General features: G+C 69.9%; 60 protein-coding genes. 41 read left to right on the top strand and 19 right to left on the bottom strand.

Annotated elements, in window-relative coordinates:
- Positions 1-21: 21 nt before the first annotated feature.
- Positions 22-654 (bottom strand): O-methyltransferase, encoded by a 633-nt coding sequence (locus tag VF330_RS05785; RefSeq protein WP_330850449.1) that lies wholly within the window; start codon positions 652-654, stop codon positions 22-24.
- Positions 655-873: 219 nt separating this feature from the next.
- Here VF330_RS05785 and sigE point away from each other — a divergent pair, with 219 nt between their 5' ends.
- From sigE to tatB, 4 genes are all read left to right on the top strand, one after another.
- Complete coding sequence (gene sigE / locus VF330_RS05790) at positions 874-1455, top strand: RNA polymerase sigma factor SigE (RefSeq protein ID WP_229813090.1); 582 nt, start codon at positions 874-876, stop codon at positions 1453-1455.
- On the top strand, positions 1452-1985 hold the full coding sequence (locus VF330_RS05795) for a zf-HC2 domain-containing protein (protein WP_330850450.1): 534 nt from the start codon (positions 1452-1454) through the stop codon (positions 1983-1985). Before sigE ends, VF330_RS05795 begins: the two co-directional genes overlap by 4 nt.
- Positions 1986-2050: 65 nt before the next feature.
- On the top strand, positions 2051-3571 hold the full coding sequence (locus VF330_RS05800) for a S1C family serine protease (protein WP_330850451.1): 1521 nt from the start codon (positions 2051-2053) through the stop codon (positions 3569-3571).
- A gap of 17 nt (positions 3572-3588) precedes the next feature.
- Positions 3589-3966, top strand: a complete 378-nt coding sequence (tatB, locus tag VF330_RS05805) for a Sec-independent protein translocase protein TatB (protein ID WP_330850452.1) — start codon at positions 3589-3591, stop codon at positions 3964-3966.
- A gap of 65 nt (positions 3967-4031) precedes the next feature.
- On the opposite strand, the gene VF330_RS05810 is transcribed toward tatB, so the two are convergent.
- Entirely contained in the window at positions 4032-5177 is a 1146-nt protein-coding gene (locus tag VF330_RS05810) for an Mrp/NBP35 family ATP-binding protein (protein ID WP_330850453.1), read from the bottom strand.
- A 103-nt stretch (positions 5178-5280) separates the two neighbouring features.
- Here VF330_RS05810 and VF330_RS05815 point away from each other — a divergent pair, with 103 nt between their 5' ends.
- Together VF330_RS05815 and VF330_RS05820 are read left to right on the top strand one after the other, a co-directional pair.
- Positions 5281-5748 carry a MarR family winged helix-turn-helix transcriptional regulator gene (locus tag VF330_RS05815; RefSeq protein WP_330850454.1) on the top strand — a complete coding sequence of 156 codons (468 nt, stop codon included), beginning with the start codon at positions 5281-5283 and terminating at the stop codon, positions 5746-5748.
- Entirely contained in the window at positions 5745-6143 is a 399-nt protein-coding gene (locus tag VF330_RS05820; RefSeq protein ID WP_330850455.1) for an NUDIX domain-containing protein, read from the top strand. Before VF330_RS05815 ends, VF330_RS05820 begins: the two co-directional genes overlap by 4 nt.
- Here VF330_RS05820 and VF330_RS05825 read toward each other — a convergent pair.
- From VF330_RS05825 to VF330_RS05840, 4 genes are read right to left on the bottom strand one after another with little or no spacing between them, the layout of a single operon-like run.
- Positions 6133-6615, bottom strand: coding sequence for a DUF1003 domain-containing protein (locus VF330_RS05825; RefSeq protein ID WP_330850456.1), 483 nt, complete (start codon positions 6613-6615; stop codon positions 6133-6135). The genes VF330_RS05820 and VF330_RS05825 overlap by 11 nt on opposite strands.
- Positions 6608-7861: a magnesium transporter MgtE N-terminal domain-containing protein gene (locus VF330_RS05830; RefSeq protein ID WP_330850457.1), complete on the bottom strand. Its 1254-nt coding sequence runs from the start codon at positions 7859-7861 to the stop codon at positions 6608-6610. Before VF330_RS05830 ends, VF330_RS05825 begins: the two co-directional genes overlap by 8 nt.
- 14 nt (positions 7862-7875) lie before the next feature.
- Positions 7876-8709 carry an aminoglycoside phosphotransferase family protein gene (locus VF330_RS05835; RefSeq protein ID WP_330850458.1) on the bottom strand — a complete coding sequence of 278 codons (834 nt, stop codon included), beginning with the start codon at positions 8707-8709 and terminating at the stop codon, positions 7876-7878.
- Positions 8706-9041, bottom strand: coding sequence for a hypothetical protein (locus VF330_RS05840; RefSeq protein WP_330850459.1), 336 nt, complete (start codon positions 9039-9041; stop codon positions 8706-8708). Before VF330_RS05840 ends, VF330_RS05835 begins: the two co-directional genes overlap by 4 nt.
- A gap of 110 nt (positions 9042-9151) precedes the next feature.
- On the opposite strand from VF330_RS05840, the gene VF330_RS05845 reads away from it, so the two are divergent.
- Positions 9152-10111 carry a CoA ester lyase gene (locus VF330_RS05845; RefSeq protein WP_330850460.1) on the top strand — a complete coding sequence of 320 codons (960 nt, stop codon included), beginning with the start codon at positions 9152-9154 and terminating at the stop codon, positions 10109-10111.
- A 146-nt stretch (positions 10112-10257) separates the two neighbouring features.
- On the top strand, positions 10258-10434 hold the full coding sequence (locus tag VF330_RS05850) for a hypothetical protein (RefSeq protein WP_330850461.1): 177 nt from the start codon (positions 10258-10260) through the stop codon (positions 10432-10434).
- A 9-nt stretch (positions 10435-10443) separates the two neighbouring features.
- Here the strand turns inward: VF330_RS05850 and VF330_RS05855 are convergent, their stop codons facing one another.
- Entirely contained in the window at positions 10444-10845 is a 402-nt protein-coding gene (locus tag VF330_RS05855; RefSeq protein WP_330850462.1) for a DUF4190 domain-containing protein, read from the bottom strand.
- A 202-nt stretch (positions 10846-11047) separates the two neighbouring features.
- On the opposite strand from VF330_RS05855, the gene VF330_RS05860 reads away from it, so the two are divergent.
- The 12 genes from VF330_RS05860 to VF330_RS05915 all read left to right on the top strand — a co-directional run bounded on the left by VF330_RS05860 (position 11048) and on the right by VF330_RS05915 (position 22822).
- A complete protein-coding gene (locus VF330_RS05860) occupies positions 11048-12244 on the top strand; it encodes an acyl-CoA dehydrogenase family protein (RefSeq protein ID WP_330850463.1) in 1197 nt (398 codons plus the stop codon).
- Positions 12245-12373: 129 nt separating this feature from the next.
- Positions 12374-13150, top strand: a complete 777-nt coding sequence (locus tag VF330_RS05865; protein WP_330850464.1) for a hypothetical protein — start codon at positions 12374-12376, stop codon at positions 13148-13150.
- Positions 13151-13177: 27 nt separating this feature from the next.
- On the top strand, positions 13178-13777 hold the full coding sequence (locus tag VF330_RS05870; RefSeq protein WP_330850465.1) for a hypothetical protein: 600 nt from the start codon (positions 13178-13180) through the stop codon (positions 13775-13777).
- Between the two features lie 139 nt (positions 13778-13916).
- Positions 13917-14441: a general stress protein gene (locus tag VF330_RS05875; RefSeq protein ID WP_330850466.1), complete on the top strand. Its 525-nt coding sequence runs from the start codon at positions 13917-13919 to the stop codon at positions 14439-14441.
- A gap of 167 nt (positions 14442-14608) precedes the next feature.
- Entirely contained in the window at positions 14609-15862 is a 1254-nt protein-coding gene (locus VF330_RS05880) for an ABC transporter substrate-binding protein (protein ID WP_330850467.1), read from the top strand.
- Positions 15859-16821: a carbohydrate ABC transporter permease gene (locus tag VF330_RS05885; protein ID WP_414675343.1), complete on the top strand. Its 963-nt coding sequence runs from the start codon at positions 15859-15861 to the stop codon at positions 16819-16821. The genes VF330_RS05880 and VF330_RS05885 overlap by 4 nt, the downstream gene beginning before the upstream one ends.
- Positions 16821-17666, top strand: a complete 846-nt coding sequence (locus VF330_RS05890) for a carbohydrate ABC transporter permease (protein ID WP_330850468.1) — start codon at positions 16821-16823, stop codon at positions 17664-17666. Before VF330_RS05885 ends, VF330_RS05890 begins: the two co-directional genes overlap by 1 nt.
- 9 nt (positions 17667-17675) lie before the next feature.
- On the top strand, positions 17676-18860 hold the full coding sequence (locus VF330_RS05895) for a sn-glycerol-3-phosphate ABC transporter ATP-binding protein UgpC (RefSeq protein ID WP_330850469.1): 1185 nt from the start codon (positions 17676-17678) through the stop codon (positions 18858-18860).
- Between the two features lie 271 nt (positions 18861-19131).
- Positions 19132-20019 carry an SDR family oxidoreductase gene (locus VF330_RS05900; protein ID WP_330850470.1) on the top strand — a complete coding sequence of 296 codons (888 nt, stop codon included), beginning with the start codon at positions 19132-19134 and terminating at the stop codon, positions 20017-20019.
- Positions 20020-20084: 65 nt separating this feature from the next.
- The gene (locus tag VF330_RS05905) at positions 20085-20711 is read left to right on the top strand and encodes a type IV toxin-antitoxin system AbiEi family antitoxin domain-containing protein (RefSeq protein WP_330850471.1); all 627 of its coding nucleotides are present in this window, start codon (positions 20085-20087) and stop codon (positions 20709-20711) included.
- Positions 20708-21610, top strand: a complete 903-nt coding sequence (locus tag VF330_RS05910; RefSeq protein ID WP_330850472.1) for a nucleotidyl transferase AbiEii/AbiGii toxin family protein — start codon at positions 20708-20710, stop codon at positions 21608-21610. The genes VF330_RS05905 and VF330_RS05910 overlap by 4 nt, the downstream gene beginning before the upstream one ends.
- Positions 21611-21829: 219 nt before the next feature.
- On the top strand, positions 21830-22822 hold the full coding sequence (locus tag VF330_RS05915) for a hypothetical protein (protein WP_330850473.1): 993 nt from the start codon (positions 21830-21832) through the stop codon (positions 22820-22822).
- A 123-nt stretch (positions 22823-22945) separates the two neighbouring features.
- Here VF330_RS05915 and VF330_RS05920 read toward each other — a convergent pair whose 3' ends face one another.
- Entirely contained in the window at positions 22946-23806 is an 861-nt protein-coding gene (locus VF330_RS05920) for a chromosome partitioning protein ParB (protein WP_330850474.1), read from the bottom strand.
- Complete coding sequence (locus VF330_RS05925; protein ID WP_330850475.1) at positions 23796-24464, bottom strand: metallophosphoesterase family protein; 669 nt, start codon at positions 24462-24464, stop codon at positions 23796-23798. Before VF330_RS05925 ends, VF330_RS05920 begins: the two co-directional genes overlap by 11 nt.
- A 64-nt stretch (positions 24465-24528) precedes the next feature.
- Here VF330_RS05925 and VF330_RS05930 point away from each other — a divergent pair, with 64 nt between their 5' ends.
- On the top strand, positions 24529-25608 hold the full coding sequence (locus tag VF330_RS05930; protein WP_330850476.1) for a DUF2332 domain-containing protein: 1080 nt from the start codon (positions 24529-24531) through the stop codon (positions 25606-25608).
- Here VF330_RS05930 and VF330_RS05935 read toward each other — a convergent pair.
- Together VF330_RS05935 and corA are read right to left on the bottom strand one after the other, a co-directional pair.
- Positions 25592-25969, bottom strand: coding sequence for a hypothetical protein (locus VF330_RS05935; protein WP_330850477.1), 378 nt, complete (start codon positions 25967-25969; stop codon positions 25592-25594). The two genes, VF330_RS05930 and VF330_RS05935, sit on opposite strands and share 17 nt — an antisense overlap.
- 138 nt (positions 25970-26107) lie before the next feature.
- Entirely contained in the window at positions 26108-27187 is a 1080-nt protein-coding gene (gene corA / locus VF330_RS05940) for a magnesium/cobalt transporter CorA (RefSeq protein WP_330850478.1), read from the bottom strand.
- Positions 27188-27472: 285 nt separating this feature from the next.
- Between corA and VF330_RS05945 the strand changes: the two genes are divergently transcribed.
- Positions 27473-27979 carry a MaoC family dehydratase gene (locus VF330_RS05945; protein WP_330850479.1) on the top strand — a complete coding sequence of 169 codons (507 nt, stop codon included), beginning with the start codon at positions 27473-27475 and terminating at the stop codon, positions 27977-27979.
- Between the two features lie 15 nt (positions 27980-27994).
- A complete protein-coding gene (locus VF330_RS05950) occupies positions 27995-28990 on the top strand; it encodes a DUF2332 domain-containing protein (protein ID WP_330850480.1) in 996 nt (331 codons plus the stop codon).
- 29 nt (positions 28991-29019) lie between these two features.
- On the opposite strand, the gene VF330_RS05955 is transcribed toward VF330_RS05950, so the two are convergent.
- A complete protein-coding gene (locus tag VF330_RS05955; protein WP_330850481.1) occupies positions 29020-29439 on the bottom strand; it encodes an NUDIX hydrolase in 420 nt (139 codons plus the stop codon).
- Positions 29440-29573: 134 nt separating this feature from the next.
- Here VF330_RS05955 and VF330_RS05960 point away from each other — a divergent pair, with 134 nt between their 5' ends.
- The 4 genes from VF330_RS05960 (at position 29574) to VF330_RS05975 (ending at position 31879) form a co-directional block, all read left to right on the top strand.
- Positions 29574-29732, top strand: coding sequence for a hypothetical protein (locus VF330_RS05960; RefSeq protein ID WP_167971300.1), 159 nt, complete (start codon positions 29574-29576; stop codon positions 29730-29732).
- 63 nt (positions 29733-29795) lie between these two features.
- Entirely contained in the window at positions 29796-30356 is a 561-nt protein-coding gene (locus tag VF330_RS05965) for a PH domain-containing protein (RefSeq protein WP_330850482.1), read from the top strand.
- Positions 30357-30392: 36 nt separating this feature from the next.
- A complete protein-coding gene (locus VF330_RS05970; protein WP_414675344.1) occupies positions 30393-31253 on the top strand; it encodes a PHP domain-containing protein in 861 nt (286 codons plus the stop codon).
- Between the two features lie 11 nt (positions 31254-31264).
- Entirely contained in the window at positions 31265-31879 is a 615-nt protein-coding gene (locus tag VF330_RS05975) for a MarC family protein (protein WP_330850483.1), read from the top strand.
- Here the strand turns inward: VF330_RS05975 and VF330_RS05980 are convergent.
- Positions 31876-32178: an ArsC/Spx/MgsR family protein gene (locus tag VF330_RS05980; protein ID WP_330850484.1), complete on the bottom strand. Its 303-nt coding sequence runs from the start codon at positions 32176-32178 to the stop codon at positions 31876-31878. The two genes, VF330_RS05975 and VF330_RS05980, sit on opposite strands and share 4 nt — an antisense overlap.
- A 114-nt stretch (positions 32179-32292) precedes the next feature.
- Between VF330_RS05980 and VF330_RS05985 the strand changes: the two genes are divergently transcribed.
- From VF330_RS05985 to VF330_RS06000, 4 genes are all read left to right on the top strand, one after another.
- On the top strand, positions 32293-33132 hold the full coding sequence (locus tag VF330_RS05985; protein ID WP_330850485.1) for a PD-(D/E)XK nuclease family protein: 840 nt from the start codon (positions 32293-32295) through the stop codon (positions 33130-33132).
- Between the two features lie 32 nt (positions 33133-33164).
- Positions 33165-33467 (top strand): hypothetical protein, encoded by a 303-nt coding sequence (locus tag VF330_RS05990; protein WP_330850486.1) that lies wholly within the window; start codon positions 33165-33167, stop codon positions 33465-33467.
- 94 nt (positions 33468-33561) lie between these two features.
- Positions 33562-34899, top strand: coding sequence for an O-antigen ligase family protein (locus VF330_RS05995; protein WP_330850487.1), 1338 nt, complete (start codon positions 33562-33564; stop codon positions 34897-34899).
- Positions 34896-35333, top strand: a complete 438-nt coding sequence (locus VF330_RS06000; RefSeq protein WP_330850488.1) for a hypothetical protein — start codon at positions 34896-34898, stop codon at positions 35331-35333. The genes VF330_RS05995 and VF330_RS06000 overlap by 4 nt, the downstream gene beginning before the upstream one ends.
- On the opposite strand, the gene VF330_RS06005 is transcribed toward VF330_RS06000, so the two are convergent.
- From VF330_RS06005 to VF330_RS06015, 3 genes are read right to left on the bottom strand one after another with little or no spacing between them, the layout of a single operon-like run.
- Positions 35334-36212 (bottom strand): alpha/beta hydrolase, encoded by an 879-nt coding sequence (locus VF330_RS06005; protein ID WP_330850489.1) that lies wholly within the window; start codon positions 36210-36212, stop codon positions 35334-35336.
- Positions 36213-36220: 8 nt separating this feature from the next.
- Positions 36221-37564 (bottom strand): hypothetical protein, encoded by a 1344-nt coding sequence (locus VF330_RS06010; RefSeq protein ID WP_330850490.1) that lies wholly within the window; start codon positions 37562-37564, stop codon positions 36221-36223.
- 5 nt (positions 37565-37569) lie between these two features.
- On the bottom strand, positions 37570-39141 hold the full coding sequence (locus VF330_RS06015) for a DEAD/DEAH box helicase (protein WP_330850491.1): 1572 nt from the start codon (positions 39139-39141) through the stop codon (positions 37570-37572).
- Between the two features lie 226 nt (positions 39142-39367).
- Between VF330_RS06015 and VF330_RS06020 the strand changes: the two genes are divergently transcribed.
- Both VF330_RS06020 and VF330_RS06025 read left to right on the top strand, forming a co-directional pair.
- Positions 39368-40009 (top strand): ferritin-like fold-containing protein, encoded by a 642-nt coding sequence (locus VF330_RS06020; protein WP_330850492.1) that lies wholly within the window; start codon positions 39368-39370, stop codon positions 40007-40009.
- A 43-nt stretch (positions 40010-40052) separates the two neighbouring features.
- The gene (locus VF330_RS06025; RefSeq protein WP_330850505.1) at positions 40053-40277 is read left to right on the top strand and encodes a DUF3107 domain-containing protein; all 225 of its coding nucleotides are present in this window, start codon (positions 40053-40055) and stop codon (positions 40275-40277) included.
- 51 nt (positions 40278-40328) lie between these two features.
- Here VF330_RS06025 and VF330_RS06030 read toward each other — a convergent pair whose 3' ends face one another.
- Positions 40329-40643, bottom strand: a complete 315-nt coding sequence (locus tag VF330_RS06030) for a DUF4873 domain-containing protein (RefSeq protein WP_330850493.1) — start codon at positions 40641-40643, stop codon at positions 40329-40331.
- Complete coding sequence (locus VF330_RS06035) at positions 40643-41326, bottom strand: TetR/AcrR family transcriptional regulator (RefSeq protein WP_330850494.1); 684 nt, start codon at positions 41324-41326, stop codon at positions 40643-40645. The genes VF330_RS06030 and VF330_RS06035 overlap by 1 nt, the downstream gene beginning before the upstream one ends.
- 61 nt (positions 41327-41387) lie before the next feature.
- On the opposite strand from VF330_RS06035, the gene VF330_RS06040 reads away from it, so the two are divergent.
- Both VF330_RS06040 and VF330_RS06045 read left to right on the top strand, forming a co-directional pair.
- The gene (locus tag VF330_RS06040; protein WP_330850495.1) at positions 41388-42275 is read left to right on the top strand and encodes a diiron oxygenase; all 888 of its coding nucleotides are present in this window, start codon (positions 41388-41390) and stop codon (positions 42273-42275) included.
- Positions 42248-43030 (top strand): alpha/beta hydrolase, encoded by a 783-nt coding sequence (locus VF330_RS06045; protein ID WP_330850496.1) that lies wholly within the window; start codon positions 42248-42250, stop codon positions 43028-43030. The genes VF330_RS06040 and VF330_RS06045 overlap by 28 nt, the downstream gene beginning before the upstream one ends.
- 66 nt (positions 43031-43096) lie before the next feature.
- On the opposite strand, the gene VF330_RS06050 is transcribed toward VF330_RS06045, so the two are convergent.
- A complete protein-coding gene (locus tag VF330_RS06050; protein WP_330850497.1) occupies positions 43097-43726 on the bottom strand; it encodes a TetR/AcrR family transcriptional regulator in 630 nt (209 codons plus the stop codon).
- A 127-nt stretch (positions 43727-43853) separates the two neighbouring features.
- Between VF330_RS06050 and VF330_RS06055 the strand changes: the two genes are divergently transcribed.
- From VF330_RS06055 to VF330_RS06080, 6 genes are all read left to right on the top strand, one after another.
- Positions 43854-44807: an alpha/beta fold hydrolase gene (locus tag VF330_RS06055; protein WP_330850498.1), complete on the top strand. Its 954-nt coding sequence runs from the start codon at positions 43854-43856 to the stop codon at positions 44805-44807.
- 40 nt (positions 44808-44847) lie between these two features.
- Positions 44848-45843 carry a DUF3152 domain-containing protein gene (locus VF330_RS06060; RefSeq protein WP_330850499.1) on the top strand — a complete coding sequence of 332 codons (996 nt, stop codon included), beginning with the start codon at positions 44848-44850 and terminating at the stop codon, positions 45841-45843.
- A gap of 79 nt (positions 45844-45922) precedes the next feature.
- Positions 45923-47095: an adenylyltransferase/sulfurtransferase MoeZ gene (gene moeZ, locus VF330_RS06065; protein ID WP_330850500.1), complete on the top strand. Its 1173-nt coding sequence runs from the start codon at positions 45923-45925 to the stop codon at positions 47093-47095.
- Between the two features lie 133 nt (positions 47096-47228).
- The gene (locus tag VF330_RS06070; protein ID WP_330850501.1) at positions 47229-48026 is read left to right on the top strand and encodes a TIGR02569 family protein; all 798 of its coding nucleotides are present in this window, start codon (positions 47229-47231) and stop codon (positions 48024-48026) included.
- 105 nt (positions 48027-48131) lie between these two features.
- The gene (locus VF330_RS06075) at positions 48132-50051 is read left to right on the top strand and encodes a molybdopterin oxidoreductase family protein (RefSeq protein ID WP_330850506.1); all 1920 of its coding nucleotides are present in this window, start codon (positions 48132-48134) and stop codon (positions 50049-50051) included.
- Positions 50048-50919: NAD(P)/FAD-dependent oxidoreductase (locus VF330_RS06080; RefSeq protein WP_330850502.1), on the top strand; the 872-nt coding region annotated here is incomplete at its 3' end. The genes VF330_RS06075 and VF330_RS06080, both read left to right, overlap by 4 nt.

The following is a 50919-nucleotide window of genomic DNA, read 5'->3' on the forward strand; positions in this document are numbered from 1 at the left end:
CGCGGCCTGCGGCCTGCGTTGCTACGGGCGCCTGGCGGCTACCAGCAGGCCGTCGCCCAGCGGGAGCATCACCGGTACCAGGCGGTCGTCCTCCTTGACCAGGCGTGCGATGTCCCTCATCGCCTGGGTCGACTCGTCTCGCTTCGTGGGGTCGACCACCGCGCCGTGCCACAGGACGTTGTCGAACGCGATCACGCCGCCTGGGCGCAGCATCCGGACGCCGTGTTGCAGGTACTGCGGGTACTCGGGCTTGAAGGCGTCCACGAAGACCAGGTCGTATGCCGCGTCGGTCAGGCGGGGGAGGACGTCCAGGGCCTTGCCCATGATCAGGCGGGTGCGGGACGGGGAGATGCCTGCCGCCGCGTAGGCCTCGCGGGCCGCTCGTTGGTGTTCCGGGGCCACGTCTATCGAGGTCAGGATGCCCGACCTGGGCATGCCCGCCAGGAGGTAGAGGCCGCTGGTGCCCGCGCCGGTGCCCACTTCCACCACCGCTTTGGCCTGGAGTGCGGTCGCGAGGAACCGCAGGGCGGCGCCTCCGCCCGCGCCGATGGGCACGCAGCCCAGTTCCTGGCCGCGTGCTCTCGCTGCCAGGTGCACGTCGTCCTCGGGGAGGTACTGCTCGACGTACTCCCTCAGGGCCGATTCCGTGGTCACGGGGTAGCAGGTTAGTGCCCCGAGTGCCCAAAACGGGTGAACGCGGCCCGAACCGAGATTCTCAGGGTGCTCTCAGCCAGTTCTCACGATCGTTTAAAGAGAGGACGACAAGGTAAGTAAGCAACAAGCCAGGCTCTGGTCGGGAACAAGCCGGACCCGCCGTCCGTTGAGCCGCACGAGGGTCGCCGGGCGGCCCACATGGAGGTGCCGAAACACCTGATGCGCACGCAGTCGAGTTCGCCGGAGGCCGTCGCGCCCATCGAGACGGCCGACTGGACGCCGCCCTCGTGGGACTCCATCGTCCGCGAGCACGCGGACCGGGTCTACCGGCTCGCGTACCGCCTGACCGGCAACCAGCACGACGCCGAGGACCTGACGCAGGAGACGTTCATCCGCGTCTTCCGTTCGCTGGCGTCGTACAAGCCGGGCACCTTCGAGGGGTGGCTGCACCGCATCACCACCAACCTCTTCCTCGACATGGCTCGCCGACGCAGCCGTGTCCGCATGGAGGCGCTGCCCGAGGACAACGACCGCCTCGAGGGTGACGACCTGTCCCCCGAGGAAATCTACGACGAGAACCACCTCGACCCCGACCTGCAGGCCGCGCTGGACGAGCTCCCGCCGGAGTTCCGCGCCGCCGTCGTGCTCTGTGACGTGGAAGGACTCTCCTACGAGGAGATCGGTGCCACGCTCGGGGTGAAGATGGGTACCGTGAGGAGCAGGATCCACCGGGGCCGCCAGGCCCTGAAGGTCGCGCTCGAACGTCGTCGTCAGGAATCGTTGCTGGAGGACTCTGCATGACCGACCTCCGTGGTTGGGGCCTGCCTGAGCAGCACCTTCTGCCGGACGCCGTGGTCGCGTTCGTGGACGGAGAACTGTCCTCGACCGCCCACGAGCGAGCCTCAGCGCACATCCAGAGCTGTGGCTTCTGCGCGTTCGAGACCTACACCCAGCAGCAGGCGCGTGCCGCCGTGCGCACCGCTTCGGCGCCCACGGCGTCGGCGTCGTTGCTGGACAGGCTCGGTGCCATCCCGCAGGAGGTCGACCTGCCGTCCGCTCCGGACGGGCTCGCGATCACCGAGGACGGTCAGTTCGTCGCCGTGCAGCGCACGGACAAGGCCGCGTTCGGCTCGGGGCCGGTGCTGGGCTCGTCCAGACCCCTGGGCAGCAACGGCTGGTTCAGCGGCCGCCGCGCCCGCCAGGGTGCCGGGGTCGTCGTGAGCGGCATGTTGCTCAGCGCCCTCGCGTTCACCACGCCGGACAGCGAGGCGCCGCCCGCGCCCGCCACCGTCCCGCAGAACGCCGGCGCGGTCTTCGCGACCACCCCCTGACAGCCATTTCACTGTTCGTGAGGCACGCTGTAGTTCAGCACTCCTAGCGGAAAACTCGGGGAGAGATGAGCCAGCAGTCGCCCAACGGCCAGACGTCCACACCCGTTTCCGGAGTGGACGACGGAGCGCATCGCAGGCTCCGGCCACGGCCCCTGGTGCAGCCGCCGGTCGACCCCGCGTACGCGACCGCCTTCGGCCGCCCCACCGGTGTTCCCGGCGCGTTCGCCGCCCGCGACGTGTCCGTTCCCCCCGTGCAGTCGGCGCCGCCGCCTCCGGAGTCCCTCGCCACCGCGTTCGGTCGCCAGGACTCGCAGGAGCTGCTGCAGCGCCCGCCGCAGCCGACGTCGGACCCCGATCCCGACATCGACCCCGTCTTCTGGGGCGACAAGCCCGCCGGCGACCCGTGGCGCGACCCCGCCTCCGGTGCCGTCATCGGCCCGCCCGCCGTCGGCGAGGAACCGCCGGGCGAACCCGAGCGCAGGCAGGAACCCGGCCCGCAGCTGAGCGTTCCCGAACTGCTCTTCGGCCGCCGCGTAAAGCCCACCGCCCTCGCGCTGCTGCTGGCGGTCGCCCTCGTCCTGGGCGCCGTCGGCGGTCTCGTCGGCTGGCTGATCGGCCGCGCCGGCAACCCGCTGACCGACTCGACCGTGACGCTCGCCGAGGTCGAGGAGGGCAAGGAACGCCCCGCCGGCTCGATCTCGGACATCGCCAAGCGCGTGACGCCCAGCGTCGTGTCGATCGAGTTCAAGGGCGCCAACGTGGCGGGCGTCGGCTCCGGTGTCGTCATCGAGGGCGGCGGCTACATCCTGACCAACGACCACGTCGTCGCCCCGGCCGCGCAGGACTCCTCGGCCAAGCTGAGCGCCGTCTTCACCGACGGCACCCGCGCGCAGGCCCGCGTCGTCGGCCGCGACCCCAAGACCGACCTCGCGGTCATCAAGGTCGAGGTCACCAACCCGACGGTCCTGCAGTTCGGCAACTCCGACGAGCTCCAGGTCGGCGACAGCGTGATCGCCATCGGCTCGCCGCTGCAGCTGTCCAACACCGTCACCGAGGGCATCGTCTCCGCCCTGCACCGCCCGGTCACCGCGGCGGGCGAGAACGGCGGCCCGCAGGTCACCTACGACGCGATCCAGACCGACGCGGCCATCAACCCCGGCAACTCGGGCGGCGCGCTGGTCGACTCCCGCGGCGCCCTGGTCGGCATCAACTCGTCGATCCGCACCGAGACCGGCGGTTCGGTCGGTCTCGGCTTCGCGATCTCCGGCAACCAGGCCCGCAGGATCAGCCAGGAGCTGATCCGCAACGGCCAGGTCAAGCACGCCGACATGAACGTCAACGTGAAGTCGGTGTCCGCCGAGACCTCCGAGGGCGCCCAGGTGCAGAACGTCCCCGCAGGGGGCGCCGCGGCCACCGCCGGCATCCAGGAGGGCGACGTGATCACCAGGGTCGGCAACCGGATGGTCCGCAACGCCGCCGAACTGGTCGTCGCGGTCAGGGAGCACGAAATCGGCGAGAAGGTCCAGGTGACGCTGGCCCGCCAGGGCCGTGAGCTGAAACTCGACGTGACGCTGAAGAGCGACTGACCAGTAGGCTGGGAACCGTGTTCGAGAACATCGGATGGCCGGAGCTCCTCATCATCGTGATCGCGGGCCTCTTCATCCTGGGGCCCGAACGCCTGCCGTCCGCGGCGGCCTGGCTGGGCAAGACCGTCCGCCAGGTCCGCGAGTACGCGACCGGCGCGCGCGAACAGCTCAAGCAGGAGATGGGCCCGGAGTTCGAGCAGCTCCGCAAGCCTCTCGAAGACCTGCGGGAACTGCGCAACTTCGACCCGAAGCGCGCGGTGTCCAAGCACCTGTTCGACGACCCGGAGCCCACCACCAAGTCGAACGGCTACCCGGCCTCGATGTCGCCTCCCGCACCGGAACAGCGTCCGCTGGCACCGGGGGAGCGCCCGCCGTACGACCCGGACGCCACCTGAGCCCGTCCGACGAGAAGGGGCCCTGCCGCATTGTGCGGCAGGGCCCCTTCTCGTTCGAGACTTCTCTAGCGGCCGGCGGGCGAGACGTTCAGCAACCGGCCCGCGAGGCCGCGCGACCGGACGCTCAGCTTCTTCGCCACCTCGGACAGCACCTGAGCGGCGGCCGAGTCCGGCACGGCCTGCACGATCGGCGTGCCCGTGTCGCCGTTCTCCCGCAGCCGCGGGTCGAGCGGCACCTGGCCGAGCAGCGGCACCTCGGACCCGATCGCCTTCGACAGCGACTCCGCGACGGCCTCGCCGCCACCGGAACCGAAGACCTCCATGCGCGAGCCGTCGGGCATCTCCAGCCACGACATGTTCTCGATGACACCGGCGACCCGCTGCCGGGTCTGCAGCGCGATCGACCCCGCCCGCTCCGCCACCTCGGCGGCGGCCTGCTGCGGCGTGGTCACGACCAGGATCTCGGCGTTCGGCACGAGCTGCGCCACGGAGATCGCCACGTCACCGGTGCCGGGCGGCAGGTCGAGCAGCAGCACGTCCAGGTCGCCCCAGAACACGTCCGCGAGGAACTGCTGCAGCGCGCGGTGCAGCATCGGCCCGCGCCACACGACCGGGGTGTTGCCCGGCGTGAACATGCCGATCGAGATGACCTTCACGCCGTGCGACTGCGGCGGCATGATCATCTTCTCGACCTGGGTGGGACGGCCGTCGGCGCCGAGCATGCGCGGGATCGAGTGGCCGTAGATGTCGGCGTCGACGATGCCGACGGACAGGCCGCGCGCGGCCATCGCCACGGCGAGGTTCACGGTGACCGAGGACTTGCCGACGCCGCCCTTGCCGGACGCGACGCAGTACACGCGCGTCAGCGAGCCCGGCTGGGCGAACGGGATGACCGGCTCCTCGGTGCCGCCGCGCAGCGTCTTGCGCAGCTCGGTGCGCTGGGCGTCGCTCATGACGTCGAGATCGACCTTCACGGACGCGACGCCGTCGAGCGCCGACACCGCGGCGGTGACGTCCTTCGTGATCTTGTCCCGCATCGGGCAGCCCGCGACCGTCAGGAAGATGCCGACGACCACGGCACCGTCCGCACCGACCTCGACGTCCTTGACCATGCCGATCTCGGTGATCGGACGGCGGATCTCGGGGTCCTGCACGCCGGAGAGCGCCTTGCGGACGTCCTCGACCGTGGGAAGGGGCTGCGTGGTGGTCACCGATCCATGCTACGTCCGGTTCGCGCCCCTCCTACCGGCCGGTCACTTTCCAGCACAGGCCCAGGTCGTAGTGGGGTAGCAGCTGTCCGTAACATCCACGCCCGTGCCGGAATCGGGTAGTTCCCGGTTGCCCACCCGTGTCGAGCTCGGGGTGTGGCGATCGTTCCTCCGCGCGCATGCACGGATCACGAGGGTCCTCGAGGCCGAACTGATTGCTGAGCAGCGCCTTTCGCTCGCGGCGTACGACGTGCTGGTCCAACTGGCCGAGACGCCTTCCATGCGCATGCGCATGACTGAACTGGCCGACGCCGTCCTGCTGTCCCGTTCCGGCGTGACCCGCCTGGTGGACCGCCTGGAACGCGCGGGCCTGGTCGGACGCGAACGCGCGGACGGTGACGGACGCGGCATCGTGGCCGTGCTCACACCGCTCGGTGCCGAGCGTCTGCGCAGTGCCTCCACCACCCACCTGGCCGGCGTCGCCGAGCACTTCGGGGAGAGCTTCGGCCCCGGTGAGCTCGAAGCCTTCGGCCGCACGTGCGACCGGCTGGCAGCGGACGACGTGTACCCGTGATCACGGTGGTGGGACTCGTGCACGTCGAGGCCGGCCGCCTCCTCGTTGTGCGCTCACGCAACAAGAAGGCCTTCTACCTCCCCGGCGGCAAGATCGAGCCCGGTGAGACGCCCGTCGAAGCGCTTCGCCGCGAGGTACGCGAGGAGCTCGGCGTCGAGGCCGACGACCCCGTCGAGCTGAAGCGCTACGTCGCCCCTGCCTACGGCGAGGGCGAAGGCGCGATGGTCGACATGACCTGCTTCACGGCACAGCTGCTGGGCGCTCCGATGCCGACGAACGAGATCGCCGAACTGACGTGGGTGACGCGCGGCGAGTACCGCGAGCACGCCGAGACGGCTCCCGCGATCCACGACGTGCTGGACGACCTGGTGGCCGGCGGCCGCGTCAGGGCCTGACCTTCTTCAGGTTGTTCTGCTCCTTCACGAGCTTCTCCAGTTCGCCGCGGATGAAGTCGCGCGTCGCCACCTCGCCGAGGGCCAGCCGCACCGCCGCCAGCTCGCGGGCCAGGTACTCGGTGTCCGCCTTCGTCTGCGCGGCCCGCGCCCGGTCCTCCTCCAGCGACACGCGGTCGCGGTCGTCCTGCCGGTTCTGCGCGAGCAGGATCAACGGCGCGGCGTAGGCGGCCTGAGTCGAGAACGCCAGGTTGAGCAGGATGAACGGGTACGGGTCCCAGCGCAGCGACACCGCCACGAGGTTCGCCGTGATCCAGGCGACGACGATCAGCGTCTGCCAGAACAGGAACTTGCCCGTGCCCAGGAAGCGCGCGAGGCGTTCGGAGAGCTGGCCGAACGTGTCGGGGTCGATCGAGAAGCGGAAGCCCCGCGGCTCGCGCGGCAGGTCGAGGCGGCGGCGCGGCAGTTCAGGCATGGCTCAGTCCCGTCTCGCGCCAGTTGTCCGGCAGCAGGTGGTCCAGCACGTCGTCGACGGTCACCGCGCCGAGCAGGTGCTCACTCTCGTCGGTCACCGGCGCGCACACCAGGTTGTAGGTGGCGAAGTACCGCGTCACGTCGCTCAACGAGGCGTTCGGCGGCAGGCGTGCCAGGTCCGTGTCGATCACTCCGGCCACTAGGTCGAACGGGGGCTCGCGCAGCAGTCGCTGGATGTGGACGCAGCCGAGGTAGCGGCCGGTCGGCGTCGCGGAGGGCGCGCGGCACACGAAGACCATCGACGCGAGCGCCGGCGTGAGGTCCGGGTTCCGCACGCGTGCCAACGCCTCCGCGATCGTCGCGTCCGGCGTGAGGATGATCGGTTCCGGCGTCATCAGACCGCCGGCGGTGTCGTAGGAGTACTCGAGCAGTCGCCGGACCGGTTCGGACTCCTCGGGTTCCATCAGCTCGAGGAGCCGGTCCTTGGTGCCCTCGGCCAGCTCGGCCAGCAGGTCGGCCGCGTCGTCCGGGTTCATCGCCTCCAGGACGTCCGCGGCGCGTTCCTCGTCCAGGTGCGACAGCACGTCCTTCTGGTCCTCTTCGGACAGTTCCTCGATGACGTCCGCGAGCCGTTCGTCGTCCAGCGCGTCCGCGACCTCGTGGCGGCGCTTGGGCGGCAGCTCGTGCAACGCGTGCGCGACGTCCGCCGCGCGCATGCCCTCGAACACCGCGACCAGCTGGTGCGCACCCTGCGGCTGGCTCGCGATCTCGTTGACGCTCAGGCCCGCGACGTCCTCCCAGTTCCACACCTGCACCGGGCCCTTGAGGCTGAACCGGCCGGTGCGCTCGCGGCCGGCGACGCGGACCACGCGCCAGTCGCGGGTGCGGGTGAGCTCCATCGCGGCGTCGACGACCGCCGCCGTGCCCCCGTCGTCGAGCTGGATCTTGGCGTCGAGCAGCTCGCCGATCACCAGCACCTCGTTGACGCGCTGGTGGAACGGCCGCAGGTTGACCGACCCGGTCGCGAGCGTCACGGCGTTCGGCTCGATCGAGGTGAGCCGCAGCATCGGCACGAAGATCCGCCGGCGCGTCACCAGTTCGACGACCATGCCGAGCACGCGCGGCGGTTGCCGGTCGATGCGGAGGCTGATCACGACGTCACGGGCCTTGCCGATGGGTTCGCCGTCGGGGCCGAACACGGGAAGTCCGGCCAGCTGAGCGATGAAGACCCGGTTCACAGCCACCACCCGTCCAGGCTAGATCAGGTCCGGGCCGCCCACCGCGCGATGACGGCGCAGATCATGGCCATGTCGCCGATGTTCTCCCGCAATGCCCAGATCCAGTTGGCGACGGCGCGGTGCAGCACCCAGCCGCGGGCCTTCTCCGCGTCGAGGTCACCCGCGTCGCAGACGGCGAGGAACCGGTCGGTGAGACCCCGTTCGCCGTCCAGCTCGTCGAACCTGTTCCACAGCAACGGGATCACGCCGTACTCGGGGTCGCCGGCCAGCGGTTTCGGGTCGATCACCAGCCATGGTTCGCGGTCGCCGCGCAGCACGTTCTGGTAGTGCAGGTCCTCGTTGACGAGCGTCGTGCCCATCGGTCTGGTGCCGGCCTCGCGGGCCGCGTCGAGCAGGTCGCGCGGGACCGCCGGGTGGTCCCGCAGCGAGTTGGCGAACCGACGGATCTCGCCTGGCGCCTCGATGCCGCGGTGGCGGCGCAGCAGGTCGCCGATCACGCCGATCGCGAGGTCGACCGGTTCGTCGTCGAGCGAGTGCCGGTCGAGGCGTTCCAGCAGCAACGCGCCGAGCTCGGCGTCGTGGCCGAGCAGCTGGACCGCGCCGTTGCCGTCGTAGAGCTTGAGCGCCAGCGGCTCGTGCTCGGTCTCCTCGTCGACCCACGTCAGCTTGAGCACGGCGGGGTGCCCGTCGGCTCTGCGCACGGGCAGGACCACGGCGCAGAAACCGTGCAGCAGCGGGCCGTCCGGGGTGAGCTGCCAGCGGGCGCACGCCTTGGTGGCGAGCGTCTGCAGCTTCGCCACCCACTCCGCGGCGCCGTCGCCGAGGCCGTCGCCGAACCCGGCCGGCACCGTGATCATGCGCTGAACTCCAGGCGGTACACGGCTTCCCAGTCCGGCTTGGTGTTGAGGCGCGCGGTCTTCAACGCCTGCGTCGTCTCCTCGTCGGGCTCGGCGAGCTGCGCAGTGGCCTTCGCGTCGATCAGGTGCGAGTGCGTGGTGGGGGAGCGGACGGTGACGGTCACCTGCGCGCCGTCGGTCAGCGGCACCTCGCGTTCGGAGCCGCCGCTGATGACCCACAGCGCGTCGCCGCGCCAATGCGCGTGTACAAGCCGCGGTTCGTGGCCGGGCGAGGTGATCCAGACGGCAGCCGCTTTCCGCAGCGCGGCGTCGAGGATTCGCGTGATCTCCACCGGTTCAGACTGCCAGGGTTTGTGAAACGGGACTCAGCGGATGTGCGCCCCCGGTCGAGGCGTGCCACTGTGGCGCTCGTAGTTACCGGCCGGTACGAGGAGGTACTCCAGTGGTCGACCAGCAGCGCCCCCGCCGCTCGTGTCTGGCGGTGCCCGGCTCGAGCCAGAAGATGATCGACAAGGCGCGCACGCTGCCGGCGGACCAGGTGTTCCTGGACCTGGAGGACGCCTGCGCCCCGCTGGCCAAGCCGGACGCCCGCAAGACCATCGTCGCGTCGCTGAACGAGGGCGGCTGGGACGGCAAGGCCCGCGTCGTGCGCGTCAACGACTGGACGACGGAGTGGACCTACCGCGACGTCACCGAGGTCGTCGAGGGCGCGGGCGCGAACCTCGACTGCATCATGCTGCCGAAGGTCCAGACGCCCGAGCAGGTCGTGGCGCTCGACTTCCTGCTCACGCAGATCGAGAAGACGATGGGCTACGAGGTCGGCAAGATCGGCATCGAGGCGCAGATCGAGAACGCGCTGGGCCTCAACAACGTCAACGCGATCGCCACCGCGTCCCCGCGCGTCGAGACGATCATCTTCGGCCCGGCCGACTTCATGGCGTCGATCAACATGAAGTCGCTGGTCGTCGGCGAGCAGCCGCCCGGCTACGACGTCGGCGACGCCTACCACTACATCCTGATGCGGATCCTGATGGCCGCGCGGGCCCACGACAAGCAGGCCGTCGACGGCCCGTACCTCCAGATCCGCGACGTCGACGGCTACAAGCGCGTGGCCGGCCGGTCCGCGGCGCTGGGCTTCGACGGCAAGTGGGTGCTGCACCCCGGTCAGATCGAGGCGGCCAACGAGGTCTTCAGCCCGAAGCAGGACGACTACGACCACGCCGAGAACATCCTCGACGCCTACGAGTACTACACGTCCGAGGCGGGCGGGAAGCGCGGCGCGGTGATGCTCGGCGACGAGATGATCGACGAGGCGTCGCGCAAGATGGCGCTGGTGATCTCCGGCAAGGGCCGCGCGGCGGGCATGGCGCGCGCGAACGTGTGGACGCCGCCGGAGGACTAGGTCCGTCACGGGTTGTGCGTCATTTCACCCTCGATGTCACCGGACGTGGTCGACCGTCACTGGTTGCGTTCGAAACGGGTGAGGTGACGCACAATCCGTCACCGGAATTTGCTTCACGGGCCCTGGTGGGGCGCATGCTCGTCGGCATGTCACGTTCGAGTAACGGCAAGACGGGCAGGCGCTTACGGCTCTTCAAGCGCCGCGAGGACGACCTGCTCGAGCGCAGCTTCCGCAGCTGCCCCGGATGTCACGCCGACGTCCACGTGTTCGCCGACGTCTGCCGCCACTGCGGTGGCGCCCTGGAGACCGCTCTCGCGGGCTGAGCCCCGCCGCTAGTAGGTGGCCTGGTTCGCGGCCGCGATGATCGCGATGACGATGAACGCCGCGTAGGCCAGCCAGCCGGCGATGACGACGTAGCCGACGATCAGGCCGGCGACCGCCATGCCGTGCCCGTCCTCCTCGCCCCGCTTGATCTTCGCCATCGCGATGTGGCCGAAGATGACGCCGACGATGGACGTCACGCCGCAGGTGACGAACCCGACGCACGACAGCACGAGCGCCAGGATCGCGTTCGTCTGCGACTTGGGCTGCACGTAGCCGTAGCCCGCGCCGTACGCCGGCTGGCCGTAGGGGCCTGGCTGACCGTAGGGCTGCTGGCCGTAGGCCTGCTGCTGCGCGTAGGGGTCGGGCTGGCCGTACGGGTCCTGCTTCGGGTTGTACGGGTCGTAGGTCATCGCTGGTCCCCCTAGGTGTGGTGAGCCGGGATCTTAAGCTCCACACCTTTCATTCGTCGTGCACGGGTGCGTGATTACACCTGTCGCGGGTGCTGTTTCGGTACAGCTCCCACCGGGCTGTTGCGGAGAGCACACCGTGGTCGCGAACGAGCGTTAACCGGTCCATACTCGCCGGTAACTCTTGCTTCGGAAGGGAAGTGCGATGGCGCGCCTCGCCCAGACAGCGGGTCTCACGGACATCCAGGAAGAAATCCTCGCGACCGTGCGCACGTTCGTGGACAAGGAGATCATCCCGCACGCCCAGGCGCTGGAGCACGGCGACACGTACCCCGCCGACATCGTCGACGGCATGAAGGAGATGGGCCTGTTCGGCCTGACGATCCCGGAGGAGTTCGGCGGGCTCGGCGAGTCGCTGCTGACCTACGCGCTGGTCGTCGAGCAGATCGCGCGCGGCTGGATGAGCGTCTCCGGCGTCATCAACACCCACTTCATCGTGGCGCACATGCTCAAGCAGCACGGCACGCCCGAGCAGAAGCAGAAGTACCTGCCGCGCATGGCCGCCGGCGAGGTGCGCGGCTCGTTCTCGATGTCCGAGCCCGAGCTGGGCTCCGACGTCGCCGCGATCCGCACCAAGGCCGTCAAGGGCTCGAACGGCTACACGGTCAACGGCCAGAAGATGTGGCTGACCAACGGCGGCACGTCCAACCTGACCGCCGTGCTCGTGAAGACCGACGAGGGCGCCGAGAAGCCGCACCAGAACCTCACGACGTTCCTGGTCGAGAAGCCGGAGGGCTACGGCGAGGTCGTGCCCGGCCTCACGATCCCCGGCAAGATCGACAAGATGGGCTACAAGGGCGTCGACACCACCGAGATGGTGTTCGACGGCTTCGAGATCGCCGAGGAGCAGGTCCTCGGCGGCGTCACTGGCCAGGGCTTCCGGCACATGATGGACGGCGTCGAGGTGGGCCGGGTGAACGTGGCCGCCCGCGCGTGCGGCATCGCGATCCGCGCGTTCGAGCTCGCCATCGAGTACTCGCAGCAGCGCAGGACGTTCGGCAAGGCCATCGCCGAGCACCAGGCCATCGCGTTCAAGCTCGCCGAGATGGCCACCAAGGTCGAGGCGGCGCACCTGATGATGGTGAACGCCGCGCGGCTCAAGGACTCCGGTCAGCGCAACGACGTCGAGGCCGGCATGGCCAAGCTCATCGCGTCCGAGTACTGCGCCGAGGTCACGCAGGAGGCGTTCCGCATCCACGGCGGCTACGGCTACTCCAAGGAGTACGAGATCGAGCGCCTGATGCGCGAGGCCCCGTTCCTGCTGATCGGCGAGGGCACGTCGGAGATCCAGAAGACGATCATCTCCCGCGGCCTGCTGCGCGACTACCAGTCCCGCGGCTAGTCGCAGGTTCGCCCGTTAGGGGCCAAAGATTCACGTGTCTGGCCTCTAACGGCGCATGCCGGGGAGACGTAAGGTTCGCTCACTTTGAGCACAGACCTGACGCTTCCCAGACCTGTGTCGCCACCGCACGTGGTCCGTCTGGAGCTGGACACGTTCTCCGGTGTCGACCGCCCCGCGCTGGCCGCCTGGTTCGGCGCGCTCTTCACCGACCTCCTCGCGCCTCTCTGCCCTGCCTCGGTCGAGGAGCTCGTCGCGGTGGCCCGCGGATACACGCCATCTGACACAACTCCCTGGGGCCCGCCGGGTTACGCCCGTCTGCTGCTCTCTTCGGGTGAGTTCACCCTCCCGTCGTGGCAGGCGGCGCTGGCGGACCTGCCGTCCTTCCTGCGCGTGCAGCTCGTGCAGCTCGACTCGCAGGGCCTGCCGCTGGTCGACGGCGGCTGGACCGCGGAGGTCCTGCTGAAGGACGACCCGGCGTTCCCGCACCAGATCGCGGTCACGGCGTCGCGCTCGTTGTTCGGCGGCTGGATCTCCCTTGCCGCGCAACAGAACTGGCTTTCGGCGTTCCGCGCGGGAGCGTCACTGGCCCGGGCCTGCGGCGGCTGGATCACGCTCGACCGCTCCGGCGTGCGGACCGAGCACGAGGTCGCCGTCGGCGTGGGGCTGGACGAGTCCCTGTTCATGGCGGCGGAACTGGCCCGCGGTCCACACTGGGCGACCCTGCTGGGACCACGTCAGGTCGCTGCTCTGGGTGGTGTGCAAGAAGTTCTCGCGTCCGCGCCGTGCTTCTCGGTGGAGGACCTCGGCGGTGGCCGCCTGCTCCTGCAGCTGACCGAGCACCTGGACGAGGTGCCGGACGACGCGGTGGGCAAGCTCACCGAGTTCCTCGGACCCGTCCTGCACTGACCGGGCATCGGTGGGACTCTGTCGTCCGTGAGGCCTTCCCCGAAAACCGACGTGCTCGTGGCCGTGGACACCGCCCTGCGCCCGACGGGGTTCGTCCGCCGCGGACACGTCTGGCTGGAGGACCGCGGTGACGGCGTCTCGGGCTGGCTGGGGTTCGGGGTGGCCGGGTCGCTGGAGCTCACGCCGCTGGTCGGCGTCTGCTTCCGCCGCTACGACGAGGTGTGCCGCGCGCTGGGCGTCGGCATCCCGGCCACGCCGCTGGTGTCCGTGCCATTGGGATTCCTGATGGGGGAGAAGCCGGTCTGGCGGTGGCTCTTCACGCCGGGCGGCGACCACGCGCCGGTCGCGTCCTCGTTGGTGGCCGCGTTCGTGGAGTTCGGCAAGCCGTACGTCGACCGGTGCGCGAAGTGGGAGACGGTCGCGAAGGATCTCCTCGCGAGGCCCGAGTCGCTGCTGGACTTCGAACGGGCCCGCAAGCTCGCGATCATCCACCTGCTCGCCGGGAACGCCGGTGCCGCCGGCGAGGTGCTGCGCGCGGAACGGGAGCGGGTGGCGGACAAGGTGGACGCGTACGCGCGGTCGTACCGGGCCTTCGCGCACCGGTTCGAGATCGCTTTCCCCGGCTGACCGGCCCCGGCACCAGCCCTGACACGGGCGCTGACACCGGTCCGGCGCAATCCGGCAAAACACCCGTAGGCGTCTCAGCACGGCGCACCCGGCTTTGGCAGGATGGAACGATCAGCGCGTCCGACAGAGGTGGTCCCCTGTGACGAGTCCGTTCGCCAGCCCGAACCGGCCCGGTGTCCCGCCCCGCCTGCCCACCCCGCCCACGGGGTGGCCGGTCGGCTCGTACTCCACGTACGAGGAGGCGCAGCGCGCTGTCGACTTCCTTGCGCTGGAGGACTTCCCGGTGCAGGACATCACCGTGGTCGGGGTCGACCTCATGCTCGTGGAACGGGTCACGGGCAAGCTCACCTGGAGCCGGGTGCTCATGACGGGCGCGGCGAGCGGCGCGTGGTTCGGTCTCTTCGTCGGGCTGCTGCTCACGCTGTTCAGCCCCGAGCCGGGCGTGACGGTCGGGCCCGTGCTGACCGGTCTGATCACCGGTGTGTTCTTCGGGCTCGTGTTCGCGGCGGTCGGGTACGGGTCGGCGCGGGGCAAGCGGGACTTCCAGTCCGCGTCCCAGCTCGTCGCGGGCAGGTACGACGTCCTGTGCCACCCGAAGTCGGCCGAGAAGGGCCGTGACCTGCTCGCGAAGCTCGCGATGCGGCCCGTGAACCCCGGTTCTTGAGGTTCCCATAGGGCCTTTGGTTCTGAATCGTTGCTTCCCTTGGTTGCGGCAGGTGATCACCGGGCCTAGGTTCGGTTGACCGGTCCGCCCGGTGCGGCCGGTGGCACGACGAGGTGCCGGGCGCTGCGGTCTGGCTCCTCCGTGCAGTCGGGAAGGAGGCTGGGCCGATGGGTGCGACACGGCGCTATCGAGTCGCCGCCGGAGTGGGGGCCGCATTGCTCGCGGCGTCCACGGTTACGGCGTGCGGTTCGGACGGCGGCGGGATCACCGTCAACGTCTACAAATATCCGCAGGAGAACTTCCAGGCCATCGTCGACAACTGCAACGCGAAGGCCGGCGGGCGCTACAACATCGTTTACAACAAGCTGCCGCGAGAAGCGGACGGTCAGCGCGAGCAGATGGTGCGCAGACTCGCGGCCGAGGACGACAGCATGGACGTCCTCGGGCTCGACGTCACGTGGACGGCGGAGCTCGCCAAGGCGGGCTGGATCAAGGAGTTCACCGGTTCGGTGAAGTCCACGGTGTCCGAGGACACGCTGCCCGCGCCGCTGGAGACGGCGACGTACGAGGGCAAGCTGTACGGGGCTCCGGACAACACCAACGTCCAGCTGCTCTGGTACCGCTCGGACCTCGTGCCCACGCCGCCGAAGACGTGGGACGAGATGATCTCCATGGCCGAGGCGCTGGTGGCGGAGGGGAAGCCCGGCCGGATCGTCGCGCAGGGCAAGCAGTACGAAGGGCTCGTCGTGCTGTACAACACCCTCGTCAACTCGAACGGCGGCACGATCCTCGACGAGAACGGCACCAAGGCCATCGTCGACGACAAGGCCGTGGAAGCGTTGGCGGCGCTGAAGAAGCTCGCGACGTCGAAGGCGATCGACCCGTCGTTCTCCAACGCGGCCGAGGACAACGCGCGCCTCGCCATGGAGAACGGCCAGGCGGCGTTCCAGCTCAACTGGCCGTACGTCTACGCGGCGGCGCAGAAGAAGCCGGACTTCGCGAAGAACTTCAAGTGGGCGCCGTACCCCGCGCTGAGCGGTGACCAGGCCAAGGTCACCGTCGGCGGGATCAACTACGCCGTCAGCAACTACTCCACGCACCCGAACGAGTCGTTCGACGCCGTGACGTGCCTGCGCAGTGCGGAGAGCCAGAAGCTCGCCGCGCTCAAGGACGGTGTGCCGCCGACCATCCGGTCCGTCTACGACGAACCCGAGATGGCCGAGGCGTACCCGATGCGCGACGACATCAAGAAGACGCTGGAGAACGCGAGCGCGCGGCCGAGCACGCCCGCGTACCAGAACGTGTCGACGGTGATCTCCACGATCCTGTCGCCGCCCGCGAGCATCGACCCGCAGGCGACGGCGGACCGGTTGCGCAAGGAACTGCAGGACGCTCTCGACTCGAAGGGGGTGCTGCCGTGAGCCAGACGACCACCGAGGACACGGCGACAGCCGGAGCATCACCGGCGGAACCCGTGTCCCCCAAGAAGAAGGCGGCGCTGAGCGAGGGCAAGAGGGCCGAGCGCAGGCTCGGCTGGCTGCTCTGCGCTCCCGCCGCCATCACCATGGTCGCGGTGACGGGCTGGCCGATCCTCTACTCGCTGCTGCTGTCGATGCAGAGGTTCGACCTGAAGTTCCCCGACCGGACCGAGTGGATCTGGTTCGACAACTACGTCACGGTGCTCAGCAGCCCGTACTGGTGGAACGCGGTGTGGGTGACGGTCGTGCTGACCGTCGTCACCGTCGCGATCGAACTGGTGCTGGGCATGTCGCTCGCGCTGATCATGCACCGGGCGCTCGTCGGCCGCGGCATCGTCCGCACGACGACGCTGATCCCGTACGGCATCGTCACGGTCGTGGCCGCGTTCTCCTGGCGCTTCGCCTGGACGCCCGGCACCGGCTACCTCGCCGAGGCGCTCGGCGGCGACCCGGTGCTGACGGAGAAGGTCCCCGCGCTCATCGTCGTGAGCATCGCGGAGATCTGGAAGACCACGCCGTTCATGGCCCTGCTGCTCATGGCCGGTCTGGCACTCGTGCCGGACGACCTGCTCAAGGCCGCCGCGATGGACGGCGCCAGCGGGTGGCAGCGGTTCATCAGGATCACCGTGCCGATCATGAAGCCGGCGATCCTGGTGGCGTTGCTGTTCCGCACGCTCGACGCGTTCCGCATCTTCGACAACCTCTTCGTGCTCACCGCGGGCTCGCAGGGCACGTCGTCGGTGTCGATGCTGACTTACAACAACCTCATCAAGGGCTTGAACCTCGGTATCGGATCGACCATGTCCGTGCTGATCTTCATCATGGTCGCGATCATCGCGTTCGTGTTCATCAAGCTCTTCGGCACCGCTGCCCCCGGCAGCGACGACGGGGGGAAGCGCTGATGGCAGGCATCGGAGGAGCTGAGACCACCGGCAAGAAGGTCGGCTGGGGCGTCCTCAACGCGGTCGTCGTGATCTACGCGCTGTTCCCGGTGCTGTGGATCGTGTCGCTGTCGTTCAAGTCGTCGGCGACGCTGGCCGACGGCAACTTCATCCCGCGCGAGTGGAGCCTCGAGAACTACCAGAACATCTTCTCGACGTCCGAGTTCACGCGGGCTCTGGTCAACTCCATCGGCATCGCGATCATCGCGACCGCGATCGCCGTGGTGTTCGGCACGATGGCCGCCTACGCCATCGCCAGGCTGGACTTCCCCGGCAAGAACCTGCTGGTGGGCGTCTCGCTGCTGATCGCGATGTTCCCGCAGGTCTCGCTGGTGTCGCCGTTGTTCGAGATCGAGCGCTCGCTCGGCCTCTTCGACACGTGGCCCGGCCTGATCCTGCCGTACATCACGTTCGCGCTGCCGCTCGCGATCTACACCCTGTCGGCGTTCTTCCGCGAGATCCCCTGGGAGCTCGAGAAGGCGGCGAAGATGGACGGTGCGACGCCGGGGCAGGCGTTCCGTCGCGTCATCGCGCCGCTGGCCGCGCCGGGCGTGTTCACGACGGCGATCCTGGTGTTCATCTTCTGCTGGAACGACTTCCTGTTCGCGATCTCGCTCACCTCGACCGAGCAGTCGCGGACCGTGCCGGTGGCGCTGTCGTTCTTCACCGGCAGCTCGCAGTTCGAGGACCCGGCCGGGTCGATCGCGGCGGCCGCCGTCGTGATCACCATCCCGATCATCCTCTTCGTGTTGTTCTTCCAGCGCCGGATCGTCGCCGGCCTGACCTCCGGCGCCGTCAAGGGGTGAGCTGAACCAATGGCAGAGATCGTTCTGGACAAGGTGACCAAGAGGTACCCCGACGGTGCTTTGGCCGTGCAGGAGGTCAACCTGGAGATCGCCGACGGCGAGTTCATCATCCTGGTCGGACCGTCCGGCTGCGGGAAGTCCACCACGCTCAACATGATCGCGGGCCTGGAGGACATCACCGACGGCGAGCTGCGCATCGGCGGGCAGCGCGTCAACGAGAAGGCGCCCAAGGACCGCGACATCGCGATGGTGTTCCAGTCCTACGCCCTCTACCCGCACATGACGGTGAAGGAGAACATGGCCTTCCCGTTGCGGCTGGCCAAGGTCGACAACGCCACCGTCGAGAAGAAGGTCAAGGAGGCCGCGGAGATCCTCGACCTCTCGCAGCACCTCGACCGCAAACCGTCCAACCTGTCCGGTGGCCAGCGGCAGCGCGTGGCCATGGGCCGCGCGATCGTGCGCAGCCCCAAGGCGTTCCTCATGGACGAGCCGCTGTCCAACCTGGACGCCAAGCTGCGCGTGCAGATGCGCACCTCGGTGTCGCGCCTGCAGAAGCAGCTCGGCACGACGACGGTGTACGTGACGCACGACCAGACCGAGGCGATGACCCTCGGCGACCGGGTCGTCGTCATGCGCGGCGGTGTCGTGCAGCAGATCGGCGCGCCGCAGTTCCTCTACGACCAGCCGGCCAACCTCTTCGTCGCGGGCTTCATCGGCTCGCCGTCGATGAACTTCGTGCCGGCGACGCTGGAGAACGGCGCGCTGCGGTCGGTGATCGGGGACGTGACGCTGACGGACCGGGTGCGCCGGCTGGTCGAGGCGGCGGAGGCTCCCCGCGAGGTGATCCTGGGCATCCGCCCCGAGCACTTCGAGGACGCGGCGCTGGTCGAGCCGGCGAAGCTGTCGTCCGGCGGGAAGTTCACGTCCCAGGTGGACGTCCTCGAGTCGATGGGTTCCGACAAGTACGCCTACTTCAACCTCACCGGTGAGCAGGCGGCCTCGGCGGAGCTGCAGGAGCTCGCGGCGGACGCGGGGTCGGACGACGTGCCGGGTGACGGCATCTCGCTGGTCACGCGTCTGTCGTCGGCGTCGGCCGCCGTCGAGGGCGGCTCGTCGGACATCTGGTTCGACGCGGACAAGGTGCAGTTGTTCGACCCGTCGAGCGGAAAGAACCTGACCTACACGGAACGGTGAATCCTCGTCGGTGAACGGGCCGTCCTCCCTCGGGAGGGCGGCCCGTTTTTGTCACTCGATCGGATTAGGGCCAAAGCCTCCGGTCCAGGTGGGCCGATCAGTCGGGGCCAACTGCCGGGCCGAACTCGGTGCGCCATTGGGCGCTCGGCAGCGTCATCTCGACGAAACCAGGTATTCCGCCGGTTCGTTTCGTCCGCACGCTTGTCGAAGGCGGGTACGGGGCCACAGGGGGGTTCCGGAACCGCTGCCGAGTGAGGAAAGAGAGCGTGCAATGGGGATCCTGGACGGCAAAGCGGTCGTCATCACGGGGGCCGGCCGAGGACTCGGCGAAGCCTACGCGATGCACGCGGCCCTCGCGGGCGCGTCGGTGGTGGTCAACGACAACGATGGTGACCTGGCGGAACGGGTCGCGGAGCACATCAGGGGCTACGGCGGCCGCGCCGTCGCCTCGAACCACACGGTCGCCGACCCGAGCGAGGCGGCCAAGATCGTGGACCTGTGCGTCGACGAGTTCGGCCGCGTCGACGGCCTCGTGAACAACGCGGGGCTGAACTACGAGACCGCGCCGTGGGACGACGACCCCGAGACCATCAAGCACGTGGTCGAGGTGAACGTCCTCGGCGTCATCTACGTCGGAATCGCGGCCATGCGAGCGATGCGCGCGAACGGCGGCGGCTCGATCATCAACATTTCTTCCGGCGCCTCTTTTGGTCAGCGCAAGCTCGCCACCTATTCGGCGACCAAGGGCGCCGTGGCGTCGTTGAGCTACTCCTGGGCCCTCGACCTCGAGTCGGAAGGCATCCGCGTGAACGCCGTGTGCCCCGTCGCGCACACGCGGATGGTGTGGAAGTCGGAGCGTTCCCTGCGCGCCATCCCGGCGGACCGCACGCCGGGCAAGGTGGCGCCGCTGGTGCTGTTCCTGCTGTCCGACCGCGCCGAGGGCATCACCGGCCAGGTCATCCGCTGCAACGGCCGTCAGCTCCACATCGTGGGGCAGCCGTACTTCAAGCAACCGATCCTGGAGAGCGACAACTGGGACACGGCTTCCGTGGAGCGGGCGTTCACGGGCGTGCTGCAGGCGCACCTCGAACCGTACGGGTTGGAGAAGAGGATGCCTCCCCGGCTCCGTGCGCTGGTGGAGCCCTCGCAGACCGCCTGAGCCCGCAAGGGGAAAGGGGAGGCGTCGCCACGCCCTGGGCGGCGCCTCCCGTTCCGCTGTGGCGGATGGAAGTGTTGCCAGAACGACCCGGCATGGTGACACTTCTATCCATGAATGCCTTCGAGGCGTTGCCGAACACCTTCACCACGGGCCAGGCGAACAAGGCAGGCCTGCACTTCCGCCGCCTCTACCGGCTTCGCGACGAGGGTGACCTGCTGGAACTCTCCCGGGGCGTGTTCCGCAAGGCCGAGGCACCGGCGCCGACGTGGCCGGATCTGCTGGCGGTGTCGATGCGCGTGCCGTCCGCAGTCGTGTGCTGTGTGTCAGCCGCCGAGGTTCACGACCTCACCGACGAGATCCCTCGTGAGGTCCAGATCGCGGTTCCGCGTGGCAACCGACCTCCGCGCATCGGCTACCCGCCGACCGAGGTCTTCCGCTTCAGCACCTTCGAGCTCGGGATCACCGAGGTGGAGGCCGCTCCGGGTGAGGACGTGCGCATTTACGGTCCAGAAAGAACGGTCGTAGACCTGATGAGACTCCGAGGCAGGCTCGGTGAGCCGCTCGCCCTGTCCGCGCTCCGCCGGTACCTGTCGCGGCGCGGCGCACGTCCAGGAGAGGTGCTCGCGCTCGCCGGAAAGCTCGGAGTCCTGGGGGCGGTCCGTGCCGCAGTGGACGCGGTGATCGCGGAATGAGCCGACCGACCAAAGCCACGCCCGCCGGTCGCGCCTACCTGGACCTGCAGAACCAGGCGCGCAGGGAGCGACATCCGACCCAGGAACTGCAGACGCTGTACGTGCTGGAGCGATGGCTCGCTCGCCTGGCCGCATCCCCACACGCGCGTGACTTCGTGCTGAAGGGCGGAATGCTCCTCGCCGTCTTCGACGCCCGGCGGCCCACCGCCGACGCCGACCTGCTTGCCAGAAACCTCGCCAACGACGAGGCGTCCGTGGTCGCGCGCGTCGTCGAGGTGGCCGACGCCGAACTCGACGAGGACGATGGTGTCGAGTTCCTCGTCGACACGGTCACGGCGCAGTCGATCCGCGAGGACAACCTCTACGCGGGTGTGCGGATCACCATGGACTGCCGGATCGCCGCAGCGCGCGTCAAGCTCAAGTTGGACGTCAACTTCGGCGACCCGGTCACGCCGGCGCCCCAGTTGCTCGAGCTGCCTTCGCAGCGGCCGGGCGTTGCGCCGATCGCCGTGCTCGGATATCCGATCGAGACGGTCCTCGCGGAGAAGACCAGCACGGCGCTCGCGCTCGGGGAGGCGAATACGAGGGTCCGCGACTACGCCGATCTCTACACGCTGACCGGCCGACACGCCGTGTGCTGCGAGTCGGCTCGATCGGCTCTGGAGGCGACCGCTCGGCATCGTGCCGTTGATCTGCGGCCGTTGTCCGAGGCGATCGGAGACCTGGTGGCGTTGCGGCAGCGGGCTTATGCGGCGTTCAAGAAGCGTCTCGGACCGGACGGCGACCACCTGCCCGACGACTTCGGGGAAGTCGTGGCCGCCGTGATCGAGTTCGTGGACCCGCTGACCGGCGAAATTCCGCGGGACGCGTGGGATCCGGCCGCCCGCAGGTGGCTGTGAGCCGTCACCTCCAGGCCGGGTATGCCGGTGCCACCTCCGCGTACCGTTCGCCCCAGTTCGGCAGGGCGTCGTGGTGAAATGCGCGGCTCGACGTGGTCACGGAGAGTTGTATGGCTAGCAGGGCGTGCAAGCGCAGGTGGATATGCGTACCGGGTGACGTTTTCGCACGTCACACGGATGGCTGCCGACATCGTCGATGCCGCCTGTCACCATCGGGACATGGCCGAACGTAGACCCAGAGTCACCGACTGGCGACTCGTCGTGCAGTCCCGGCTGGACCGGGTCCGCGCGGATCTGGCTGCGCTCGGACCGTCCGACCCGATCGATCCCGAGGGCGACGTGTGGCGCCGCACCGCCGAGGAACAGGCGGCGGTGGTGGAGGCGATGCTGAGCGACCGCGAGCCGTGGTGGCGCATGGTGCCGTCGTGGTGGTCGGGCTGGTACATCGAACGGGCCTGGCGCGCCCTGCACGAGGCCGAGGTGGCGACGATCTCCGCGGAGCGCGGGTTCCTCGGCCGGCTGCCGGGTCTTCAGGCGCGTGTGGCGCAGTACCTGGACGACGACGATCCGCGCCGCCGCGCCCTGGAGTCGTTGCGGCCGGGGCAGTTCACGCCCGCGGTGGAGCGCGCGATCGTCGTGGACGCGCTGCGGGCCGCCTACGACAACTCGGACTTCGCGCACGCGGGCTCGCGGGCGTTGCGCAACAAGCTGATCGCCGCGTCGCTCGTCCTGTTCGTGATCAACACGGTGCTGGGCGTCGTCGGCATCGTGCGGCCGGGCATCATCCCGCTCTGCGTCGACCCGAAGGAGAACGCGCTGCCCACGGTCTGTCCCGGCGGGACCGCCAAGGCGTCCGGTGTGGACGTCTGGCTGGTGCAGGTGCTCGGGGCGTTCGGCGCGGTGCTGGCCGCCGTGGTGCTGCTCCTGCGCCGGCGGCCGTCGCTCTCGCCGTACGTGATGATCGGCTACCAGGCCCTGATCAAGATCATGCTCGGCGCGGCACTGGCGGTGGTCGGCATCCTGGCGCTGGGAGCGGGCGTGACGAGCGGGCTGATCGGCATCCCGTCGGCCGCGGCGCTGCTGCTGTGGGCGGTCATCTTCGGGTACGCGCAGCAGATCGGCACCCGGTTGCTCGACAAGTACACCGACGAGGTCCTGGACCAGGCGCGGCCGCTGCCGGAAGCGGACGGGCCGCGGGTAGCACCGCGCTGAGCCACCTGCCGTCGGTCGCGCCCGCCACACCGCTTGACCGACCCGTTCGCCGCTTGACCCCGTCCAGCCGGGCTTCACCGGTCCGAACGCGCCACCCTCACGGGCACGCCGGCGGTGAAGCGATCACCCGCGGCGCGGGTGCGACTGGGTCTCCTCCCGCACCGCGTTGATCACCTCGGCGTCCCACCGGTGCGTCCTGATCAGCCGGTACCGCTCCGCCGCCACCCACATGTAGGCCTCGGTCTCGGTGCGGTCCCCGACCATGTCCGCCTGCCGGAGCATCGCGACGACGGGCTTGTACTCGTCGGCGTACCACCGCCGCGCGATCTCCTGCCGGTCCAGGAACGACCCGGTGTCCTGCATCAGCCGGAACCCCCACGCCTCGACGTGCTCGCCGAGCTCGGCGTAGTCCCAGGGATCCGACAGCACGACCGCCGCACGAGCCTCGCCGCTCAACGGCACGCGGTCCAGGAACAGCCGCCGGTAGTCCTTCACGATCAGGTCGCCGCGGTACCGGATGCCGGAGGAGTTGATCCGCGTGACCACCTGCGTCACGTAGGCGTCGATCACCGACAGGCCCAGCGCGTGCGCGACGGACACCCGGTGGTGGCCGTCGACGATGAAGTGCAGCTCGCCGACGCGGTAGACCTCGATCGGCGGCACGCTCTCGCCCCTGCGGGCGGCCAGGGCCAGGCGCTGCCAGCGTTCGCGCACCCGGCCGGAGGTCGGGCGGAAGCGGCGGTCGAAGTCGCGGGTGCGGTCGACGCTGCCCACGATCGAGTCCAGGCGGATCGACTGGAGACCCAGGCGCTTCTCGGACACCATGCCGAGGGCGTCCACGACCTCGTGGAACGGCAGCATGATGTTCACGTCGTCGGGCTCGCGGCGCAGCCAGGCCGCGAGGCGCGACATCACCTGGCGGCGGCGGGCCCGCAGGAAGTCGTTCTCGGCGTCGGCGACGGGGAAACCGGTGTCACGTCTCATCGCGACCTCCCGAGATGTCCAGCAGCTTCTGCGGAACCACGTTGATCACGCGGGTGGAGCCCAGCTCGCGGTCCGGCCGCGGCACGCCGTGCGGGTGGATGTGGCCGTGCAGCATCAACGACGGCTGCAACCGCGAGACCAGCCCGCGGAAGCACTCGAACCCGCGGTGCGGCGCGTCGGGTTCGTCGCCGCAGCCCAACGGCGGCGAGTGGGTCAGCAGCACGTCCACGCCACGTCCGTCCCGCAGCCTGCGCCACGCCGCCAGCCGGGACACCCGGCGGGCTCGGCGGGCCTGCTGCCGTTCCGTCCACTGGTTCGGGCCCTTGTTGTAGCGGATCGAACCACCGAGGCCCGCGATGCGCAGGCCGGCGACGTCGACCACGCGTTCGTCCGCGTTCACCGCACCGGCCGGGCCCGGCCAGCGCACCGGCACTCCCGCCTTGGTCCACAGGCCGCGCACGTTCGAGTAGCCGGACAGGTCGACGTCGTGGTTGCCGGGCACGAACACCAGCGGTTTCTCCAGCGCGTTGGCCAGGAACTCCAGGTAGTCGAAGGGCAGGTCACCCGCCGCCAGCACCAGGTCCACGTCGTGGGCCTGCACCTGCGCCGTCCACAGCTGTTCGACGACCTCGTCCGCCACCGCGAGCACCCGAACCATCCCCGCAGCGTAATGAGGTTCCGCCCGGATGACGCGGGACAGTTCGCCCACTAGCGTCGGGGGTGTGCTTGCCGAGCTGTTCGCCGCGGCCGCCGAGGTGTGCCGCGACCGCAGTCCGCTCACCCACCGGCTCCTCGACGACGCCGCGGACGACCTCAGACGCGGCGGCGTCACCGCGAGGGTGATGGCGGGCTCCGAACGCGACCGCGAGGGCACCGTGCCCGGACTGCGGTTCGCGGGCGCCGTGCACCGGCTCGTGCTCGAAGGACGCGCGCAGGGCCTCGCGAGGCACTACCCGACGGTCGGCGGCCGGCCGGACCTGCCGACGTTGTGGCGGGACGCGCTGCCGGTCCTGGAGGACCACGTCGACCTGGTGAGGCAGCAGGTCCAGGCCACGGTCGTGCAGACCAACGAACCCGGCCGCAGCGCGCCCCTCTACGGCGGGCTGCTGGTCGCCGCGCAGGAGGCGGCGAAGGCGGCCGGCCGGACCGTGCCGTTCTGCGTGCGGCTGCTGGAGGTCGGGGCGAGCGGCGGGCTCAACCTGCGCCCGCACCGCGTCGGCTACCGGCTGGAGGACACCGTCCTCGGCGACCGGGACAGTCCCCTCGTCCTCGACCCGGAGTGGACGGGCAGGCCGCCCGCCGACCTCACCCACCGGCTGCGCGTCGTCGGCAGGGCCGGCTGCGACCTGCACCCGGTCGACGTGTCCACTGAGGACGGACGGCTGCACCTGAGCTCGTTCGTCTGGGCGGACCAGCTGCCGCGGTGGGACCGGCTGCGCGCCGCGCTCGACCTCGCCGCCACCGACCCCGTCGAGGTCGAGCGGTCAGCGGGACCGGAGTGGCTCGCGGGACAGCTCGCCCGCGCCGAACGGGACGTGCTCACCGTCGTGTGGCATTCCGTGGTGTGGCAGTACGTCTCGCCCGCCGACCGGGCGATGGGCCGTGCCGTGCTGGCGGACGCGGCGATGCGGGCGACGCCCACGACACCGTTGGCACTGCTGGTCTTCGAACCCCGCAGGGCCGACGACGGCTACCGGTTCGAGCTGCTGCTCAAGCTCTGGCCGGCCGGGATCTCGCTGAACCTGGGCCACGGCGCTGGCCACGGCACGCCGTTCACCTGGAGCGTCACCCCGTGGGAGTGACCACCGGGTTCACCACGAACCGGCCGTCCTGCACCTCGACGGGCAGCCGGAACTCCGCGCGGGTGCCGGCGTGCGTGTACTCGACGACGACGGCGCCGTCGCGGTAGAAACCGCGCTCCACCTGAGCTGACCGCAGGTGCTCGACGGTCGACTTCGCGACGTCCTCGCCGCCGAGCGCCAGCATCGGTTGCAACCGGTGGAAGTCGTGCGCGCGCAACGCGTCCGTCACCTCCGCGGCCAGCGCGTCCGGTGAGTCCTCACCCGGTTCCGGCCAGGCGGCGATCGACACGAAGACCATCAGCAGCCAGCCGACGGCGAACACCATGATCCAGAAGCGGATGTTGGTCAGCCGGCGGCGCACGTCAGGGCGTTCCGCTGATCAGCACGAAGACGGTGGTGATCCAGCAGAGCAGGAACGCGAGCATCCAGAAGCGGATGTTGGTGAGCAGTCTGGTCATGACGAACCTCTTCTACAACGGCAAAGCGAACGAAACCGGGACTACAGCCAGCGATTCCGGCGCAATATTCGGTAGAGGGTCAGACAGGCCACGAGGACCAGGCTCATGATCAGGGGGTAGCCGAACTTCCACTTCAGCTCGGGCATGTAGTCGAAGTTCATGCCGTACACGCCGACGACCATGGTGGGCACGGAGATGATCGCGACCCACGAGGTGATCTTGCGCATGTCGGTGTTCTGCTGCAGCGTGATCTTCGCGAGCGTCGCGTCGACCAGCGTGGTCAGCAGCTCGTCGAACGCGGTGACGCGCTCGGAGACCTCGGTGAGGTGGTCGTCGACGTCGCGGAAGAACGCCCGCACCTGCTCGGGGATGAGCGGCGTGTAGCCCTCCGCCAGGCGGCGCAACGGGTTCGCGAGCGGCATGACCGCGCGGCGCAGCTCCACGACCTCGCGCTTGAACATGTAGATCTGCTCCGCGCTCACCTCGGTGCGCGGCGCGAAGACCCGTTCCTCCATGCGGTCGATGTCGTCCTCGATGTGGTCGGTGACCTCGAGGTAGTTGTCGACCACCTGGTCGGCGATCGCGTGCATCACCGCGGCGGGGCCGATCTCCAGGCGCTCCGGGTCGGCCTCCAGCACGTGGCGCAGCTTCGACAGGCCGGAGTGGTTGCCGTGCCGCACCGTGATGACGAAGTCCTTGCCCAGGAACACCATGATCTCGCCGGACTCGACGATCTCGTTGGCGGTGTCGGGGTGCTCGTTGGTCACGTAGCGGACGGTCTTGAAGACCATGAAGAGCGTGTTGTCGTACCGCTCCAGCTTCGGGCGCTGGTGCGCGTGCACCGCGTCCTCGACGGCGAGCTCGTGCAGGCCGAACGTCTCGGCGATGCCCTCGATCTGCTCCGCGTCCGGCTCGTGCAGGCCGATCCAGACGAACCCGTCCTTGCGCTTGCGCACTTCTTTGACGGCGTCGGTGTGCGTCCACCGGCCGGGCAAGCGCTTGCCGTCCACGTACACGGCGCAGTCGACGACGTAGGCCGACAGCGGGACGGGGACGTGCGGGACGTGCCCTGCGGGGCCGCGCTGGTTTCCTCGTCCGCGGATCGAGGGCAGGCTGGGCATGGTGAGTTCCTCCAGGTACACACGCCGGCGTGGAAGTGCGAAAGCACGACGGGCGCCCTGACCGAGAACTCGAACGTTCCAGAAGGAACTAGAAGATCACCTCGGTGAGGACGCGCTTGGTACTGGCAGGGTGGGGGTCCTTGCTCATTTAGGGGTCCTCACCTCCTCGGGGCGAAGTCACTGGTGGTGGAAATCCTCACACACCGGTTGCCGAGGGTACTCCCTCCGTGTGAAGACTGTCTCCCCACCCGGGACGGATCTCGATCACACGTAGTTGGAGGCGCGGTGCAGTTCGGTCGGTACTACGAGGAGTTCGAGGTCGGCGCTGTCTACAAGCACTGGCCCGGCAAGACGGTGACGGAGTACGACGACCACCTGTTCTGCCTGCTCACCATGAATCACCACCCGCTCCACATGGACGTGAACTACGCGGAGAACACGACCGACTTCGGCAAGAACGTCGTCGTCGGCAACTACATCTACTCGCTGCTGCTGGGCATGTCCGTGCCCGACGTCTCCGGCAAGGCCATAGCGAACCTCGAGATCGAGTCGCTGCGGCACGTGAAGCCGACGTTCCACGGCGACACGATCTACGGTGAGACCGAGGTGCTCGACAAGACGCCGTCCAAGTCCAAGGACGACAGGGGCGTGGTCTACGTGGAGACTCGCGGCTACAAGCAGGACGGCACGGTCGTGTGCATCTTCAGGCGCAAGGTCATGGTGCCGAAGCAGTCCTACGGCGAGGCCCGCGGTGGCGAGCAGCCGGGACGCCCTGAACCTCTGTCCGACTGATTGTGGGGAAGTGACGTGACGTCTCTGGACCTGGCACAGCAACGTCTGCGTGCGTTCGCGGAGGAGGCGTCCGGCGTCTCCCCGCTCTACGAGCACCTCGCGTCGCGTGCCGCCGAGGATCCGGAGGTCGCCGACCTGCTGACCGCCGCCGGTGAGGACGACGCCACGGGCGAGCTCCTCCTGGCGGCGGCGCACCGGCTCGTGCAGGCCGAGCCGTTCCACCGGCTCTCGAACTACTACCCCTCGCTCGGCGGCACCTACGGCGCCGACGAGAACACCTGGCCGTTGTTCCGCGACTTCCTGCTGGAGCGCGGCGACCGCGTGAGAGCGCTCGTCGGCTCGCAGGTGATCCAGACCAACGAGGTGCGGCGCGCGGCCCTGCTCTACCCGGCGGTCGCCGCCGCGGCGAAGCAGGCGGGCGGGCCCATCGGGCTCGTGGAGGTCGCGACGACCGCGGGCCTGCTGCTCGGCCTCGACCAGTACTCGTACCGCTACCAGACCGCCGAGGCCGGCCAGGTCGTCGCCGGGCCCGCCAAGGCCGCGCTGGGCCTGCACTGCGCGCTGGAGCTCGCGCCGGGCGCCGTGCTGCCGAAGCTGCCCAAGACCGTCAAGGTGGCCGCGAAGGCGGGCATCGGCGTGGCGCCCGCCGACCTGACCGACGAGGACGCGTACGCGTGGCTGGAGGCGTGCGTCTGGGCGGACCAGCCGGAGAAGCTCCGCCTGTTCGGGGTGGCGTGCGGGGTGCTGCGCAAGAACCCGCCGCGCCTCGTCGCGGGCGACCCGGTCGCGGACCTCGCCAAGGCGGTCGAGCCGATCGACGCGCCGATCGTCGTCATCTCGAGTGGTTCTGGACTGGACCTCGTGCCCGCTTTGTCTGCTTTGGGCAGGTCAGCGTGGTGGGCGGCGCACGAGGACGGTGAGCTCCGGTTGGTCCAAGTGCGTGAATCCGAGGTCTCGACGACCACTCTCGCCACGACCGAGGCCCACGGGCAACGTCTCGTTTGGCGGTGAGGGCCTGACCCCGTTCGCGTGAACCCTGATCAGGCCTTTGGCAGGACGCCCCACCCGGAGAGCGTTTCCACAAGGCCCTCGGTCGTCTCGAGTGTGGCCAACGTCGCACTGTCGACCCAAGCGACATCCGATGCGTCGTCGCCCGCTCGGAGCACACCCGACGTGACCTGGCATTCGTAGTCGAAGATCGCGAAAACCCCGTTCGGGGCCGGTCGCTCCACGTTGCCGACGAGCCGCCCGACGGTGACGGAGAGTCCCGTCTCCTCAGCGACTTCCCTAGTCACGGCAGCACCGTCCGCCTCTCCAGACTCCACTCGTCCACCTGGGATGGACCACATGCCTTCACCAGGCGGATTGGCGCGTCGCACGAGCAGGAGTCGCCCGTTCGAGTCATGCACGATCGCTCCGACACAACGGATGGTGCGTTCATTGCGGGCCGTCACGATCACGAAGCGTAGTCACACCGGAACGGCGGTGCTGTCCGTTGCCCCGGCTGCGGTACAAATCTCCCAAGGTGCTGAATCGTGCTGTACAACGGTCACGAACGGCGCCAAACGGGTGCGACGCGGACGGGGTGGACACCGTGAACTTGAAGAAGATTCTCACTTTCGCTGGAATCGCCTTGCTGCTCTTCTTCCTCATCGCGGAGCCCCAGCAGGCGGCCCAGCTGGTGACCAACATCCTCAACTCGCTGCGAACTGCGGCTGAGGCCCTGATCACCTTCGTGCGACAATTGTTCTAGTCCCCGGTGGCGAACCGGGGCAGGGACAGGGCACTGGCTGGCACCAGAAAGGGCTGGTAGCGCATGTTCGCACCACGTGATCCGGACGACTACCTGCTGTCGAGCGAGCGTCGGGTCATCCGGGTGCGCAGGCACTGGTCCTACCTGATCTGGGACGTCCTGGAGGCGGCGGCACTGCTCGCCGGCTTCATGATGATCTCGTACCTCGCCCCGGCCGACGCCGGGCTGATCCAGAACCTGCTGTGGTACGGGGCGTTGATCGTCCTGCTGCGGCTCTCGTACTTCATCATCGAGTGGTGGGTCGAGCGCATCGTCGTGACCGACAAGCGGTTCATGCTGACGTCGGGCGTCTTCGAGACCAAGGTCGCGATGATGCCCATCAGCAAGGTCACCGACCTCACCTACGAGCGCACCGTCGGCGGACGCATGTTCGGCTACGGCACGCTCATCGTGGAGTCGGCGGGTCAGATCCAGGCGCTGAACCGCCTGGAGTTCCTGCCGGACCCCGAAGAGGTGTACGACGCCATCTCGGAGCTGACCTTCGGCGACAAGAAGGCGCAGGCCGAACGCTTCTCGATGATCAAGGCGCAGCGGGCCGCGCGCGGCAAGAAGATGGTCCCGTAGCGGAGCCCGGTTGCCACGTCGTCCACACTGGACGACGTGGTCATCGATCTGCACACCCATTCGTCCGAGTCCGACGGCACCGACAGTCCAGCGGATCTGGTGAGAGCCGCGGCGCTGGCCGGGCTCGACGCGGTGGCGATCACGGACCACGACACCGCCGCCGGCTGGGCGGAGGCCGAGGCGGCACTGCCCCCCGGCCTGCGGCTCGTCCGCGGAGCGGAACTGTCGTGCTCGTCGGCTGACGGCTACGGCCGCACCATCACCGTTCATCTCCTGGCGTACCTCTACGACCCGACGCACGCCATGTTGATGAAGGAGCAGTCCCGCCTGCGCGAGGAGCGGCGGCACCGGCTGCAGAAGATGGCCGAGATGATGCAGGCCGACGGCTTCCCGATCGACCCGGTCGACCTGATGTCCCGCCTGCCGTTCGACGCGCCGGCCGGACGCCCGCACCTCGCCCAGGCGCTGATCCGCGCCGGCGTCGTGTCGTCCGTCGATGAGGCGTTCGCAACGTTCCTGACCGGCGGCCAGTACTACGTGGGCCGCACGGACACGCCCGTCGAGCGCGCGATCGAGATGATCACCGAGGCCGGCGGCGTCACCGTGCTCGCGCACCCGTTCGCCCGCTCCCGCGGCCCGGTCGTGGCGCCGTCCGTCCTGAGCTCGCTGGCCTCGCTGGGCCTGGCCGGCGTCGAGGTCGACCACCCGGACCACGACCTGGAGACCCGCGCCGCCCTGCGGTCGCTGGCCGCCGACCTCGGCCTGATCGTCACCGGGTCGAGTGACTACCACGGCACGAACAAGACGGTCCGGCTCGGCGCGGAGACGACGGCGCCCGAGATGCTGGATGCTCTGGCCGCGAGGGCGACGGGCGCCGAGATCCTCGTCGGAACATAGGCGGTGGCACCGTGTTCAACGTGCGGCTCTTCATCGAGGCCTCCATCACGCTGCTGGTGATCATGGACCCGCCCGGCACCGTGCCGGTCTTCCTGGGATTGGTCGGCCGCAAGTCGCGGGACGCGCGCAAACGCGCCGCGCGGCAGGGCGTGCTGGTGTCGTTCCTGGTGATCACGCTGTTCGCGGTGGCGGGCAACTCGATCCTCGCGTACATGCACATCGGCATCCCCGCCCTGCAGGGCGCGGGCGGGCTGCTGCTGTTGCTGATCGCGCTCGACCTGCTGACCGGCAAGGGCGCGACGAACCACCCCGAGGTCGAGGACGTCAACATCGCCCTCGTGCCCCTGGGCACGCCGCTGCTGGCCGGTCCGGGCGCCATCGCCGCGACGATCGTGTTCGTCCGCCAGGCCGACGGCGCCCTCGGCTCCTACCTGGCCCTGGCCGCGGCGATCGTGGCCGTGCACCTCGTGCTGCTGGGGACGCTGCGGTCCGCAGGTCTGCTGATCAAGGTGTTCAAGGAGAGCGGGATCCTGCTGATGGCCAAGATCGCCGGTCTGCTGCTCGCCGCGATCGCCGTGCAACTCGTGGCGTCGTCGGTGCAGGGGTTCATCACCTCCGGCGTCTAGCGCTCGATGTGCGCGCTGTCGCCGTCGATGATGATCGGGCGCTCGATCAGGCTCGGGTTCGCGACCATGTGCTCGATCCACCGGGCGCGGTCGTGTTCCAGCGCCGCGGGGTAGGCCGGTTCCTTCGTGCGCGCGATCTCCCACGGCTCTTTGCCGAGCTTGGTGAGGACGTCGTCGAGCTCCTCCGCCGTGGGGGCGTCGTCGAGGTAGCGCCGTTCGGTGTAGTCGACGCCTTCGTCGTCGAGGCGCTGCTTGGCGGCGCGGCTCTTCGAACAGCGGGGGTTGTGCCAGATCTCCATTTCCGGAATGTAGCGAGTTCGCGTCGGTCGTCCGGTCAACCGCCGGCGAACTCGCCGCCATCTGCGGAGCAGGGGCATCGAACACTGTCGGGGGTGCTGAGTAACTTGAACGGGGTGGAACAACTCGGCTTCGACTTCGGTGCGGCAGCACCCCGCCGGCTGGTGCGCGTCACGCCCGCGAAGCTCTCGACGTGGACGGACTGCCCGCGCCGCTACCGCATGGCGTACCTCGACCGCCCGTCGCCACCGCGGGGCGGAGCCTGGGCGCACAACACGCTCGGCGCCGTCGTCCACAACGCGCTGAAGGCCCTCTTCGACCTGCCCGCCGACCGCCGCACCCCCGACCAGGCCGTGGCGCTGGTGAACAGGCAGTGGAAGTCCGAGGGCTTCCGCGACGTCGACCAGGCCACCGAGTACCGCACGCGCGCCTGCGGCTGGGTCCACGAGTACGTCTCGGCGCTGGACGTCGACTTCGAGCCGCTGGGCGTCGAACGCTGGGTGTCGTCCCCGACCGAGCGCATCGTCGCCGAGGGCCGGGTCGACCGCATCGACTTCCGCGACGGCGAACTGGTGATCGTCGACTACAAGACCGGCCGCCACGTCCTGACCTCCGACGACGCCCGAGGCTCCCAGGCACTGGCGCTGTACGCCCTGGCTGCCCGCCGGACGCTGCGCAAGCCGTGCCGCCGAGTCGAGCTGCACCACCTGCCGTCCGGCTCGGTCGCGGTCTGGGAGCACACGGAGGAGTCGCTCGCCAGGCACGTCCGCCGCGCCGAGGAGGCCGCCGACGAGATCGACCTGGCGTCGGAGACGCTGAAGGCGGGCGGCGACCAGGAGGTCCTGTTCCCGCCGGTCACGGGCCGGCAGTGCCAGTGGTGCGACTTCCGCCGCAGCTGCCCGGAGGGCCAGGCCGCCGCGCCCTCCCTCGAACCGTGGGACCTGCTGGCTCCCTAGTGTTCAGGGCAGCCGTCGGTAGGGTGGCACGCGTGGAAGTGGAAGCAGCGAAGCGGCAGTCGCGGACCTACGGAATCCTGCGCGCCGTGAGCGGCGTGCTGGCGGTGGGCCTGGTGCTGCTGGCACTGGGCAACATCGGCGTCCAGTTCTACGCGAACTCCCGCGACCTCCCCGGCCCCGGCACGCTCTCGGTCGTCGCCCACGTCGTGGCCGCGGTGGTGGCGGTGGGCCTGCAGATCGTGGCGGACCGGTACGCGGACTGGCGGGCGCCGGTCTCGTCGTTCGCCGTGCTGGTGGCGGCCGGCCTGACCCTGTGGTTCTTCTGGTGGGCCTAGCGTTCGCGTCAGCGCTGAGCTGACCGGCTGACTCACCCTTCCGTCGCGCCCCTCCGTCACCTACTGTGTGCTCTCGATCCGCTTGGGGAGGCGGATGGGGACCTCGTGGGGGAAGTCGATGGTCGTGGGGGATGTCGTTGGCGCGCGCCGGGAATCGGTCGCGTTGCCTCTTCCGGTGTTGCTGGTGCTGGCGGCGTTCGCGGCCGCCGTGGTCGCCCAGGGCGGGTACTACCTGCCGGGACGGGTGCTGTCGGGGCTGATGGTGGGCGCCGCCGTGGTGCTGGCGCGACCTCGTCCCGGGCTGCTCGCGGCATTCGGCGGGGCGTTCGCCGTGTGGGCCGTCGTGCGGGGGCTGCTCGAAGGCGACGTGCTGTCCGCGGTGCCGGCCGCGGCCGCTGCCGGGGTGTTCGTCGGGTCCGTTCTCGTTGTGGCGCAGGCTGATCGCGAGCAGCGGGAGATGCTCGGCACGGTCGTCACCGGGGTCGCCGCACTGGTCGGGCTGACCGGGTGGGTGGCCGTCGTGTTCCGCATCCCGTCGTGGACGACGGTCGCGGAGGGGTTGCTGCGCGCCGCGTCGACGTTGACCTACCCGAACGCCGCCGCCGCGGTGATGTCCGCGGCTGTGGTGCTGTCACTGGTGTTGCGGCCGTCGTTGCTCACGGCGGGCACGGGTTTTCTGCTGTGCACGGGAATCGGCGCGACGATGAGCCGCGCCGCCGTGATCGCGCTGGCGGCGGGCTTGCTGGTGCTGGGCCTGTGCTGGAGCTGGCAGAAGATGGCCGCCGCGGTCACGCCGCCGGTGCTCGGCGCGGTGGTCGCGCTGGCCGCGTTGCTGCCGTCGATGCGGGTCGCCGACGAACCGCGGCCGGTGCTCGCCGGTGCCGGACTGGTCGCGGGAGCGGCGGTGGCGCTGGGATTGCGCAGGCTGGGCCGGTTCGCCGTGCCGGTCGCGCTGCTGCTCGTGGCCGGTGGCGGGGTGGCGGCGTTCGCCTTCGCGGACCGGCTCGCCACGCGGGTGTCGTTCAGCTCACCGGACCGCGCCGGGGCCACCGGGGCGGCGCTGGAACTCGTGTCGCGCACGCCGTTGCTGGGCGTCGGGCCCGGAAACGGATCTTTTTTCTTCCAGCGGGGCAACGAAGGCACCCGCGTCATGCGTTACGTGCACAACGAGTACCTCCAGGTGCTCGTGGAGCTGGGGGCGGTCGGGCTGGTGCTGGTGCTGGCGGTCGTCGCCGCCGTGCTGCTCGGCCTGTGGCGGGGACGCGGGACCGGGCTGTGGCCGGGAGCGGTGGCGGCGGTCGTCGTCCTGCTGGTGCACAGCGGGTTCGACTTCCTGTGGCACCTGCCCGTCGTGCTCGTCGTCGCCGGTCTCTGCGCCGGTCTGGGGTTTCCGTCCACACGGGACGGAGTGGTTGAGGGGGTTGAGGGATGAAGAAGTTCTCCGGGGGCAAGACGCTGGCGGTCGTCGCCGTCGCGGGCGGCGCGGTCCTCGCGTCCATCGCGCCGGTCATGGCCGACGTGAGCGCGCAGTCGCCTTCGCTGGGCCTCGTCCGGGTCGAGACGCCCGTGAAGTGGAAGTCGCTGGGCGCCGTGCTCGAGGTTCCGGTGACGTACACGTGCCCGGTGGGCACCCAGTCGCCCTACCTCCAGGTGAACGTCACGCAGTCCGTGCTGGGCGGCATCGCGTCGGGCAACGCCTACCGCGACAACCTGAACTGCACGGGCGGCTTCGAGACCGTCACGCTCAACGTGACGGCGGAGAGCCGTTCGTTCAGCCTGCTCACGCCCGCCTTCGCGAAGGCGGACCTGCGCGGCTACCCGAACGTGAGCGCGCGCGACGAGCGCGAGGTCCGGGTCGGTCTGTAGTCAGGAGGTCAGCCAGGCTCGCCACGTCGGGAGCAGGGTGGCCATGAGCTCGTGCGGTGCTTCGGTGTTCGGGGAGTGCATCACGCCGGGGAGCACCGCGAAGTCGGCGTCCAGCCGCTCGGCCATGTCGCGCTGAGCGGCTGGGCTCCACGCGTCGTCCGAGTCGCCGCACACCACCAGGCACGGGGTGCCGGACGACCGCAGCGCGCGGGCCAGCTTCGCCACCTGGTCGGGTTCGTGGCGCAGACCGTTGCCCATGCCGAGCAACGCCGCGGCGGGCGACCTGAGGAACCGGGCGCGGTAGAAGTCCTTCAGCTCCTGCGGAAGCGCGGCCCACGCCGGGTTCTGCGACGACCGCAGCTCGTTCAGCTTCTGCGTGCCCTCGACGCCCTGCTCGGCCAGCACGTGCTCGCCGACCTCCAGCACCGTGCGGCGTTCACCGGCGGGCAGCTCCGCCGGACCCGACGACATGAGCGTCAGGCCGGCGACCGGGGCGCCCGCGAACACCGCGGCCCGCGCCACCAGACCACCGTAGGAGTGGCCCAGCAGCAGGACCTTGCGGCCGTCCGCGGCCATCTTCCCGATCAGCTCCGCGAGCACCGACCCCAGCGGTCCCGGCCGGTAGAGCGCCTCGTCGTCCGGGCCAGGCGAGTCCTGCTGGCCCGGCAGGTCGATCGCGACGACCTCGAAACCTGCGTCCGCGACGAGGTCGATGATCGGCGCGAAGTCCTCTTTGGACCCGGTGTAGCCGGGGACCAGCAGCACCGTCGTGCGCAACGCGTCGTCGCCCAGCGCGGGCGCGCGCAACGCGGCGATCGTGCCGTGACGGCCCGGGAGGTCGACGCGTTGCGCCCGGTGCGGGCTGATCTGCGAGTGCACGGAACGAACTATCGCAGCGCGACCAGGGTTTCGCCACGCTGCTCGAGCACGACGGGACCCGCTGTGGCGAGTTGCACAGGGCCCGTGTGGCCCTCGCGGTTCACCTTGATCGTGCCCACCACGGCACCGGTGGCCTGCTCGTACACCCGCAGACCCTCCTGCACCGGGATGACCGCGCGGCCCGCGAGCGTCGTACCGGCACCCAGCGCGCCGTCGGCGGTCCACAGTGGAGTGAGCGTGTCCTGCGACAGCGCGAACGTCTTCGAGCCGGAGAACCAGAAGACGTTCGTCTTCGTCGAGAACGTGCGCGCCACGTGGTTGGGCGGGTCGGTGAAGTCGGACGACGGGATGTCCAGCGGGACGTCGCTGACCTGCGCGCCGGTCTCCCCGTCGAACACGAGCAGCCGGGCCGGGTCGGGCACGGCGACCGCGACGAGCTTCTCCGTCACGGCCACGACCTGCGCGTTCTTCGCGCCGGTCAGGACGCTCGCGAACACCTTCGGCTCGTCGGACTTGTCCGGGTTCGGCTTGATGACCGACACCCGGTCGAAGGCGTCGTCGGGGCAGCGCTCGACCATCGCGAACCGGCCGGACGTCACCGCGACCGAACCGTAGGTGCAGCCGACGCGCGGCTGTTTGCCGGGGTTGACGATCGCGCGCAGGGCGCCGTACTCGAGCGACTTCACCAGGTCGTCGCGCCGGTAGACCTCGAGGTACTTCGACCCGGTCGTGATGAGGTGCGAGCCCTCGTTGAGCAGTGCCGTGCCCGGTTCCGCGTCGCCGTTGCGCTGAGCCCGCCGCTCGCCGGTCACGCCGTCGAGCGACGTGAGTTCCGAGCAGTTCGTGCCCTTCGAGTACAGGGCCATCGCGCGGCCCCAGCCCGAGCTCACCACGCACAGCGGCAGGTCGCGCGAGTACGTCCACCGCACGTCACCCGTCAGGGGGTCGCGGCCGTCGACCGCGCCGCCGTCGCCGGTGACGACCGTCGACGGCTTCTCCTCGCCGGTCTGCGGCGACGGCGTCAGCACGACCACGGGGGACTGCGTCGCGCCGCTCTTCGCGCGCCACACCTCGGCGAGCGACGGGGGCAGCGCTGTCACCTCGGGCAGCTGGTCCCACGACGACGGCCCGGTGACCGACGTCGTGGCACGAGCATCGCTGAACGCCCAGGTCAGGACGGACGCGAGCAGTGCGACGACGGCGATCACCGCGACCGCGACGAAGTCGGCGCGGGTGCGCCAGGACCGGGCGGGAGGGCGTTCCCCGACGGGCCCGTCATCGGACGCTGCTGCGTGCGCGGGCTCGTCGAGGACGTCCTCGACGTCGGTGACGTCGGAACCGGGGGACGACATGGTGATCAGTCTGCCGAAGGAGCGGCCTGTTCGGCAGAGGTTCGACGACGACGGCGCCGGCGCGGCTTGTCGGAGGCCTGCTTGTCGGCCGGCTCGGACGTGGCCGCCTCGGCCTGCTGACCCTCCTGCGTCACGCCGGCCCGGCTGCGCGTGCGCGACCGGGAGCGCTTCGGACGGGTCTCCTCGTTCGACTCCGGGGCCTGCTCGGCGCCACCGGGCCCGGAGCCCGTGCGACGACGGCGCTTGCGCTTGCCGGCGTCGAGGTTCTCCTCCTCCTCGGCGTCGAGACCTGCGCGGGTGCGGTGGCTCAGCGGCAGCCTGCCCGTCGAACCGGACGGGATGCCCAGGTCGTTGAACAGGTGCTCCGACGTGGAGTAGGTCTCGACCGGCAGCGGCTGGCCGAGGCCGAGCAGCTCGTCGACGACCTGCCAGCGGTGCGTCTCGTCCCAGTCGACGAACGTGATCGCGACACCCGTGCGCCCGGCGCGGCCCGTGCGTCCGATGCGGTGGACGTAGGTCTTCTCGTCCTCGGGGCACTGGTAGTTGATGACGTGCGTCACGTCGTCGATGTCGATGCCGCGCGCGGCGACGTCGGTGGCGACGAGCACGTCGACCTTGCCGTTGCGGAACGCCCGCAGCGCCTTCTCGCGCGCGCCCTGGCCCAGGTCGCCGTGCACGGCGGCCGCGGCGAACCCGCGCTCGGTCAGGTCGTCGGCGACCTTCTGCGCGGTCCGCTTGGTGCGCGCGAAGACCATCGTGAGGCCGCGGTCGCGGGCCTGCAGGGCGCGGGCCAGCATCTCCGGCTTGTCCATCGAGTGCGCGCGGTAGACGAACTGCGAGGTGTTCTCGTGCGTCTGGCCGGCGTCGTTCTCCTCGGCGCGGATGTGCGTCGGCTGCGTGAGGAACGTGCGGGCGAGCGTGATGATCGGGCCCGGCATGGTCGCGCTGAACAGCATCGTCTGCCGCTCGTCGGGAACCATGTTCAGGATGCGCTCGATGTCGGGCAGGAAGCCCAGGTCGAGCATCTCGTCGGCCTCGTCCAGCACCAGCATGCGGACCTTGCCGAGCACCAGGTGGCGCTGCTCGGCCAGGTCGAGCAGGCGGCCGGGCGTGCCGATGACGACGTCGACGCCCTTGCGCAGCTGCGCGATCTGCCGCTCGTAGGGGATGCCGCCGTAGATCGCGGCGACCTTCAGGTCGAGGTGCTTCGACGCGTCCGTGAGGTCGTGCGACACCTGGAGGCACAGCTCACGGGTGGGGACGACCACGAGGGCCTGCGGGGTACCGTCGCCGGGCGTCTCCACGCGGTGCAGCAGCGGCACGCCGAACCCGAGGGTCTTGCCGGTGCCGGTGCGCGCCTGGCCGATGACGTCGTCGCCGGCGAGGGCGATCGGGAGCGTCAGCTGCTGGATGGCGAACGTGCGCTCGATGCCGGCCTCGCTGAGCGCCTTGACGATCTCCTCGCGCACGCCCAGCTCGGCGAACGTGGGGGCCTCGGTCTCCACCGGGGCGTCCGCCTGCAGCGGGTGCGACGTGTCTTCCTCGGGAACTCCGGCCTCGCTGTGCTCCAGCTCCACCGGGTCCAGATGTGCTTCTACTTCAGCGGTCAGGGTGATCAGCCTCTCTCGTACCAAGCGCGTACGAGCCCTGCCGGGCCTCTCGACCGCGCTCTGTGGAGCAGCTGCGGGAAAGGTGTACGCGCACCATTTCGTGCGCCTCGCGGCGGTTCGTCACACTCGTCACGCCGGGCGACCAGGGCCATTCTACCTGCCCAGACGCATTTGACCACTAGGCTCTGTAGTCATGGGTGTTGCGGAGGGTGTTGTCGATCTTCTGGGAGCGCTTGCATATGGCGAGCTCTCGGCGTTCGACCGCATGACAGAGGACTCGCGTTCGGCGCCGACGCTGGCGGGCCGCGCCGCGCTGGCGCAGATGGCCGCCGCGGAGATCGGTCACTTCACACTGCTGCAGAAGCACCTCGCGACCGAGGGCATCGCCGTCGAGGACGCGATGGACCCGTTCGTGAAGGGCTTCGACGCGTTCCACGAGTCGACGAGCCCCAAGTCGTGGCTCGAGTCGCTCGTGAAGGCGTACGTGGGCGACGGGCTCGCGGCCGACTTCTACCGCGAGATCGCGGAGTGGCTCGACGAGCCGACCAAGGAGCTGGTGCTCCACGTGCTCGCCGACACGGGCCACTCGGCGTTCGCTGAGCGCGAAGTCCAGGCCGCCGTCGAGGCCGATCCGCGGGTCCGCGACCGGCTCGCGCTGTGGGGCCGCCGGCTGCTCGGAGAGGCGTTGACGCAGGCCCAGTACGTGGTGGCGGAGCGGGACGGGCTCTCCGAACTGATCATCAGGGGGTCCGGGGACCTCGCCGGGATCGGGCAGCTGTTCCGCCGTCTCCAGCAGTCGCACGCGCGGCGCATGACGCAGCTGGGTCTGGGCTAGGTAGGCTCGGCCGTAGATTTTTCTCTTGAGCACGGAGGTCAGCGTGGAGGTCAGGATCGGCGTCGCGGACAGCCCGCGGGAACTCGTCGTGACCGTGGAGGCCAACCCGTCCGAGGTCGAGGCGCAGGTGGCCGACGCGGTGTCCGGCAAGGCCAGCGTGCTGTCGCTGGTGGACGTCAAGGGTGCGCGGTTCGTCGTGCCCGCTGGCCGCGTCGCGTACGTGGAGATCGGCCCGCAGGACTCGCGCAGGGTCGGGTTCGGCGCCTGAGGTCGTGAAACGAGAAAGCCCCGGCCACCACTGGCCGGGGCTTTCTCGCGTTCAGCGCTCGACGGGTTCCTCGATCTTGTACGGCGGCGTCGAGGTGCCGCCGACCCGGTAGCGGCCCCACGGGTCCTGGTCGGTCAGTGTGCCCTGCGCCTCACCGGTCGGGGTGCGCAGAGACGCCGTGCGCGCGCCGCCCTCGACACGGGTCGTGACCTCGTCGTTCTTCTTCACCCGGCCGTACCAGTGGTAGCGGCCGTCGATCGGCTGGAAGTAGCCGCGCAGCTCGACCTCGACCGCGACCTCGTCGGTGCCGAAGACGAGGGTCGCCGGACCCGAGTAGCCCTCTTCGTCGTGCTCGTGCTCGCTCATCAGTCCACCAATCGCAGCGGGGTGAGGGGCATTTCCGGGTCTGCCTGGACGCCGGCCGAGCGCAGCAGCCCGTCGATGGCGTGCCAGATGATCGTGGCGAGGTAGTCGCTCAGGTTCTCGCGGGACATGGTCTGGCGGTCGAGCCACCAGTCGCCCGCGTTCTGCACCATGCCGACGAGCGCGTGCGCCCACGGCTCGGCGCCACCGGAGTCCATGTCGAACGCGCGCAGGTAGTCGCCGAGGATGCGGGCAAGGGTCGTCGCGATGAGGTTCTTGTCCTCGGCCACGACGTCCTTCTCGACCGGGCGGTCGACGAACGACCCCTTCACGACGAACCGGTAGAGGTTCGGGTTCTCCTCGATGACCGACAGGTAGGCGTCGACGATGCCTTCGATGCGGCCGCGGATCGGGCCCTCGGCGAGCAGCGCGGGACCCATCCGGTCCATCAGCAGCTCGGTGGCCTTCTGGCCGACCGCCAGGTACAGGTCGGACTTGTCGGTGAAGTGCCGGTAGAGCACGGGCTTGCTGACGCCCGCCTCCGCGGCCACGTCCTCCATGCCGACGTCGGGGCCCTTCCTGGCCACGGCGGCGATCGTGGCCTCCACGAACTCCGCCCTGCGCTGCTCGCGATGACCCTTCCACCGCTCACGTCGCGCGTCCGGCCCCTTGACAGTGCGTGCCATGTGACGCACGCTACCAGAAGTAACCGTTACCTCAAGTAACACTTACCGGGGAGGGCAACCGATGAGGGTCGCCGATCGGGAGAAGACAGCGGAGAGGCTGCTCAAGTCGTCCGCCGAGAAGTTCTACGACCCCGAGGTGGACATCGACTGGTCCGCACCTCTGGCCGACGATCTCTTCTACATCCCTGAGCAGCGCATTTCGCTCTACGGCACGCCTCTCTACGACACGCTGACGCGCGAGCAGCGCATCGAGCTGTCCAAGCACGAGCTGGCGTCCATCGCGTCGGTCGGCCTCTGGTTCGAGCTGCTGCTCATGCAGATGCTGGTGAAGGTCGTCTACAACACCGACCCGACCACCCGGCACGCCCAGTACGCGCTGACCGAGGTCGCCGACGAGTGCCGGCACTCGACGATGTTCGCGCGCCTGGTCGAACGCGTCGGCTGCCCCGCCTACGGGCCGACGAAGCACACCCACCGGCTCGGCAAGCTGCTGCCGATCATCGGTTACGGCCCCGCGATGTACGGCTCGATCCTGGTGGCCGAGGAGATCCTCGACCGCCTCCAGCGCGAGGCGATGAACGACGACACCGTCCAGCCGATCGTGCGGATGGTCAACCGCATCCACGTGCTGGAGGAGGCCCGCCACGTCCGGTTCGCGCGCGAGGAGCTGCAGCGCGGCATGGCGGAGCTCAAGGGCTACGAGAAGCCGTACCAGAAGTGGCTCATCGGGTACGTGTCGATGATGATCACTCGGGCCATCATCAACCCGAAGGTCTACGCGGCGGTCGGGCTGGACGTGCGCGAGGCGCACCGCCAGGCCCTCGCCAACCCGAAGTTCCAGGACACCATCCGCTGGTCGGGGGAGCGGATCATGTCGTTCCTGGACGAGACCGGACTCGTCGGAAAGCCGGGGATGCGCTCGTGGCGCCGCTCGTTCTTGGTCGGCTGAACGTCGTCACGTCCGGAGACGCTGCTTCGGACGTGACCGCGGTGCTGCTGCACGGCTGGACCATGGACCTCACGACGTGGGACCGCGTCGCCTCGGCGTTGCCGGGACGCGTGGTCCGGTACGACGTGCGCGGGCACGGACGGTCCGCCGGCGGCACGGGGACGATCGCCGAGCTCGCCGACGACCTGGCCGCGGTGCTGGATGAGTGCGCTCCCACGGGACGGGTCGTGCTGGCCGGGCACTCGCTCGGCGGCATGACGATCATGGCGCTGGCCGAGCAGCGGCCCGAGCTGTTCGAGCGCGTCTCGGGGGTGGCGCTGATCGCCACCTCCTGCGGTGACCTGCCCGCGCAGAGCGCGGTGGAGAAGCTCGCCGGGCGCTGGCTCGGCAGGCGGCCCAAGGTCGGGTTCGGGCGGGTGCTCGCGCCGGGGCTGCGGGTGACGTTCGGACGCCGTCCGCGCTGGGCCGACGTGCGGGCGGCCGCCGCGATGGCGGGGAACACCGCGGGGGAGGCGTTCGTCGGGATCCGCGAGGAACTGACGCTGCACCAGCGCAAGGAGGCCCTCGCGGTGCTGTCGGACGTCCCGACCGTGGTGATGGCCGGGTCGTGGGACGTGCTCACGCCGATGCGGCACTCCCGGGTGCTCGCGGAGGCGTTGCCGAGCGCGGAGTTCGTGATCTACCCGAAGACCGGGCACATGCTGCCGCTGGAACGGTCCGAGGACGTCGCGAGACGGATCGCCGCCCTGATGTGACGAAGGGCCCCGCCGCGAGGCGGGGCCCTTCATCGTTGTCAGTGCTCGTACCTCAGTGCTGGAACGTCAGTGCTGGAGCGGGAAACCGCCGCCGATGCCGCGCCACGCCAGGTTGGAGATCAGCGCGACGGCGTCCTCCTTCGGCACCCGGCGGTTGTCCGCGAGCCACGACCGCGCGGTGACCTGCGAGAGCCCGACCAGGCCCACGGCCAGCAGGCGGGCGCGTTCCGGGTCCAGGCCGGCGTCCGCGGTGATGGTGTCGGTGATGGCGTCCACGGAGTCGGTGGTGGCGCGCTCGACGGCCTGCTGCACGGCGGGCTCGGAACGCAGGTCCGACTCGAAGACCATCCGGAACGCCTGGCCCTCGCCGTCCACGAAGTCGTAGAACGCGGCCACGGCGGCGCGGACGCGGAGCTTGTTGTCCGGCGTCGAGCCGATGGCGGTGCGGACCCTGCTCACCAGTTCGTCCACATGGGACTCCAGGAGGGCCATGTACAGCTCGAGCTTGCCGGGGAAGTGCTGGTACAGCACCGGCTTGGACACGCCCGCGCGTTCCGCGATCTCGTCCATCGCCGCGGCGTGGTAGCCGTTGGCGACGAACACGTCCTGCGCCGCCGCCAGCAGCTGGGCGCGGCGTGCGGTGCGCGGCAGTCGAACGCCCCTGCCTGCGGGTGCGCTCTGCGCCGTCTCCGTCATGGTGCCTCCAGCACGAGTGATCAGGCCGTCGGCGCGGGGTTGCCGGACCGGGGCTCGTGAGCAACCTTACTCGCTGGTAGCCCACATCCGGGAACCATCTCGGCGTTCTTTCCCGCATCCTGGTTCGGTGAGCCCGCTGATTCCCGCCCCGTTGTCCCAGGCCGAACTACCGCCCCTGGATACGTCGCAGACGCCGTGGCCCGGCGAGTTCCGGCAGGTCGACGACCACGAGGTGCACGTCAGGGTCACGCCCGGCGACGGGCCGCCCGCCGTCTACGTGCACGGGCTCGGCGGGTCCGCGACGAACTGGACGGACCTCGCGGCGCAGCTCAGGGACCGCGTCCGCGGGTACTCGATCGACCTGCCCGGCTTCGGGCGGTCCGAGCCGGTCCCCGGCTACGACTTCAGCCTCTCCACGCACGCCCGCACGGTCGTCAGGTACCTGGAGACGTTCGGCGAGCCCGTGCACCTGTTCGGCAACTCGATGGGCGGCGCCATCTCCTGCATCGTCGCCGCGACCAGGCCCGACCTGGTCAGGACGCTCACGCTGGTCAGCCCGGCCGTCCCCGACCTGCGGCCGCGCCTCGACCGCATGTCCGACCCGCGGATGGCCCTCGCGGTCCTGCCCGTCGTCGGTGCCAGGGTCCGCCGCGAGCTCGCCAAGCTCACCGCGCACGACCGCACCCGGCAGATGCTGGAGCTGTGCTTCGCCGACCCGAGCCTGGTGCCGGACAACCGCATCGAGGAGTCGATCAGGGAGAACGAGGAGCGCGCCCGGCAGAAGTGGGCGGGCAACGCCCTCAACCGCAGCACGTTCGGCCTCATGAGCAGCTGGCTCACGCCGGGCCCGAGGTCGCTGTGGCGCGTCCTCCCGCTGGTCAAGGCGCCCGCGCTGGTGCTCTGGGGCGACCGGGACCGGCTGGTCAGCGTGCAGAAGGGCCCGCGCACGGCCAGGCTGCTGCCGAAGGGGCGACTGCTCGTGCTGCCCAACACCGGCCACGTCGCCCAGATGGAACGGCCCGCGACCGTCGCCAGGGCTGTGCTGGGCATGTGGGAGGCGGTGGACAGGCACACATGGTGACGAACGACGGCCATACGGGGGATGTGGGACCCTGGAGGACGTGAATCGCGCCCCCGAGCGAGGACGTCCTGCTCCGTCCGCCGACCGCTACCGCCGCGGCGAGCGCCGGACCAGCGCGGAACCACTCGCGGCCGCCTGGGAGCCCGACGCCACCGCGGCCATGCGGAGGCCTCGCAAGCGCCGCGGCGTGAAGAAGCTGATCGCCAACTACGGGTGGCGGATCTACGCGATCCCGGTGCTGCTCGTGCTGACCGCGCTCGTGGTGCTGGACACGGTGCAGCCGAAGGCGCCCACGAACCAGGACACCACCGCGCAGGGCCAGCAGACGCCCGCGAACGGCACGCCGGAGCCGCCCGCGTCCGAGGTGCCCGGCAAGAAGCCGCAGCTCAACGTCCCCACGGCGGAGCTGCCGCCCGGCCCGGCGTTCTCCGAGGACGGCGTCGGCACGTTCAAGGTCATCGCCGGTGCCGGTGCCCGCGTCGGCGAGGGCAACGCGCCGAAGTTCCGCAAGTACGCGATCGCCATCGAGGACGGCGTGAAGCCCGCCGACTACAACGACGACGCGACGGCGTTCGCCCGCACCGTCGAGGGGATCCTGTCCGACCCGCGCAGCTGGGTCGGCACCAAGCAGGTCGCGCTCCAGCGGGTCGAGGCGAACCAGAACCCGGACTTCGTCGTGTCGCTGAGCACCACGAAGACGACGCACACGCTCTGCGGCAAGGAGATCCCGTTCGAGACCTCCTGCTTCAACCCGCAGCAGAAGCGCGTGATCATCAACGTCGCCCGCTGGGTCCGCGGCGCCATGGTCTACGGCTCCGACCTGGCCGGGTACCGGACGTACGTGATCAACCACGAGGTCGGGCACGCGCTCGGCAACGGCCACGCGGCCTGCGCCGAGGCCGGTGCGCCCGCGCCGGTGATGATGCAGCAGACGTTCGGCGTCTCGAACGACTTCGTCTCGCAGCTCAACGCCGGCCAGGATGTCGTGCCGGCCGACGGCAAGGTGTGCACGCCGAACGCGTTTCCCGCAGGCTGAGACGGCTTTCCAACCGGGAAGAGTCGAGGCAGGGTAGACGTTGTCTCGGACACGGAGACATTCGTCGAGGAGGAGCAGCATGGCGCTTCCGCCGCTCGTTGAGCCAGCCGCGGAGCTGACCAAGGAAGAAGTCGCGCGCTACAGCCGGCACCTGATCATCCCGGACGTCGGGGTGGACGGGCAGAAGCGGCTGAAGAACGCGAAGGTGCTCGTCGTCGGCGCGGGCGGCCTGGGCAGCCCGGCACTGCTGTACCTGGCCGCGGCCGGGGTCGGCACGCTCGGCGTCGTGGACTTCGACGTCGTGGACGAGTCGAACCTGCAGCGCCAGGTGATCCACGGCCAGTCCGACGTCGGCCGCCCCAAGGCCGAGTCCGCGCGCGACTCGGTCGCCGAGATCAACCCGTTCGTCAAGGTGGTCCTGCACCAGACGCACCTCAACTCCGAGAACGCGCTGGAGATCTTCCGCGACTACGACCTGATCCTCGACGGCACGGACAACTTCGCCACCAGGTACCTGGTGAACGACGCCGCCGTGCTGCTGGGCAAGCCGTACGTCTGGGGTTCGATCTTCCGGTTCGAGGGCCAGGTCAGCGTCTTCTGGGAGGACGCCCCGGACGGCCAGGGCCTCAACTACCGCGACCTCTACCCGGAGCCGCCGCCTCCCGGCATGGTCCCCTCCTGCGCCGAGGGCGGCGTGCTGGGCGTGCTGTGCGCGTCCATCGGGTCGATCATGGTCACCGAGGCGATCAAGCTGCTCACGGGCATCGGCGACCCGCTGCTGGGCCGCCTGATGGTCTACGACGCGCTGGAGATGTCCTACCGGACCATCAAGATCCGCAAGGACCCGGAGTCGCCGAAGATCACCGAGCTGATCGACTACGAGGCGTTCTGCGGTGTCGTGTCCACGGACGCGCAGCAGGCGGCGGCGGGCAACACGATCACGCCGCTCGAGCTGAAGCACAAGCAGGAGTCCGGTGAGGACTTCCTGCTGGTGGACGTCCGCGAGCCGCACGAGTACGAGATCGTGAAGATCCCGGGCTCGGTGCTCATCCCGAAGGACAGGATCCTGTCGGGCGAGGCGTTCTCCGAGCTGCCGCAGGACAAGCCGCTGGTGCTGCACTGCAAGTCCGGTGCGCGCTCGGCGGAGGCGCTGGCCGCGTTGCACAAGGCGGGCTTCAAGGACGCCGTGCACGTCGGTGGTGGCGTGCTGGCGTGGGCCCGCGAGGTCGACCCGAGCCTGCCGACGTACTAACACTCATGGGTGCATTCGGGTGCTTCGGCACCCGAATGCACCCATGATCCGTTCGGCTTTTCGAGTGGCGGCACGACTTGCGGTGTGCTCGCTTCCACCACCCGGACGGTCTAAGCAGGTAGCGTGCCCGACCGTGACCCGGTCCCCCGAACCGCCCCCTGCGCACGTGCGTGCGGCGTTCGGGGCACGTGACGCCGAGCCCGAGCTCATCGATGGTGGTCCCGCCTGGCGGTGCGGTGACGCGACGATCCGTCCCGCGCCCAAGCCGGCCGAGGCCACCTGGATCGCGAAGACCCTCGACAGCCTGGACGTGCCGCACCTGCGGATCGGCCGCCCGCTGCGCTCGACCGACGGCCGCTACGTCGTCGGCGGCTGGTCGGCCACCAAGTTCCTCGCCGGCCGGGCGGAGGCGCGGCACGACGAGGTGATCTCCGTCTCCCAGCGCCTGCACCACGCCACGGCCGAGCTGCCGAAGCCGCGGTTCCTCGAGGCACGCACGGACGTGTTCGCCGTTGCCGACCGCAGGGCGTGGGGCGAGGAGGACGTGCCGCTGGAGGCCGACCTCGGCGGCAGGTTGTTCGACCTGCTCGACGGGTACCGGAAGCCGCTCAACCTCAAGCCGCAGGTCGTGCACGGGGACCTGTTCGGCAACGTGCTGTTCGCGGGCAACGCGCAGCCGGCCGTCATCGACTTCACCGCCTACTGGCGGCCCGCCGAGTGGGCCGCGGCCGTGGTCGCGGTGGACGCCGTCGCGTGGGGTGGCGCGGACTCCGGGCTGTTCCACCGGTGGAGCCACCAGGCCGAGTGGGAGCAGGCGCTGCTGCGCGCGATGCTGTTCCGCCTCGCCGTGCACGCGCTGCACCCGTTGTCAACGCCGCAGTCCTTTGCGGGCTTGGAACGAGCTGCTCACCACGTGACCACCATGCTCTGAGCGGCCCATTTTCCGCGTACGAAACATTGCGGAGTCTCGGGTTAACGCGCGCTTCCTAGCGTCAGCGGCGTGACTCATTGCCCTTACTGCGCGCTGCAGTGCTCCATGAGCGTCATCGGCGGCCAGGTGGCTCCTGGTCCCGGTGGGCTGTGCCAGAAGGGCTGGACGGCGGGGGAGCTGCTGCGCCACCCCGGCCGGTTGACGACACCACTGCTGCACGGCGAACCCGTCTCGTGGGACGAGGCGCTGGACTTCGTGGCCGCGCGCATCCGGTCGTACGAGCCCGACGAGGTCGCCGTGTTCGGCGGGGGCGGGCTGACCAACGAGAAGGCCTACGCGCTGGGGAAGTTCGCGCGGGTCGCGTTGAGGACCTCGCAGATCGACTACAACGGCCGGTTCTGCATGTCGTCGGCCGCGGCGGCCGGGAACAGGGCGTTCGGGCTCGATCGCGGGCTGCCGTTCCCGTTGACCGACCTGCGGTCCGCGGACACCGTGCTGCTGGCCGGCTCGAACCCGGCCGAGACGATGCCGCCGTTCCTGCGGCACCTCGAAGGGCCGCGGCTGATCGTCATCGACCCGCGCCGGACACCGACCGCGGAGCGCGCGACGTTGCACCTCCAACCAGCGCCGGGCACGGACTTGGCGCTGGCACTGGGGTTGCTGCACACCGCCGTCATCGAGGGCCTGGTCGACAAGGAGTACATCTCCTCGCGCACCACGGGTTTCGACGACGCGTGGCGGGTCGCGGCGCAGTGGTGGCCCGAGCACACCGAACGCGTCACGGGCGTCTCGGCGGCCGACCAGCGCGCCGCCGTGGAGATGCTGGCCGGACGGTCGTACGTCCTCACCGGACGAGGGTCGGAGCAGCACGCGTCCGGCACCGACACCGTGTCGGCGTTCATCAACCTGGCGCTGGCACTGGGACTGCCGGGCCGAGCCGGGTCCGGGTACGGGTGCCTGACCGGGCAGGGCAACGGCCAGGGCGGCCGCGAGCACGGCCAGAAGGCCGACCAGCTCCCCGGCTACCGCAAGATCGACGATCCGGTGGCGCGCCGGCACGTCATGGACGTCTGGGGCGTCTCCGAGCTGCCAGGACCGGGCCGCAGCGCGTACGAGCTGCTGATGGCCGAGGACGTCAGGGCGATGCTCGTCTTCGGCAGCAACCCGGTCGTGTCGGCGCCGCGGGCGTCCGGGGTCGCCGACCGGTTCAAGGCGCTGGACCTGCTGGTGGTGGCGGACTTCGTGCTGTCGGAGACCGCCGCGCTGGCCGACGTCGTGTTCCCGGTGACCCAGTGGGCCGAGGAGGACGGCACGATGACCAACCTCGAAGGCCGGATCATCCGGCGCCGCAAGGCACTCGACCCGCCGGCGGGCGTCCGCAGCGACCTGGAGCTGTTGAACGGTCTCGCGTCCCGGCTCGGCGTGTCCACCGGGTTTCCCGTTGTGCCGCAGGAGGTCTTCGAGGAGCTGCGCAGGGCGTCCGCCGGCGGGCTCGCCGACTACTCGGGCATCACCTACGAGCGGCTGGAGTCCGAGCAGCTGCACTGGCCGGTGCCCTCGACCGAGCACCCCGGCACGCCGAGGCTCTTCCTCGACCGGTTCGCGCACGCCGACGGCCTCGCGCGGTTCGTGCCGGTCGACCACCGCGGCCCCGCCGAGCCGCCCGACGACGAGTTCCCGTTGCAGGCCACCACCGGACGGGTCCTCCAGCACTACCAGTCGGGTGCGCAGACGCGCCGGATCGGGGAGCTGCTGAAGGCCGTTCCCGAGATGTACGTGGAAGTGCACCCGGACACGGCGTCGCGAGCGGGCCTGGAGGCCGGTGGGCTCGCGCACGTCGTGTCCAGGAGAGGACGGGTGACGGCGGTCGTGCGATGCGTGCCGAGCATGCGGGCCGACGCCGTGTTCCTGCCGTTCCACTTCCCCGGTGACGGGCGGGCGAACCTGCTCACCAACCCCGCGCTCGATCCCACGAGCCGGATGCCCGAGTTCAAGGTCTGCGCGGTGCGATTGGAGCGGGCATGAGGCGAATCGTGATCGTCGGCTACGGCATGGCGGGCGCGCGGCTGGCGGACGAGCTGCGCCGCCGCGACCCCGAGGTGTCCATCACCGTCGTGGGAGCGGAACCGCACGCCGCGTACAACCGCGTGCTGCTCTCGACGGTGGTGGCGGGCGCGATGACGCCGGAGTCGACGCGGCTGCACGACGAGAGGTGGGCCGCGGAGCACGACGTCGACCTGCGGCTGGGCAGCACGGTCGAGCGGATCGACCGCGTGGCGCGGACCGTCGCGGTCTCCGGTGAGCGGATCCCGTACGACTCGCTGGTGCTCGCGACCGGCAGCGTCCCGTGGGTCCCGCCGGCCGAGGGCCTCACCGAGGACGGCAAGCTCGCCCCCGGCGTCGTCGCCTTCCGCACCCTCGACGACTGCGCCCAGATCGAGGCCAAGGCCCGCAAGGGCATGCCCGTCGTCGTCCTCGGCGGCGGCCTGCTCGGCATCGAGGCCGCCAGAGGCCTTGCCGGACGGGGGTGCCTGGTCACGGTCGTCCACCCCGTCGGCCACCTGATGGAACGCCAGCTCGACCCCGGCGCGGGCAGCGTCCTCGCCCGCACCCTCGGCAAGCTCGGCATTGAGTTCAAGCTCAACTCCCTGGCCGCCAAGTACCTGCCCGGCGACGGGCTGGTGCTCGACGACGGGACCCACGTCCCCGCCGACCTCGTCGTGGTGTCCGCGGGCGTGCGCGCCGAGACGTCCCTGGCCGTCGAGGCGGGACTGGCGGTCGACCGCGGGATCGTGGTCGACGACGCGTTGCGCACCGACGACCCGCGCATCCACGCCATCGGCGACTGCGCGCAGCACCCCGGCACCGTCTCCGGTCTCGTGCAACCGGCGTG

It is taken from the genome of Lentzea sp., assembly GCF_036380075.1.
In the GTDB taxonomy this organism is placed as follows: Bacteria; Actinomycetota; Actinomycetes; order Mycobacteriales; family Pseudonocardiaceae; genus Lentzea.

Coding starts and splice junctions, on each gene's coding strand:
- VF330_RS06050 (WP_330850497.1), bottom strand. CDS start 43,726: ATGACGGAGACGGCGCAGAGCGCACCCGCAGGCAGGGGCGTTCGACTG.
- VF330_RS05925 (WP_330850475.1), bottom strand. CDS start 24,464: ATGGTTCGGGTGCTCGCGGTGGCGGACGAGGTCGTCGAACAGCTGTGG.
- VF330_RS05895 (WP_330850469.1), top strand. CDS start 17,676: ATGGCAGAGATCGTTCTGGACAAGGTGACCAAGAGGTACCCCGACGGT.
- VF330_RS05850 (WP_330850461.1), top strand. CDS start 10,258: ATGTCACGTTCGAGTAACGGCAAGACGGGCAGGCGCTTACGGCTCTTC.
- VF330_RS06020 (WP_330850492.1), top strand. CDS start 39,368: ATGGGTGTTGCGGAGGGTGTTGTCGATCTTCTGGGAGCGCTTGCATAT.
- VF330_RS05795 (WP_330850450.1), top strand. CDS start 1,452: ATGACCGACCTCCGTGGTTGGGGCCTGCCTGAGCAGCACCTTCTGCCG.
- VF330_RS05860 (WP_330850463.1), top strand. CDS start 11,048: ATGGCGCGCCTCGCCCAGACAGCGGGTCTCACGGACATCCAGGAAGAA.
- VF330_RS06035 (WP_330850494.1), bottom strand. CDS start 41,326: ATGGCACGCACTGTCAAGGGGCCGGACGCGCGACGTGAGCGGTGGAAG.
- VF330_RS05980 (WP_330850484.1), bottom strand. CDS start 32,178: ATGGAGATCTGGCACAACCCCCGCTGTTCGAAGAGCCGCGCCGCCAAG.
- VF330_RS05890 (WP_330850468.1), top strand. CDS start 16,821: ATGGCAGGCATCGGAGGAGCTGAGACCACCGGCAAGAAGGTCGGCTGG.
- corA (WP_330850478.1), bottom strand. CDS start 27,187: ATGCCCAGCCTGCCCTCGATCCGCGGACGAGGAAACCAGCGCGGCCCC.
- VF330_RS05965 (WP_330850482.1), top strand. CDS start 29,796: ATGTTCGCACCACGTGATCCGGACGACTACCTGCTGTCGAGCGAGCGT.
- VF330_RS05910 (WP_330850472.1), top strand. CDS start 20,708: ATGAGCCGACCGACCAAAGCCACGCCCGCCGGTCGCGCCTACCTGGAC.
- VF330_RS06000 (WP_330850488.1), top strand. CDS start 34,896: ATGAAGAAGTTCTCCGGGGGCAAGACGCTGGCGGTCGTCGCCGTCGCG.
- VF330_RS05915 (WP_330850473.1), top strand. CDS start 21,830: ATGGCCGAACGTAGACCCAGAGTCACCGACTGGCGACTCGTCGTGCAG.
- VF330_RS06010 (WP_330850490.1), bottom strand. CDS start 37,564: ATGTCGTCCCCCGGTTCCGACGTCACCGACGTCGAGGACGTCCTCGAC.
- VF330_RS05920 (WP_330850474.1), bottom strand. CDS start 23,806: ATGAGACGTGACACCGGTTTCCCCGTCGCCGACGCCGAGAACGACTTC.
- VF330_RS05995 (WP_330850487.1), top strand. CDS start 33,562: ATGGGGACCTCGTGGGGGAAGTCGATGGTCGTGGGGGATGTCGTTGGC.
- VF330_RS06030 (WP_330850493.1), bottom strand. CDS start 40,643: ATGAGCGAGCACGAGCACGACGAAGAGGGCTACTCGGGTCCGGCGACC.
- sigE (WP_229813090.1), top strand. CDS start 874: ATGCGCACGCAGTCGAGTTCGCCGGAGGCCGTCGCGCCCATCGAGACG.
- VF330_RS06040 (WP_330850495.1), top strand. CDS start 41,388: ATGAGGGTCGCCGATCGGGAGAAGACAGCGGAGAGGCTGCTCAAGTCG.
- VF330_RS05905 (WP_330850471.1), top strand. CDS start 20,085: ATGGAAGTGTTGCCAGAACGACCCGGCATGGTGACACTTCTATCCATG.
- VF330_RS06075 (WP_330850506.1), top strand. CDS start 48,132: ATGAGCGTCATCGGCGGCCAGGTGGCTCCTGGTCCCGGTGGGCTGTGC.
- VF330_RS05800 (WP_330850451.1), top strand. CDS start 2,051: ATGAGCCAGCAGTCGCCCAACGGCCAGACGTCCACACCCGTTTCCGGA.
- moeZ (WP_330850500.1), top strand. CDS start 45,923: ATGGCGCTTCCGCCGCTCGTTGAGCCAGCCGCGGAGCTGACCAAGGAA.
- VF330_RS05880 (WP_330850467.1), top strand. CDS start 14,609: ATGGGTGCGACACGGCGCTATCGAGTCGCCGCCGGAGTGGGGGCCGCA.
- VF330_RS05835 (WP_330850458.1), bottom strand. CDS start 8,709: ATGATCACGGTGCCGGCCGGGTTCGGCGACGGCCTCGGCGACGGCGCC.
- VF330_RS05825 (WP_330850456.1), bottom strand. CDS start 6,615: ATGCCTGAACTGCCGCGCCGCCGCCTCGACCTGCCGCGCGAGCCGCGG.
- VF330_RS05855 (WP_330850462.1), bottom strand. CDS start 10,845: ATGACCTACGACCCGTACAACCCGAAGCAGGACCCGTACGGCCAGCCC.
- VF330_RS05900 (WP_330850470.1), top strand. CDS start 19,132: ATGGGGATCCTGGACGGCAAAGCGGTCGTCATCACGGGGGCCGGCCGA.